55 protein-coding genes and 1 tRNA gene (2 of these 56 only partly in view) are annotated in these 56888 nt (G+C 70.3%); 38 read left to right on the top strand and 18 right to left on the bottom strand.

Annotation, left to right across the window (positions count from 1 at the left end):
* The 8 genes from F9C41_RS30630 to F9C41_RS30595 all read left to right on the top strand — a co-directional run.
* Window positions 1–1096: the 3' portion of a lipopolysaccharide biosynthesis protein gene (locus F9C41_RS30630; RefSeq protein WP_196280021.1), read on the top strand. Its footprint begins 515 nt before the window's first position; the window shows 1096 of its 1611 coding nt (coding positions 516–1611); its start codon lies off the left edge, out of view; it ends in the stop codon at window positions 1094–1096.
* Window positions 1097–1357: 261 nt separating this feature from the next.
* Complete coding sequence (locus F9C41_RS30625; RefSeq protein WP_155390271.1) at window positions 1358–1621, top strand: acyl carrier protein; 264 nt, start codon at window positions 1358–1360, stop codon at window positions 1619–1621.
* Entirely contained in the window at window positions 1605–3113 is a 1509-nt protein-coding gene (locus tag F9C41_RS30620) for a class I adenylate-forming enzyme family protein (RefSeq protein ID WP_230690135.1), read from the top strand. The genes F9C41_RS30625 and F9C41_RS30620 overlap by 17 nt, the downstream gene beginning before the upstream one ends.
* Window positions 3114–3138: 25 nt before the next feature.
* Window positions 3139–4062 (top strand): hypothetical protein, encoded by a 924-nt coding sequence (locus F9C41_RS30615; protein WP_155390270.1) that lies wholly within the window; start codon window positions 3139–3141, stop codon window positions 4060–4062.
* A gap of 8 nt (window positions 4063–4070) precedes the next feature.
* On the top strand, window positions 4071–4742 hold the full coding sequence (gene acpS, locus F9C41_RS30610; RefSeq protein WP_196280020.1) for a holo-ACP synthase: 672 nt from the start codon (window positions 4071–4073) through the stop codon (window positions 4740–4742).
* A 4-nt stretch (window positions 4743–4746) separates the two neighbouring features.
* Window positions 4747–6768 (top strand): asparagine synthase (glutamine-hydrolyzing), encoded by a 2022-nt coding sequence (asnB, locus tag F9C41_RS30605; protein ID WP_155390268.1) that lies wholly within the window; start codon window positions 4747–4749, stop codon window positions 6766–6768.
* Window positions 6765–7760: an NAD(+) synthase gene (gene nadE, locus F9C41_RS30600; RefSeq protein WP_155390267.1), complete on the top strand. Its 996-nt coding sequence runs from the start codon at window positions 6765–6767 to the stop codon at window positions 7758–7760. The genes asnB and nadE overlap by 4 nt, the downstream gene beginning before the upstream one ends.
* A gap of 59 nt (window positions 7761–7819) precedes the next feature.
* Window positions 7820–9133, top strand: coding sequence for a glutamate-1-semialdehyde 2,1-aminomutase (locus tag F9C41_RS30595; protein WP_155390266.1), 1314 nt, complete (start codon window positions 7820–7822; stop codon window positions 9131–9133).
* Between the two features lie 26 nt (window positions 9134–9159).
* Here F9C41_RS30595 and F9C41_RS30590 read toward each other — a convergent pair whose 3' ends face one another.
* From F9C41_RS30590 to F9C41_RS30570, 5 genes are all read right to left on the bottom strand, one after another.
* The gene (locus F9C41_RS30590; RefSeq protein WP_230690134.1) at window positions 9160–9768 is read right to left on the bottom strand and encodes a PIG-L deacetylase family protein; all 609 of its coding nucleotides are present in this window, start codon (window positions 9766–9768) and stop codon (window positions 9160–9162) included.
* A gap of 26 nt (window positions 9769–9794) precedes the next feature.
* The gene (locus tag F9C41_RS30585; protein ID WP_155390264.1) at window positions 9795–10604 is read right to left on the bottom strand and encodes a glycosyltransferase family protein; all 810 of its coding nucleotides are present in this window, start codon (window positions 10602–10604) and stop codon (window positions 9795–9797) included.
* Complete coding sequence (locus tag F9C41_RS30580; protein ID WP_155390263.1) at window positions 10601–11827, bottom strand: class I SAM-dependent methyltransferase; 1227 nt, start codon at window positions 11825–11827, stop codon at window positions 10601–10603. Before F9C41_RS30580 ends, F9C41_RS30585 begins: the two co-directional genes overlap by 4 nt.
* A 98-nt stretch (window positions 11828–11925) precedes the next feature.
* Window positions 11926–13089 (bottom strand): class I SAM-dependent methyltransferase, encoded by a 1164-nt coding sequence (locus F9C41_RS30575; RefSeq protein WP_230690146.1) that lies wholly within the window; start codon window positions 13087–13089, stop codon window positions 11926–11928.
* On the bottom strand, window positions 13089–14183 hold the full coding sequence (locus tag F9C41_RS30570; protein WP_269058993.1) for an NAD-dependent epimerase/dehydratase family protein: 1095 nt from the start codon (window positions 14181–14183) through the stop codon (window positions 13089–13091). Before F9C41_RS30570 ends, F9C41_RS30575 begins: the two co-directional genes overlap by 1 nt.
* Window positions 14184–14484: 301 nt before the next feature.
* Here F9C41_RS30570 and F9C41_RS30565 point away from each other — a divergent pair, with 301 nt between their 5' ends.
* Window positions 14485–15225, top strand: coding sequence for a phosphatase PAP2 family protein (locus tag F9C41_RS30565; protein ID WP_196280019.1), 741 nt, complete (start codon window positions 14485–14487; stop codon window positions 15223–15225).
* A gap of 426 nt (window positions 15226–15651) precedes the next feature.
* Window positions 15652–17565, top strand: coding sequence for an FAD/NAD(P)-binding protein (locus tag F9C41_RS30560; RefSeq protein WP_155390259.1), 1914 nt, complete (start codon window positions 15652–15654; stop codon window positions 17563–17565).
* A 68-nt stretch (window positions 17566–17633) separates the two neighbouring features.
* Here the strand turns inward: F9C41_RS30560 and F9C41_RS30555 are convergent.
* Window positions 17634–17708: transfer RNA gene (locus tag F9C41_RS30555), tRNA-Arg, on the bottom strand.
* 180 nt (window positions 17709–17888) lie between these two features.
* On the opposite strand from F9C41_RS30555, the gene F9C41_RS30550 reads away from it, so the two are divergent.
* Window positions 17889–18647 (top strand): LPXTG cell wall anchor domain-containing protein, encoded by a 759-nt coding sequence (locus F9C41_RS30550; RefSeq protein WP_155390258.1) that lies wholly within the window; start codon window positions 17889–17891, stop codon window positions 18645–18647.
* 84 nt (window positions 18648–18731) lie between these two features.
* Here F9C41_RS30550 and F9C41_RS30545 read toward each other — a convergent pair whose 3' ends face one another.
* Together F9C41_RS30545 and F9C41_RS30540 are read right to left on the bottom strand one after the other, a co-directional pair.
* Window positions 18732–19361 carry a DUF305 domain-containing protein gene (locus F9C41_RS30545; protein WP_155390257.1) on the bottom strand — a complete coding sequence of 210 codons (630 nt, stop codon included), beginning with the start codon at window positions 19359–19361 and terminating at the stop codon, window positions 18732–18734.
* 10 nt (window positions 19362–19371) lie between these two features.
* Complete coding sequence (locus F9C41_RS30540) at window positions 19372–20175, bottom strand: DUF3105 domain-containing protein (protein WP_155390256.1); 804 nt, start codon at window positions 20173–20175, stop codon at window positions 19372–19374.
* A gap of 87 nt (window positions 20176–20262) precedes the next feature.
* Between F9C41_RS30540 and argS the strand changes: the two genes are divergently transcribed.
* From argS to F9C41_RS30505, 7 genes are all read left to right on the top strand, one after another.
* On the top strand, window positions 20263–21912 hold the full coding sequence (gene argS, locus F9C41_RS30535; protein ID WP_155390255.1) for an arginine--tRNA ligase: 1650 nt from the start codon (window positions 20263–20265) through the stop codon (window positions 21910–21912).
* Window positions 21913–21994: 82 nt separating this feature from the next.
* Window positions 21995–23377, top strand: coding sequence for a diaminopimelate decarboxylase (gene lysA, locus F9C41_RS30530; protein WP_155390254.1), 1383 nt, complete (start codon window positions 21995–21997; stop codon window positions 23375–23377).
* Window positions 23378–23420: 43 nt separating this feature from the next.
* Complete coding sequence (locus F9C41_RS30525) at window positions 23421–24707, top strand: homoserine dehydrogenase (protein ID WP_155390253.1); 1287 nt, start codon at window positions 23421–23423, stop codon at window positions 24705–24707.
* A gap of 194 nt (window positions 24708–24901) precedes the next feature.
* Entirely contained in the window at window positions 24902–25951 is a 1050-nt protein-coding gene (gene thrC / locus F9C41_RS30520) for a threonine synthase (protein WP_155390252.1), read from the top strand.
* An 81-nt stretch (window positions 25952–26032) separates the two neighbouring features.
* Window positions 26033–27250 (top strand): MFS transporter, encoded by a 1218-nt coding sequence (locus F9C41_RS30515; RefSeq protein ID WP_155390251.1) that lies wholly within the window; start codon window positions 26033–26035, stop codon window positions 27248–27250.
* A gap of 73 nt (window positions 27251–27323) precedes the next feature.
* Complete coding sequence (locus tag F9C41_RS30510) at window positions 27324–28196, top strand: SPFH domain-containing protein (protein ID WP_155390250.1); 873 nt, start codon at window positions 27324–27326, stop codon at window positions 28194–28196.
* 9 nt (window positions 28197–28205) lie between these two features.
* On the top strand, window positions 28206–28403 hold the full coding sequence (locus tag F9C41_RS30505; RefSeq protein ID WP_155390249.1) for a type II toxin-antitoxin system antitoxin: 198 nt from the start codon (window positions 28206–28208) through the stop codon (window positions 28401–28403).
* Between the two features lie 24 nt (window positions 28404–28427).
* Here F9C41_RS30505 and F9C41_RS30500 read toward each other — a convergent pair whose 3' ends face one another.
* Window positions 28428–28802: a hypothetical protein gene (locus F9C41_RS30500; RefSeq protein WP_155390248.1), complete on the bottom strand. Its 375-nt coding sequence runs from the start codon at window positions 28800–28802 to the stop codon at window positions 28428–28430.
* 257 nt (window positions 28803–29059) lie between these two features.
* Here F9C41_RS30500 and thrB point away from each other — a divergent pair, with 257 nt between their 5' ends.
* Window positions 29060–29962 (top strand): homoserine kinase, encoded by a 903-nt coding sequence (gene thrB, locus F9C41_RS30495; RefSeq protein ID WP_407924752.1) that lies wholly within the window; start codon window positions 29060–29062, stop codon window positions 29960–29962.
* 384 nt (window positions 29963–30346) lie between these two features.
* Window positions 30347–32260: a transcription termination factor Rho gene (rho, locus tag F9C41_RS30490; RefSeq protein ID WP_155390246.1), complete on the top strand. Its 1914-nt coding sequence runs from the start codon at window positions 30347–30349 to the stop codon at window positions 32258–32260.
* 62 nt (window positions 32261–32322) lie between these two features.
* Here rho and F9C41_RS30485 read toward each other — a convergent pair whose 3' ends face one another.
* A complete protein-coding gene (locus tag F9C41_RS30485) occupies window positions 32323–33015 on the bottom strand; it encodes an alpha/beta hydrolase (protein WP_155390245.1) in 693 nt (230 codons plus the stop codon).
* 199 nt (window positions 33016–33214) lie between these two features.
* Between F9C41_RS30485 and F9C41_RS30480 the strand changes: the two genes are divergently transcribed.
* Window positions 33215–36631, top strand: coding sequence for a phosphodiester glycosidase family protein (locus F9C41_RS30480; RefSeq protein ID WP_155390244.1), 3417 nt, complete (start codon window positions 33215–33217; stop codon window positions 36629–36631).
* 135 nt (window positions 36632–36766) lie between these two features.
* Here F9C41_RS30480 and F9C41_RS30475 read toward each other — a convergent pair whose 3' ends face one another.
* The 3 genes from F9C41_RS30475 to F9C41_RS30465 form a co-directional block, all read right to left on the bottom strand.
* Window positions 36767–37354 carry a Uma2 family endonuclease gene (locus tag F9C41_RS30475; protein WP_155390243.1) on the bottom strand — a complete coding sequence of 196 codons (588 nt, stop codon included), beginning with the start codon at window positions 37352–37354 and terminating at the stop codon, window positions 36767–36769.
* Window positions 37355–37442: 88 nt separating this feature from the next.
* Entirely contained in the window at window positions 37443–38348 is a 906-nt protein-coding gene (locus F9C41_RS30470; protein WP_230690132.1) for a phosphatase domain-containing protein, read from the bottom strand.
* Window positions 38345–39436 carry a 2'-5' RNA ligase gene (locus F9C41_RS30465; RefSeq protein WP_155390242.1) on the bottom strand — a complete coding sequence of 364 codons (1092 nt, stop codon included), beginning with the start codon at window positions 39434–39436 and terminating at the stop codon, window positions 38345–38347. The genes F9C41_RS30470 and F9C41_RS30465 overlap by 4 nt, the downstream gene beginning before the upstream one ends.
* 184 nt (window positions 39437–39620) lie before the next feature.
* On the opposite strand from F9C41_RS30465, the gene rpmE reads away from it, so the two are divergent.
* A complete protein-coding gene (gene rpmE / locus F9C41_RS30460; protein ID WP_120318328.1) occupies window positions 39621–39845 on the top strand; it encodes a 50S ribosomal protein L31 in 225 nt (74 codons plus the stop codon).
* A gap of 84 nt (window positions 39846–39929) precedes the next feature.
* Window positions 39930–41018, top strand: coding sequence for a peptide chain release factor 1 (prfA, locus tag F9C41_RS30455; RefSeq protein WP_155390241.1), 1089 nt, complete (start codon window positions 39930–39932; stop codon window positions 41016–41018).
* A gap of 43 nt (window positions 41019–41061) precedes the next feature.
* Here prfA and F9C41_RS30450 read toward each other — a convergent pair whose 3' ends face one another.
* From F9C41_RS30450 to F9C41_RS30440, 3 genes are all read right to left on the bottom strand, one after another.
* Window positions 41062–41850: an ABC transporter permease gene (locus F9C41_RS30450; protein ID WP_155390240.1), complete on the bottom strand. Its 789-nt coding sequence runs from the start codon at window positions 41848–41850 to the stop codon at window positions 41062–41064.
* Between the two features lies 1 nt (window position 41851).
* A complete protein-coding gene (locus F9C41_RS30445; protein WP_155390239.1) occupies window positions 41852–42637 on the bottom strand; it encodes an ABC transporter permease in 786 nt (261 codons plus the stop codon).
* Window positions 42638–42701: 64 nt separating this feature from the next.
* Window positions 42702–43700, bottom strand: coding sequence for an ABC transporter ATP-binding protein (locus F9C41_RS30440; RefSeq protein ID WP_196280018.1), 999 nt, complete (start codon window positions 43698–43700; stop codon window positions 42702–42704).
* A gap of 105 nt (window positions 43701–43805) precedes the next feature.
* Between F9C41_RS30440 and prmC the strand changes: the two genes are divergently transcribed.
* From prmC to F9C41_RS30420, 4 genes are all read left to right on the top strand, one after another.
* Window positions 43806–44681 carry a peptide chain release factor N(5)-glutamine methyltransferase gene (gene prmC / locus F9C41_RS30435; RefSeq protein ID WP_155390238.1) on the top strand — a complete coding sequence of 292 codons (876 nt, stop codon included), beginning with the start codon at window positions 43806–43808 and terminating at the stop codon, window positions 44679–44681.
* A gap of 117 nt (window positions 44682–44798) precedes the next feature.
* Entirely contained in the window at window positions 44799–45467 is a 669-nt protein-coding gene (locus F9C41_RS30430) for an L-threonylcarbamoyladenylate synthase (RefSeq protein ID WP_155390237.1), read from the top strand.
* On the top strand, window positions 45467–46069 hold the full coding sequence (locus tag F9C41_RS30425) for an arsenate reductase/protein-tyrosine-phosphatase family protein (RefSeq protein WP_155390236.1): 603 nt from the start codon (window positions 45467–45469) through the stop codon (window positions 46067–46069). Before F9C41_RS30430 ends, F9C41_RS30425 begins: the two co-directional genes overlap by 1 nt.
* Before the next feature lie 93 nt (window positions 46070–46162).
* Window positions 46163–46567, top strand: a complete 405-nt coding sequence (locus tag F9C41_RS30420; RefSeq protein WP_155390235.1) for a hypothetical protein — start codon at window positions 46163–46165, stop codon at window positions 46565–46567.
* A gap of 76 nt (window positions 46568–46643) precedes the next feature.
* Here F9C41_RS30420 and F9C41_RS30415 read toward each other — a convergent pair whose 3' ends face one another.
* On the bottom strand, window positions 46644–47102 hold the full coding sequence (locus tag F9C41_RS30415) for a hypothetical protein (protein ID WP_155390234.1): 459 nt from the start codon (window positions 47100–47102) through the stop codon (window positions 46644–46646).
* Between the two features lie 181 nt (window positions 47103–47283).
* Between F9C41_RS30415 and F9C41_RS30410 the strand changes: the two genes are divergently transcribed.
* The 11 genes from F9C41_RS30410 to F9C41_RS30360 all read left to right on the top strand — a co-directional run bounded on the left by F9C41_RS30410 (window position 47284) and on the right by F9C41_RS30360 (window position 56459).
* A complete protein-coding gene (locus tag F9C41_RS30410; RefSeq protein ID WP_144120367.1) occupies window positions 47284–47499 on the top strand; it encodes an AtpZ/AtpI family protein in 216 nt (71 codons plus the stop codon).
* Between the two features lie 28 nt (window positions 47500–47527).
* Complete coding sequence (gene atpB, locus F9C41_RS30405; RefSeq protein ID WP_407924751.1) at window positions 47528–48328, top strand: F0F1 ATP synthase subunit A; 801 nt, start codon at window positions 47528–47530, stop codon at window positions 48326–48328.
* A gap of 135 nt (window positions 48329–48463) precedes the next feature.
* On the top strand, window positions 48464–48679 hold the full coding sequence (gene atpE / locus F9C41_RS30400) for an ATP synthase F0 subunit C (RefSeq protein ID WP_144120368.1): 216 nt from the start codon (window positions 48464–48466) through the stop codon (window positions 48677–48679).
* Between the two features lie 72 nt (window positions 48680–48751).
* On the top strand, window positions 48752–49297 hold the full coding sequence (locus F9C41_RS30395) for a F0F1 ATP synthase subunit B (RefSeq protein WP_155390233.1): 546 nt from the start codon (window positions 48752–48754) through the stop codon (window positions 49295–49297).
* Window positions 49297–50118, top strand: coding sequence for a F0F1 ATP synthase subunit delta (locus F9C41_RS30390; protein WP_155390232.1), 822 nt, complete (start codon window positions 49297–49299; stop codon window positions 50116–50118). Before F9C41_RS30395 ends, F9C41_RS30390 begins: the two co-directional genes overlap by 1 nt.
* Before the next feature lie 128 nt (window positions 50119–50246).
* Window positions 50247–51878 carry a F0F1 ATP synthase subunit alpha gene (atpA, locus tag F9C41_RS30385; protein WP_155390231.1) on the top strand — a complete coding sequence of 544 codons (1632 nt, stop codon included), beginning with the start codon at window positions 50247–50249 and terminating at the stop codon, window positions 51876–51878.
* A 2-nt stretch (window positions 51879–51880) separates the two neighbouring features.
* Entirely contained in the window at window positions 51881–52810 is a 930-nt protein-coding gene (locus tag F9C41_RS30380; protein WP_155390230.1) for a F0F1 ATP synthase subunit gamma, read from the top strand.
* Window positions 52810–54243, top strand: coding sequence for a F0F1 ATP synthase subunit beta (gene atpD / locus F9C41_RS30375; RefSeq protein WP_407924750.1), 1434 nt, complete (start codon window positions 52810–52812; stop codon window positions 54241–54243). The genes F9C41_RS30380 and atpD overlap by 1 nt, the downstream gene beginning before the upstream one ends.
* A gap of 123 nt (window positions 54244–54366) precedes the next feature.
* A complete protein-coding gene (locus F9C41_RS30370) occupies window positions 54367–55632 on the top strand; it encodes an LCP family protein (RefSeq protein WP_155390229.1) in 1266 nt (421 codons plus the stop codon).
* Window positions 55633–55729: 97 nt separating this feature from the next.
* Window positions 55730–56014, top strand: a complete 285-nt coding sequence (locus tag F9C41_RS30365) for a F0F1 ATP synthase subunit epsilon (RefSeq protein WP_144120375.1) — start codon at window positions 55730–55732, stop codon at window positions 56012–56014.
* A 22-nt stretch (window positions 56015–56036) separates the two neighbouring features.
* The gene (locus tag F9C41_RS30360; RefSeq protein ID WP_155390228.1) at window positions 56037–56459 is read left to right on the top strand and encodes a DUF2550 domain-containing protein; all 423 of its coding nucleotides are present in this window, start codon (window positions 56037–56039) and stop codon (window positions 56457–56459) included.
* 35 nt (window positions 56460–56494) lie between these two features.
* Here the strand turns inward: F9C41_RS30360 and F9C41_RS30355 are convergent, their stop codons facing one another.
* Window positions 56495–56888, bottom strand: the 3' portion of a protein-coding gene (locus F9C41_RS30355) for an ABC transporter permease (protein ID WP_155390227.1). It continues 401 nt past the right edge of the window; 394 of the gene's 795 nt are visible here — the last part of the coding sequence; its start codon lies beyond the right edge, outside the window — the gene reads right to left on this strand; its stop codon occupies window positions 56495–56497.

Genomic DNA, 56888 nt, shown 5'->3' with positions numbered 1-56888 from the left:
GGTGCTCAACGCGGTGCTCGTCGTGCCCGACGCGATCCTGCGGCGCGAGCTGAAGTTCCGGTCGCTGTCCATGCGCTGGCTGCTGGCTGGGCTGGTCAGTGGTGGCGTCGGCGTCGCTGGCGCGGTGCTGGGATGGGGCGTCTGGGCCCTCGTGGCGCAGCAACTCGTGATGACCACCATCTCGGCCACGGCGGTGTGGATCGGGGTGCAGTGGCGGCCGCGGTTCCGTCGTATCGGCCCCGCGCTGCGGGAGCTGCGGCAATATTCGCTGCATTCGCTGTCGGGCTTCTTCGCCTATTTCGTCGCGATGCGCACCGACGCGCTGATTCTGGGCCCGATGTTCGGTCCGGCGGCGATCGGCCTCTACCGGTTCATCACGCGCATCGCCGAGATGGTGAACGATGTCGCCACCGGTGGGCTCGCCCAGGTCGCGATGCCCCACCTGTCGCGTGCCGCGGCCTCGCGCGACGAGTTCGACCGCTACGCGGCTCGATACCTGCACACCGGCACGCTGATCGCGTTCCCGGTGCTGGGCATCCTGTTCGCGGCCGGTCCGCTGTTCCTGACCTGGGTCGGTCCGCAGTGGACGCCGGCTGGGCCGGCTTTCCGGGTGCTGTGCGTGGCCATGGCGGCCGTGGCGCTGGGTCCGCTGATGGGCGCGATCTTCCAGGCGGCGGGCCGCCCCGACACGCTCGCGGCGATCAACTGGGGTTCGGCCGCGGCTTCGGTCGGGCTCATGCTGGCGGCCGGAGCGTTGTTCAACGACAGCTCTCCCGGCACGCAGGTCCTGGCCATCGCCACGACGTTCGCGATCCTTCAGTGGACCGCCGCCCTCATCGCACTCGCGCTGATGTTCTCCCGGGTCATGGTCCGGTCGTTGATGGCCGGTCTGCGGCCGTCGCTCCCGGCTGTGGCCGCGGCGGTCGGAGCCGGTGCCGCGGGCTCGGCGAGCCAGGCGCTGCTGCACGGCACGAACACCACCGTCAGCCTGATCGTCACCGGTGTCGTCGCGGCCGTCGTCGCGGCGGCGATGCTGGCGGTCACCGACCGCGAGGTGTCGACGCGGGTGGCGCGGATCGTCCGCGGCCGCCGCTGAGCGCGGCAGCAGGCTTGACGCCGTGGCCTGGTCGTTGTCGGATATGTGACGGCCAGCGCCGCGGCATGCTGTCAGTCATTCAAGCACGTGACTGGACCTCACCTCGGACCCGCATCTCGGGGCGGTGCCGGTGTCGATCGGCGCTCGGAACGCCGGAAACTCTGATAGACATGCGTCAATTCGGTTCATCGCGCCGGCGCCAGCCGGTCCGGTAGGCTCCGCGGGGCAATGGCAGTCGCGTGGAACGTGTTAGGTGGGGAAATGCAGATCCGCGAGAAGCTCGTTGACTTCGTGGTCAACAACTACCTGTTCGGCGACTCGGCTCGGCTGCCGAGCGACCATGAGTCGCTCGTGGACCAGGGCATCATCGATTCGACCGGCGTGCTGGAGCTCGTCGAGTTCCTCGAGGAGTCGTTCGGCATCGAGGTGCTGGAGGTCGAGACCGTCCCGGACAACCTGGGTTCGATCGCCAACCTGACGAAGTACGTCGAGGGCAAGCAGGTTGGCAGTGGCCTGGCGCGATGAGCGCCTGACCGCCGGCGACCACCTGCTCGGCCAGGGACGCCCCGACGACATCGCAGTCGTGGACGGCGCCCACCGGCACACCTACCGCGACCTGCGCGCGGCGGTGGCCCGCCTGGTCGGCGCCCTGGCCGCGCTGGAGCTGCCGGTCGGCTCCCGGGTCGCCGTCCTGGGGCCCAACTCGTTCTTCTGGATCGCGGGTTACCTCGCCGCCATGAAGGCGGGTTGCGTCGCGGTGCCGGTGGCGGACAAGGTCACGCCGGAGGAGGCCCGCCGCAACCTGGCGCTGGTCGAGGTGGCAGCCGCATTCGTGGACCGCCGCGCGCTGCGCCGGTTCGGTGCGGTGCTGGAGGGCGTCGCGGTGATCACCGAGGAGCGGCTCGCCTCGACAGAGGCGGTGGAGCCACCCGCTCCGCGCCCCTGCGACCTCGACGCCGACGCCGCCCTGATGTTCACGTCCGGCACGACGTCGCGGCCCAAGGCGGTGCGGGTCACCCATCGCAACATCCTCGCCAACACCGACTCCATCGTCGACTACCTCGGCCTGCGTGCCGAGGATCGGGTGCTGGCGGTGCTGCCCTTCTACTACTGCTACGGCGCCTCGCTGCTGCACACGCACCTGCGCGTCGGTGGCCGGATCGTGCTGCTGCACTCGTTCGCCTTCCCGGAGACCGCGCTGGATCTGCTGGAACGCGAGGAGTGCACGGTGCTGGCCGGCGTGCCGTCGACGTTCCAGCTGCTGCTGCGGGCGGCGAGCTTCCGCGACCGGGAACTGCCCTCGCTCCGGGTGATCCAGCAGGCGGGCGGGAAACTGGCCCCAGTGCTCGTGGACGAGCTGCTGGAGGCGAAGAGCACCGCGGACCTGTTTCTCATGTACGGGCAGACCGAGGCGACCGCGCGCCTGTCCTACCTGCCGCCGGCGCTGCTGCGCAGCAAGCCGGCCTCGATCGGCCGGGGCATCCCGGGTGTCGAGCTGCGAGTGCTCGACGACACCGGCCGGTCAGTGCGCCCCGGTGAGCAGGGTGAGATCTACGCCCGGGGAGAGAACATCTCTCCGGGATACCTCGGTGCGCCGGAGGAGTCGGCGGCCAAGTTCACCCCGTCAGGGTTGCGTACCGGCGACCTCGCCACCGTGGACGGTGACGGCGACATCTTCGTCCTCGATCGCCGCGACGACTTCATCAAGTCGTGGGGATACCGCATCTCCAGCCAGGAGGTCGAGGACTGCGCGCTGCGCATCGACCGGCTCACCTCGGCCGCGGCCGTCGGTATGCCCGACCTGGCGGCGGGTGAGGCGGTCACCCTGTTCGTCGTGGCCCGGCCCGGCGCTGAGGTCACCGCGGACGAGGTGCTGGCGGTCTGCCGGGAGCACCTCGCCAAGCACATGGTGCCGGCCAACGTGTTCGTGGTGGATGCCCTGCCGCTGACGAGCAACGGCAAGGTGGCCAAGGCGCGCCTGGTCGCGGCGGCAGCCGAAGGCGCCCCGACGACGTGACCCGCCCGACGAACGAGGAGTGACGATGACGAAGACCGATATCGAGACCGCCGTGCCCGAGGCCGGGCGATCGGGCGGTGCCTGGCGCAAGCCCGGGCGGCTGGTCGCCGCGGCGGCGGCACTGGTGGTCGTCGCCGGCTCGGCATGGCTCATCTTCGACGGAAAGGACAAGGCCGTGACCACGGACGAAGTGGTCGGTGGCGTCGCCACCGCGCAGGTGTCAGCGGAAGACCTGGCCAAGGTCAGCCGGACCAGGGTGTTCTTCGGGCACCAGTCGGTCGGGGGCAACGTGCTCAACGGCGTCGGCGCGGTCTACGGCGCGCACAGCCTGTCGGCCCCGCCGATCGAGGAGCGCCGGGACGCGCCGACCGCCTCGGGAGGCTTCGTGGCGCACGCGCCCATCGGCGAGAACACCAAGCCGCTTGACAAGATCAAGGACTTCGACGCGCTCATCCGCGGCGGTATCGGGGCCCAGGTCGACGTCGCGATGATGAAACTCTGCTACGTCGACATCGCGCCGGGTACCGACGTCGACGCGCTCTTCGCGGCCTACCGCGACACGATCGCGGCACTGGAGCGCGACTTCCCGAACGTCACCTTCGTCAAGGCCACGGTGCCGCTGACCACGCAGTACGGCCGCTTGACGCGGCTCAAGCAGTGGGTCACGGGCACAGCCCACGGCGACCTGTTCGGCCCGGCCTCGAATGTGACCCGGGAGCGGCTTAACCAGCTGATCCGCAAGGAGTACGGCGACGCGCACCTGTTCGACGTGGCCGCGGTGGAGTCCGCGGCGCCGGACGGTGACCGGGCCGGCGGCACCTACGACGGGCAGCCCTACTTCGTGCTCGCGGACGCGTTCGCCGCGGACGAGGGCCACCTCAACGGCGAGGGCGCGCAGCGGGCGGCGGTCGCCTGGCTCGCCGCCGTCGCGCAGGCGTCGTCGAAGTAACCGCGGCTGTGAACGTCGGTACCGACATCGTCTCGGTCGTGCGGGTCGCGGCCCTCATGGACCGCAGCGGAGCGGCGTTCCTGCAGCGCTGGTTCACGCCGGGCGAGGTCGCGTACTGCGTGAGCAAAGCGGTGCCGAGCCGGCACGTCGCGGCACGGCTGGCCGCGAAGGAGGCGGTGCTCAAGGCGCTGCCGTTCGCGTGGTCCGGCCCGGTGCCGTGGCGGATGGTCGAGATCGTGAACGGCGGGCACGGAGCGCCGGGCGTCCAGCTGTCCGGCGCCGTGCTGGCCGAAGCCGAACAGGCCGGTGTCGTCGAGATCAGCATCTCGATGTCACATTGCGACGAGTACGCCACGGCCGTGGCCCTGGTGACCTCGTCCGCACGACGGCCCACGCCGCAGCCGGCGCGGACCGAAGCCAGCCAGTCGGGCGCCCCCGCGCGCCCACTCGAAGCGACAGGTGGTGCCGTGGTGGATCGCGGACAGGTCGAACAGGTCCTGACCGAGTGGTCGGGCATGGGGGAGGCGGACGCCGACCCCGAACTCGCGGCGCTGCGGCTGGCGATCCTGTTCGAGGACTCCTTCGACGTGACGCTGACCGACGACGACATCGACCTGGCCGTGCTGAGCGACCCCGACGCCATGGTGCGGGTCCTCGGCCGCGCCCTGAGCGGAGCGTGAGCCCATGTGTGGGATGTGCGGTGTCGCCTCCTTCGAGCAGACCCCTGACCGCGAGCTGCTGCTGGACATGATGCGGCGGCTGGTGCACCGCGGGCCGGACGGCTGCGGATTCTTCCGCGACGACCGCGTGGCGCTGGGGCACACCCGGCTCGCCATCGTGGACACGGCCGGCGGGGCACAGCCGATGAGCAACGCCGACGGCAGCCGGTGGGTGTCCTTCAACGGCGAGATCTTCAACTACGTCGAGCTCGCCGAGGAGCTGCGCGGGCTGGGCCACACCTTCCGAACGTCGAGCGACACCGAAGTGATCGTGCACGCGTGGGAGGAGTGGGGCGAGGACTGCTTCCGCCGGTTCAACGGGCAGTGGGCGGTGGCCCTCTGGGACCGGCGGGCGCGGCGGCTGGTGCTGTCCCGGGACCGGGTCGGCGTCCGGCCGCTCTACTACGCCCGCACCCCGTCGGGCCTGCTGTTCGCCTCCGAGGTGAAGGCGCTGTTCGCCGATCCGCGCCTGCCGCGGGCGTTCGATCCGGCAGGCCTCGACGAGACGCTGACCTACTGGTCCACCGTCGCCCCGCGCACCGTGTTCCAGGGCATCGAGCAGCTGCCACCCGGGCACTACGCGGTATACGACGAATCCGGGTTCCGCACCGTGCCGTACTGGCGCATCGAGTTCCCGGACCGGCAGCAGCCGCTGCCCGACCTGCGCGAGACCACCGAGGCGCTGCGCGACAAGCTCGTCGAGGCCGCGCGGCTGCGTTTCCTGCGCAGTGACGTGCCGGTGGGCGCCTACCTGTCGGGCGGCCTCGACTCCTCGATCACGACGGCGGTCGTCGCCCGGTACACCCGGGCCCCGCTGCACACGTTCTCGCTACGGTTCTCCAGCGACGAGTTCGACGAGGGCGGCTACCAGAAGATCATGTCCGCGGCGCTGGGCACGCAGCACCACGACATCGTGGTGGGCCCGCGTGACATCGCCGACGTGTTCCCTGAGGTGGTGCGGCACGCCGAGACCCCGTTGCTGCGCGCCGCCCCGGCGCCGCTCTACCTGCTGTCGAAGCTGGTCCGCGAGAGCGGGTACAAGGTCGTCGTCACCGGCGAGGGCGCCGACGAGGTGTTCGCCGGCTACGACATCTTCCGGGAGGCCCGGGTGCGGCGCTTCTGGGCCGCCGACCCCGGTTCGGCCAAGCGGCACCGCGCCGCCGAGCTGCTGTACCCGTGGATGGTGCGCTCGCCCGGGCAGGCGCCCGCGTTCGCGCGCAGCTTCTTCGGCCGCAACCTCGATGCCACCGACCCGGCGCTGTCGCACCGGCCCCGCTGGGACGCGACCGCCGTGCTCAAGCGGATGCTGTCGCCGCAGCTGCAGGCCGCGATCGGCGGCACGGACCCGGCCGACCCGGCAGGGCTGGCAGGCGCGCTGCCCGACGGCAGCGAGCGCTGGGACCCGCTGGGCCGCGCGCAGTGGCTGGAGATGACCACGCTGCTGTCCGGCTACATCCTCGCGTCTCAGGGCGACCGCATGCTCATGGCGAACTCGGTCGAGGGCCGGTTCCCGTTCCTGGACGCCGACGTGCTGGAGTTCGCCGCCACGCTCCCGGCCCGGTACAAGCTCTTCGGGCTGGACGAGAAGCACCTGCTCAAGCGGGCCTTCGCCGACCTGGTGCCCGAGGAGATCCGCCGCCGCCCGAAGCAGCCCTACCGGGCGCCGGACGCAGCGAGCTTCTTCGCCGCCGGCACCCCCGACTGGTTCGACGAGGTCACCTCCGCGCGTGCGGTGACCGACGCGGGTGTGTTCCAGCCCGAGCAGGTCGCCGGGCTGGTCGCCAAGTGCCGCCGGACCGGCGGCGAGCAGATGAGCAACACCGACAGCATGCGGCTCATGGCCGTGATCTCGACTCAACTCACCCACCAGCAGTTCATCTCAGGCGACGGCGGGGCCGCGGCCTCGGCGCTGCCTGAACTGCAGGTGGCAGTGGATATGACCCGCATTGACAGCGCCTACGACAACCACCATGGAGGCAACGCATGACCAGCTCGGCCACGGCGTTCGGGCCGGCCAGCCTGCGGATCGACGCCGATCAGGAGATGGCCAGGATCTCGGCAACGCTGACCCAGTATCTGGCGAGCACCAAGCGCCGCGGCATCATCGTCGCCCTGTCCGGTGGCATCGACTCCAGCGTGGTCGCGGCCGCCTGCGTCGCCGCCATCGGCAAGGAGCGCGTGTTCGGCCTGCACATGCCCGAGCGCGACTCCTCGGACGACACGCTGGGCCTCAGCCGCCTGGTGGCCGACAGCCTCGGCATCGAGTCGGTGCACGAGGACATCACCCCGCTGCTCGACGCGGCCGGCTGCTACCGGCGGCGCGACGACGCGATCCGGCTGGTCTGCCCCGAGTACGGCCCGGGGTACAAGTCGAAGATCGTGCTGCCCAGCGTGATCGACTCCGACAGCTTCCGGCTCTACTCGGTGGTGGTGCAGGCGCCCGACGGAACGCAGACCAGGCACCGCCTCACCACGGAGGCGTACCTCGGCATCGTCGCCGCGACGAACTTCAAGCAGCGGGTCCGCAAGATGATGGAGTACTACCACGCGGACCGGCTGAACTACGCGGTGTCGGGCACCCCGAACCGGCTCGAGTACGACCAGGGCTTCTTCGTGAAGCTCGGTGACGGCTCGGCCGACGTCAAGCCGATCGCGCACCTGTACAAGTCGCAGGTCTACCAGCTCGCCGACCACCTCGGCGTGCCGGCCGACATCTCCGCCCGGCCGTCCACCACGGACACCTACTCGCTGCCGCAGTCGCAGGAGGAGTTCTACTTCTCCCTGCCGTACCAGCGGATGGACCTGTGCCTGTACGGGCTCAACAACGGGATCTCCATCGACGAGGTGGCCGCGACGACCGACCTGACCGCCGAGCAGGTGCTCCGGGTGTACCGGGACATCGAGCAGAAGCGGCGCACGTCGAACTACCTACACCTGACGCCGCGGCTGGCCGCGGACGTGTCGGAGATCGAGCACTGAGATCGGATGACGGGCACCCGACCTCCGCGAACTTCCCACCTGACAGGACAGGGTGAGGCATGAGACTGCACGAGTCGCGGAGGCTGGGTGCCCGCGCCCACGACCTGATTCCCGGGGGCGCGCACACCTACGCCAAGGGCGACGACCAGTATCCGGTGGACGCACCCGGTTTCATCGCACGGGGCAGTGGATGCACGGTCTGGGACGTGGACGGCAACGAGTTCATCGAGTACGGCATGGGGCTGCGCGCCGTCACGCTGGGCCATGCCTTCGAGCCGGTGCTCGCGGCGGTGCGGGCCCAGCTCGAGCTCGGCGTGAACTTCACCCGGCCGGCCGCGATCGAGGTGGCGTGCGCGGAGCAGTTCCTCGACGTCGTCGCGCCCGACCGGGAATGGATGGTGAAGTTCACCAAGAACGGCTCGGATGCGACCACCGCGGCGGTGAAGCTGGCGCGGGCGTACACCGGGCGCGACATGGTGGCCGTCTGCGCCGGGCAACCGTTCTTCTCCACCGACGACTGGTTCATCGGCGTCACCGCGATGCCGGCCGGTGTCACCGAGACCACGCGGGCGCTCACCGCCCGGTTCCCGTTCAACGACGCGGAGAGCGTGGCGGCGCTGTTCGCCGAGCATCCGGGCCGGATCGCCGCGCTGGTGCTGGAGGCCTCCTACCAGGATCCGCCCCGGCCCGGATACCTGGACCGGGTCCGTCGGCTCTGTGACGAGCACGGTGCGCTGCTGATCGTCGACGAGATCATCAACGGTTTCCGGATGCACGAACGCGGTGCCGCGTACGTGCACGGGCTCGTGCCCGACCTGGCCACCTTCGCCAAGGGCATGGGCAACGGGTTCTCCGTGGCCGCGTTGACGGGCCGGGCCGACGTGATGGAGCTCGGCGGTCTACGCACCACCCGTGAGCGGGTGTTCCTGCTGTCATCGACGTACGGTGCGGAGACTCACGCCCTGGCGGCGGCGATGGCGACGATGTCGGTGTACCGGGCGGAACCGGTGATCGAGCGGTTGCGCCAGCTGGGGGAGCGGCTCGCAGACGGGGTGCGCGCGGTCGTGGCGGCGCGGGGGCTGTCTGCCTACGTCGACGTGGCCGGACACCCCGCCAACCTGGTCCACGTGACGCGGGACGCGGAGGGCAACCGGTCCCAGGAGTTCCGCACCCTGTTCATGGATCAGCTGATCCGGCAGGGGATCATCGCCCCGTCGTTCGTCGTGTCCTACTCGCACACCGAGGCGCACATCGACCGTACCGTCGAGGCCGTGGACCTGGCGCTGGACACCTACGCGAAGGCGCTCGCCGACGGATGGGAGCACCATCTGACCGGGCGGGCCGTGCGCCCGGTGTTCCGCCCGTACAACTGACCGCACAGCGTCGGTGGCCGCTCGCGTCACGGGGTGAGTTGGAGCGTCACCTTCGAGCAGTGGAACGCCTCGGCGTACGGCGCCCGGCACTCGATGCCCCGCAGTCGCATGAGGCCGCGGAACGTCTCCTCGGTCCACCAGTCTCGGTCGCGCTGTGAGGCGTAGCAGGCGTCGAGGTGCGCGACCTTCGCGGCGGCGATCTCGCCGGTCAGCGGCACGTAGACGTTCGGCCGGCCAAGGTCCCCGTCCCACTTCGGGATCTCGTACTGCAAGTGCAGCGCGGACCGGAACGCGGTGGGCGCCAGCTCGCCGAGCAGCCGGTGGTCCTGGTGCGCGTCGCCGGCCCAGGGCGCCAGCACCAGGTCGGGCCGGTAGCCCGCGGCGTCGTCGAGGATTGCCTTCACCTCGTCCCAGTGGCCCGGCAGCCGCCCGTCCGGCAGCGTGTGCAGGGCCGCGGTGCGGGTGACGCCGGGCAGGAACGCAGCCGCCGCGGCCGCCGCCTCCGCGTGCCGCGACGGAGTGCCCGTGCACAGCACGTAGTGCACGCGCACTGCGGGATTGGCGGCGGCCAGCGTGAGCAGGAACCCGCCTGCGCCGATCTCGATGTCGTCAGGGTGCGCGCCCAGGAGCACCACCTGTCGCACCTCTGGCAGCCGCAGCATCAGGTCAGGCCCCGCACGTCGGTCTGCCCGCTGCGCAGCGGATCCCAGAGCATCCACGGGCAGTTGCCGCGCTGGAACATGTCCTCGAGCTCGGCTCGGTCCTTGAACGTGTCGGCGGCCCGCCAGAAGCCTTCGTACCGCTGCGCGAGCAGGGCACGGCGCTGGGTGAGCCGGTTGAACGCCTGCGGGACCAGGTCCTCACCGGCGCGCAGCGTGTCGAACACGCCCTGCCGCATGACGAAGTATCCCCCGTTCTCCCACTGGCCTTCGCGCAACTCCCGCACACCGGTCACGGAGCCGTCGGCACGGATGTCCATGACGTGGTGGGTGGAGTCCGGCGGCACGGCGAGCACGCTCGCGATGGCGTCGCTCTGCTCGAACCGTGTGATCATGGCCGGCAGCGGGGCGTTGGTGAGCGTGTCGGCGTAGTTGGCGAGGAACATCGTCTCGCCGGTGAGCTGCTCCTTCACACGCATGAGCCGTTCGCCGATGGTGGCAGTCAGGCCGGTGTCGATGAACGTGATCTTCCATTCGGAGATGTCCGTCGAATGCATGCGCAGTTCCCGGCCGCCGTTGGCCAGGGTGAAGTCGTTGCTGAGCGTCTCGTCGTACCGCAGGAAGTAGTCCTTCACCGCGTTGGCGCCGTAGCCCAGACACAGGATGAAGTCGTTGTGGCCGAAGTGGGCGTAGTAGCGCATGACGTGCCACAGCAGCGGCCGGTCGCCGATCATCGACATCGGCTTGGGCGCGCTGCCCTGTCCCTCGCGCATCCGCAACCCGAAGCCGCCGCAGAACAGGACCACCTTCACGGCGTCACGACCTCCAACCGGGGAATCGGGAAGACCAGCCGGCCACCCCAGTCGCCCACATAGGCGAGCTGAGCGCTGATCTCCTTACGCAGGTTCCAGGGCAGCACCAGCACGTAATCGGGCCGGTCGGCGGCGATGCGGTCCGGGTGATGGATCGGGATGTGCGTGCCGGGCAGGAACCTGCCGTGCTTGTGCGGGTTGCGGTCCGTGGTGTATTCGAGCAGGTCGGTGCGGATGGCGCAGTGATTGAGCAGGGTGTTGCCCTTGCCCGGGGCGCCGTAACCCACCACCCGCTTGCCCTCGGCCCGCGCCTGGTGCAGGAAGTCCACGAGTTCCCGCTTGACCTGGAACACCGATTCCGCGAAGCCGCGGTGCCCGGCCGCGGTGTGCAGCCCAGCGGCGGCCTCCGTGTTCAGCACCTCTTTGACGGCGGCGCTGGGCACCCCGCTCGGCCGCGCGAACACCCGCAGCGAACCGCCGTGGCTGGCCAGTTCCTCGACGTGGACCACGACCAGGCCGGCAGTGGCGAGCGCGCGCTGGGCGGTGCGCAGCGTCAGGTAGTGGTAGTGCTCGTGGTAGATGGTGTCGTACTGGTTGCGCTCGATCATCCGCATCAAGTGCTGGAACTCGAGGGTGACCAGCCCGGTGGGCTTGACCAGGGCGGCCAGCCCGGCGGTGAACCCGATCAGATCGGGGATGTGGGCGTACACGTTGTTGGCGACCACGAGATCTGCGCGGCCGTACCGCTCGGCCAGCGCCGTCCCGGTCTCCAGGCCGAGGAACCGCGTCTCGGTCCGGACCCCGGCGGCGCGTGCGACGGCGCCCACGTTGGCGGCAGGCTCCACGCCGAGCACGGGAACGCCGGCGTCCACGAAATGCCGTAGCAGGTAGCCGTCGTTGCTGGCGACCTCGGTGACCAGGCTGTCGGCGCCCAGTCCCAGCTCAGCGATCATGCGGCCGGCGTAAACCCGCGCGTGCTCGACCCAGGACTGCGAGTACGAGGAGAAGTAGGCGTAATCGCTGAAGATGTCCTCGCCGCCCACATACGCCGGCAGCTGCACCAGCAGGCACTCGTCACAGACGCGTACGTGCAGCGGGTAGAACGTCTCACCCGCGTCGAGCTGGTCGGCGCGCAGGAAGTTCTCGCACAGCGGCGACATGCCCAGGTCGAGAAAGGTCGTGTTGAGGGGCGCGGCGCACAGCCGACACGGCACCGGGCTCATGCCCGCGCTTCGCTCTGCTCGTGGCCCAGCGGGCCGCGCTGCCGCACGGCTCGGTTGTCCCGCTTGCTCATGCGGCCACCTCTCTTTGTCACGGTTCATCAGGCCACATCGAGTTCTGCGTCGACCCCGAGGTCCATGAGCGCGGCCTGGATCTCGGCACGGTAGGCGGGATTCGTGATGATCACGATTTCCGGCCGCAGCGTACCCAACGTGGTAGGCGCGTCGACCCGATGGCCGCTGACCGGCAGGTATCGGCCCCATTTGCGCGGGTTGACGTCGACGACGGCAGCGAGGTTGTGGTCCATGTCCACACCGGTGAGGAACTGTACAGCGCGCGAGCCCGCGCCCCACAAGATCGGGCGTCTGCCGTCGGCCGCGTACTTCGCGAGGCTCTCCTGCCAGCGGGCACGTTCGACGCGATGCCGGTCGCCGAAGGCCAGGACCGCGGCGAGGTGCGCGCTCGGGTCGGTGGGCAGCTCCGGATCGGGCAGGCTCCTGGCCGGATCGGTGGTGATCTCGAGATACCGGAACATGCCGTCGAAATAGGTGCCACCGGCCGCCACATGCCACCCCGCCCGGCGCGCGATGCGGCACAGGGCGTAGCCGTCGAAGTAGGAGACGTGCGGGTAGATGACCTCCCAGCCGGCGGTGGACAGGTCGTAGCCCGCGTCGGGCACCTCGAGATAGCCGTGCACCGTCCGGTCGCCGGCCTGTGCGCGCAGGTCCGCCAGGAACTCGTACGGGTCGTCGAGGTGCTCGAACCAGTGGCGGGAGGTGACGAAGTCGAAGGCGGGCAGCCCGGCACCGCGCGGGGCGAGCGCGCTGTGCAGCGTCGCGCCGCTCGGGTCCGCTCCCTCCGGTCCGGCGTACATGGCGTCGTAGCCGGTCCCGCGGCAGGGCGCGTGACCGCACAGTTCCCGCAGGAACTCGCCCTGCCCACAGCCGATGTCCAGCACCTGCTTGCCTGCGAGCTGATACCGCTCCACCAGGTCGTGCACGAGCCCGCTCGAGTATCTGGCGAAGGCCGCCGAGAAGTGCAGGTTCGTGTCCATCGTCGGGTCGTACACGAGCCGTGCCGGGTCGTAGGCCAGGTTCCGGACGTAACCGCAGGACGGGCAGTAGCCCAGGTGCATGCGGCCTGACGGGGAGCCGACCGCGTCGTCCCGGTCGGCCCAGTGCACGCCGCACAGGATCGGCACCTCGCCCAGGTCGGCGAACGGGACGAGGTCGGCGCCCGCGCAGGCATCACAACGACGCGGCATCACGGTTCGATCCAGCGCAGCTCGTCGCTCAGCCGACCGGCCGTCCGCAACGCGTTGATCCGCTTGAGTCGCTGATGGGCCGATCCCATCAGGTCGTCGAGCCTCAGCTCGTACCGTGTGTAGGCTTCGACCAGCTGCTCGATGCCCTTGCGCAGGGTCCAGGCCGGCCGGAACTCGGGCACGTCGGCCGCGATCAGGTCGCAGGACACCCGGTAGTTGCGCAGGTCGGCGGCAGCCCCGGCGGCGAAGGTGACCCGGCTGCCCGGGACCACCTCGGCGACCAGCTCTGCGACCTGGCGGATCAGGTAGTTCTCGCCGGTCTGGCCGACGTTGTACGCCCGCGCGTGGATTCGTTCGCGCGGGACGGCAAGCATGGCGAGGAACGCGGCGCAGATGTCCTCGACGTGAACCAGGGGCCGCCAGGCCGAGCCGTCAGACTGCAGCCGCACCTCGCCCGTGCGCAGCGCGTGTCCCACCAGGTCGTTGACGACCAGATCGCCCCGCAGCCGGGGGGAGAAGCCGTAAGCGGTGGCATTGCGCAGGAACACCGGCGAGAAGCTGTCGTCGGCCAGCGCGAGCAGCCCCTGCTCCGACTCGATCTTCGAAGTGCCGTACGGCGTGATCGGGTTGAACCCGGCGTCCTCGGCCAGCGGCGCGTCGTCCAGGCCCTTGCCGTACAGCGAGCAGGAGGACGAGAACAGGAACCGGGTGGCGCCGGCCGCCTTTGCCGCCTCGGCCAGGCGCAGGGTCGCGTGCAGGTTCACGTTGTACGTCAGGTCCGGGTTGAGGTTGCCCAGCGGGTCGTTGCACAGCGCGGCCAGGTGGATCACGGCGTCCACGCCGGAGCAGTCGTCGACGGTGACGTCCCGCAGGTCCACCCGCAGCGACTCGACCGGGGCGGGCGGCGGTCCGATCAGGCAGTCTGCGTACAGACCGGTGTCCACACCGACCACCTCATGTCCAGCAGCCTGCAACATGGGCGTCAAGACCGAGCCGATGTATCCCTCATGGCCGGTTACCAGTACCCGCAACGTGCTCTCCCTCCGTGTCGACGTTGAGAGTGTCGCCCAGCCGACGGCCGGAAGGGCAGCCACCAGTCGGCCCTATCGGGAACTTGACTTCTCCCGTGGCCTTGCCGCTCGCCACCCATCGCAGCGGGTAGCGTGACATGCACGTCGTGCGTTCGGTCCCTACGGTCTGTGATCGAAGGCCGCCGCCGCTGCGCCGTCGCGGACGGGCCAGCGTAGCCACGGCGGCGTCGTCCATGAAGGAGAAGACCGGGTGCCGACTGCCGACACGCACGCCCGACCGCCCATCGCGTCGCCGCCCCGGCGCCGCATGCCGTGGCGTGGACCGTCGCAGGTCCGCTGGCTCGTGATCGTATGCATCTCTGTGGTGGCCGCACTGTACTGGGGTGCCGTCAACACCGAGGCCGGACAGGCATACGAGGACGCGGTCCTGGACGGCGCCGCACAGGCGTCGGGCGGGCTCGCGGACACGCTGGCACGCGCATTGCTGAAGCTGACGCCACTGGTGGCGTTCGGCGTACTGCTGGGCGCGGTGGTGGTCGGCCGGCGTCGGCGCGGATGGGCCGCGGTGCTCCTCGCGATCGGCATCGTCGTGGTGAGTGCCGGCCTCGTCCAGCTGCTGAAGCACGCGCTGACCCGCCCCATCCTGCTCGACGTCGGCATACGCCGCTGGGATCAGAGCTTCCCCAGCGGCCACACCGCCCTGGCGCTGTCGGTGTACGCCGCGACGCTGCTGGCGATACCCGTCCGGCATCGCCGGATCGTGGGTGTGGTGGTCGGGCTGTGGGCCCTCGGGGTCTGCCTCGCGGTCGTGGCGTCGGGCTGGCACCGCCCGAGCGACGTGTTCGCCGCGGCGCTGATCGTCGTCGCGGTGGCCGCGCCGGCGGCCAAGCTCGACCCGGGCACGTTCGGTCCCATGCCGGAGACCGGCCGCACCGCGGCCCTCATCGCGGTCGGGGTGCTCCCGGTCGCCACCGCGTCACTGGTCCTCGTCGACGACGGCCCGTCGGCGCTGTCGCTGGGTCTGGCGGCGGTGCTGGTCTGGAGCACCTGGACCCTGCTCGCCCTGTGGCGGTTGGACCGACGCGCGACCCGACCGCCGGCCTAGACGGCGCCGCGACAGGATCCGCTGCGGCTTCGGTCAACCGCCGGCCTGGGTTCAGCCGTACACATATGAAGCCGCTGATCTGCTCCGTGCAGGTCAGCGGCTTCTTCGTAGCCGTCGCCAGTTGGAAATCGCTCGGTGATCCAGGTGCGCGGGTAAGTGAAACGTGTACACGCGCGAGGAAAGTCAGCGCGTTACGTCCTTGAAAGTGAACTGGGCGCGGATGCGCAGAGCGCGAATACGCATTTAGCCTCGCATTTCTACAGCAATGTTTTCGAAACGCGCTCGAGATTCTGTCTTTTGGCGGGTTGCCGCACCGCTGGAGCCGACTCATCGCCACTCTTCGCGACAGAACCATCGGGCCGGACCTGTGGCGCGTCAGCCAAACGCATGCGACATGACAACCCCTGAGCGAGGCGTAGGAACGGTATGACCAGGACACTGACCGTGGCAATCATCGGTGCCGGCCCACGCGGCACCTCACTTCTCGAACGTCTCATCGCCAACGCTGCCGAGTGCGCGCCGGACCGGACGATCGCCGTCCACGTCATCGATCCTTATCCGCCGGGGGGCGGTCGCATCTGGCGGTCCCAGCAGTCGCCGCTGCTGTGGATGAACACCACATCCGACGACTGCACGATGTTCACCGACGAGACCGTCGAATGCGAAGGCCCGGTCGTCTCCGGTCCCACGCTCAGCGAATGGGCCCAGGAGCTGGCCACGGGCCGCCTGTCGTCGCCCCCGGGATGCCGGCTCGCTCCCTCCACGTCGGCCGAGGCAAGGAGGATGCAGGGCGGCTGGTTCACTACTCGTCAGACGCAGAGCGACTACCTGTCGTGGGTGTTCTGGCAGTCAGCGAAGAACGGCATGCCCCAGGTACAGGTCCATTCACACGTAGGCCGGGCCGTCGATGTGCACGACCTTCCTCTCGGCCGGCAACGCGTCGTCATGGCGGACGGCCTTCCCCCGGTGGACGCCGACGTCGTACTGTTCGCGCAAGGCAACGTCGATGTCGCGCCGAACGCGGAAGAGGCGCGTCTGACGGAATACGCGGCCGCCCATGACCTGTGTTATCTGCCATCGACCGCCGATCATCGCTTTGACCGGATACCCGCCGCCGAACCGGTGATCGTACGTGGGCTTGGATTGTGTTTCATCGACACCGCCGTGCTGCTGACCTCCGGACGCGGTGGCACATTCCATCGGGACAACTCCGGCGAGCTGCATTACCAGTCGTCTGGTAATGAACCCGTCCTCTTCGTGGGCTCGCGGCGCGGCGTACCGTACTGGTCGAAGATGGACTACAGCCTGACCGGATCACCCCCGGAACCGTTCGGCCACCTCAACGCCGCGGCCGTGGCCGCCCTCGGCGACCGCCCCCTCGACTTCGCCATGGACGTCTGGCCGTTGATTGCCCGCGAAGTCACCCACGCGGGCTATCGCGAGCTTGCCGAATCGCACCCAGAACTCCTTGGCATCGACGCTCGTCAGTTCATTCACCGCCTCGACACCCTCGATTGGGATGGACCGGCACTCAAGGAGCTGGTCGATCGGGCAGTGCGGTTCGACGAGGACCGGATCGACCTGGAGGAAACAGCCCATCCGCTGGCCGGTCGCCACTTCCCCGACCTGGATACCCTCCAGAACTGGATGATCAGTCATATCGCTACCGGAGTTCGACGCGGGCGCGATCCTCGTCACGGCGCGAGCCTGGCGATGCTGCACGGTCTGAGCTCTGCCTTCTCCAGGCTGATCGAACTCGTCAGCGAAGAACGACTATCTCCCGCCTCGTGGGAGCACGATCTGCCCGCGTTCCTTGATTTCTGCCGATTTCTCACCAGCGGACCGCCTGGACAGCGGCAGGAGGAGCTACTTGCCCTGACCCGTGCCGGTATCGTCAGATTCCTTGGGTCGGAGATGACGGTGACCGCCCACGAGGGGCTCTTTCACGCGCGGTCGAGCAACGTGAACGTATCGATCGCAGCCCGATCTCTCATCGAGGCCCGGCTCCCGGAGCGGACGATGCTTCGCGTGAATGACCCATTGCTGTGCAAGCTCATCCAACGCAATGAGATCAGGGAAGAGATCCAGTCGGCCCCCGACGGCGGCGACCGGTATCCCACTGGTCTTATCGATACCGCGGGTCTCATCGATACCGATTCTTTGCATCGCCTGAAGCGCGCTGATGGAACCCCCCACGAGAGTCGCTTCGGGGCGGGAATCCTGTTTTCGGGAAGTGTGCTGGCATCCGGCCGGTTCCCGTCCCCGCGGAGTAATGACGCATTCTTCCGCCAGAATGACGTGATCGCCCGTGCTGCGCTCCACGAACTGGGTCGACGTTGACCGTCGAAACATGATTGAAGCCGCTGGTCTGCTTTCGCAGGTCAGCGGCTTCCCTTAGTGATGATCCGTGGTGCCCCCGGCAGGATTCGAACCTGCGCCCCCGCCTCCGGAGGGCGGTGCTCTATCCCCTGAGCTACGGGGGCTCAGCGACCGACAAAGAGTAGCAGGTCCCCCTCGCGGCATCGAATCGGTATCCGGGTCGGCCGTTCGGCCGATGGCGTGTCGTGTCGATCATCGCGTCGCGGCCGGTTCATCCGATCCGGTGCGCGGTGGCACCGGGCGACGATGTGGCGTTGCACCGCTTCCACCCCTCCGGAGGATCCATGAACAAGCGTCTGCTGGCACCGCTGGCCGTCGTCTCGCTGGCGGCCGCGGGCGCCGGGCTCGCCGTGCTGTTCGCCATGCCCGCGCAGGCGCACCCCGCGCCCACGGCCCCGTACGACGCGGTGCTGCACCAGCCGCACCACGACACCAAGGCGAAGGTCTTCGAGCGCGGCTGCGATGAGATCGGCGACCTCAAGGCCGCGGACAAGGACGGCTGGGTCTTCAACATCTCGCCGGACGAGTTCGACACCGCCATCGGCATGTGGGCGAAGTTCGACACCGGCAGCGGCCAGGTGACGACCCTCATCAAGGACGGCGACGCCGACCCGTACCCGCACGGCTTCGCCAACGCCACGAACAAGCACCTGGCCTGGGTGGTCGTGCCGGCCGGGTGGACGCTGCTGGACGCCGAGGGCAAGAGTGTCGGCGACAAGGACGTCGACCGGATCGTGGTGACGCACACCTGCGCCGGTGCGGGCGGCAACACCCCGTCGCCGTTCCCGTCGGAGTCGTCCGGCGGCACGCCGACGCCCGGGAAGCCGGCCTCCGGCACGCCGACCCCGGGCACGTCCGGGACGCCGGGTACGTCCGGGACGCCGGGCGGCCCGGGTGACTCGCCGTCGCCGTCGGAGCCCGGCCTGCCGGTGACCGGCGCGGCCGTGACGGTCTTCGCCGCGGTGGGCCTGGCGCTGGTCATCGGCGGGGCGGGGACGATGTTCCTGGTGCGTCGCCGCCGCGATCTGCCGACCGAGGTCTGATCGCCGGACCGGCCTGACGCCGGCGTGCTGCGATGAGCAAGGGCCCCGCCGGAACTCCGGCGGGGCCCTTCTCGCGGGTACTCCCTAGCGCTTGGCGAGGGTCGTCTGCAGCTGCTGCATCTCCGAGATCTCCAGCTGCTGCCGGGCCTTCATGCCCTTGGCCAGCCAGAGCACGTCGGGGTCGTCGGTCTGGGTCAGCACGGCGTCGACCATGTGCACGCCGCCCAGGTGATGCTTGATCATCATCTCCAGGAACAGGCGGTCGGCGTCCTTGCCGGTCGCGTTCTCCAGCGCCGTCATCTCCTGCGACGTGGCCATGCCGGGCATCAGGTTGCCGTTGGTCAGGGCCTTGTCGCCGTCGGGCATCCAGGCCATCGGCTTGGCGTCCGAGTTGATGTTGAGGCCCCAGTCCCGCAGCCACTGGCTCATGATGCCGATCTGGGCCTGCTGGGTCAGCGCGATGTCCTCGCCGAGGGTCCGCACCTCGTGCGCATTGCCCTTCTTCGCGGCGATCATGCCCATGGCCACGGCCTGGGCATGGTGCGTACTCATGTCGCGCGCGAAGCCGGCGGCGGCCGAGTCGTCTGCCGGAGTGCCGGCCGACGCGAGCCGGGTGACGCCGAAACCGATGGCGAGCCCGACCAGCAGCGCGAGCGCCACGGAGAGGGCCAGCCCTCGCGTGCTGAACCGAGGGCTGTTCCCCACGTCCGTCATGGTGCTCCCGTCAGCCCTGCTGCTGCTGGAGGGCGGCGGCCTGCTCCTCGGTCAGCGGCTTGTCGCCGGTGGCGGTGTTGCCGCCCTGGCACGTCGCGCCGGGTTCCTGGGTCGCGTTGACACGCAGGGCGCCGATGAAGTCGTCGATCCGGGCGTCGCTCGCGTTGTCGACCTTGAGCTGGTACGACCAGGCCTGCAGGGAGATCGGCTTGTCCAGGTCCGCGACCGGGCTCAGCAGCATCATCTCCTTGCCCTCGACCTTGGCGGCCAGCGCGGCCACCTGGTCGGCGGGCAGGTCCTTGCGGTACGTGATCCAGACCGCGCCGTGCTCGAGGCTGTGCACCGCGTGCTCCTTGGGGATGGGCGCGTCGTAGATGTTGCCCATGCACTGCTGCCACACGTAGCTGTGGGTGCCGCCGACCGGCGGGTCCTGCTCGTACTTCTCCGGGTTGTACGTGTGGTTGCTCTTGAGCTCCGTCGTCACGTGCGTGATGCCGTCGATCGCACCGGCCCGGGTCTCCCAGTCGTAGCCCGCGCCGCCCGGCTTGAACGCCGCCCAGGCGCCCCAGCCGATGATGCCGACCGCGATGAGGCCGACGGCGGCGAACATGGCGATGGGCCCCCAGTTGCGACCCTGGTTGACCTTGATCGGCGTGATCGGCTTGCGGGGGCCGCCGCCCTTGCCACCCTTGGGCGGGGTCTTGCCGCCGCCGGTGGTGGTCTTGGCGCCGGGCTTGGCGCCGGCCGCGGGCTTGCCGCCAACCTTCACGAGACCGGGGCGGTGCTGCTCCCCGCCTGGCGTGCTGATGCTCATCGTGGTGTCCGTCACATCGAGGGGATGGGCGCGCCCGCCGTGCGGTGGGACGCGGAGGGCCGAAGTCTACCCGGTTAGCATGGCCGGGTGACTCCCGCGAATATCGCCGATGCTGTCCTGACCGCCGCAAAAGCCGTCTTCGCCGCCCGCGGCCTCGACCTTTCGGCCCTGCCCGCGGCGGCGACGGTGGAGCGTCCGCGCAACCCTGAGCACGGGGATTACGCCACCAACCTGGCCCTTCAGGTCGGCAAGAAGGTCGGTGCGAACCCTCGCGAGCTGGCCGCGGCGCTGGCCGAGGAACTCAGCAAATTCACAGGGATCGCTGCGGTGGAGATCGCCGGTCCGGGCTTCCTGAACATCCGGGTGGACGCGGCGGCGGCGGGGGAGCTGGCCCGCCTGGTGGTCACCCAGGGCCCGGCGTACGGGCACGGCACGGCGCTGGCCGGGCTGCGGCTGAACCTGGAGTTCGTGTCGGCGAACCCGACCGGCCCGATCCACCTGGGCGGGGTGCGCTGGGCCGCGGTCGGCGACGCGCTGGCGCGGCTGCTCAAGGCGGCCGGCGCGGAGGTCACCACCGAGTACTACTTCAACGACGCCGGCTCGCAGATCGACCGGTTCGCCAAGTCGCTGCAGGCCGCGGCCCGGGGTGAGGCGACGCCGGAGGACGGGTACGGCGGCGCGTACATCGCCGAGATCGCCGAGGCGGTCCAGGCCGAGCACCCCGGCGCGGACGACCTGGAGACGTTCCGGGTCGAGGGCGTCGAGCTGATGTTCGCGCAGATCAAGTCGTCGCTGGCCGAGTTCGGCACGCACTTCGACGTGTACTTCAACGAGAAGGACCTGCACGCCAAGGGCGAGCTGGACCTGGCCCTGGAGCGGCTGCGCTCGCAGGGCCACCTCTACGAGGCCGACGGCGCGACCTGGCTGCGCACCACCGACTTCGGCGACGACAAGGACCGGGTGCTGCGCAAGAGCGACGGCGAGTGGACCTACTTCGCCGCCGACTGCGCCTACTACCTCGACAAGCGGGACCGCGGCGCGGACCGGGTCGTCATCATGCTGGGCGCGGACCACCACGGATATGTGGGCCGGATGCGCGCCATGGCGGCCTGCTTCGGCGACGACCCGGACGCCAACCTGGAGATCCTCATCGGGCAGCTGGTGAGCCTGGTCCGTGACGGTCAGCCGCTGCGGATGAGCAAGCGCGCGGGCACCGTGGTCACGATGGAGGACCTGGTCGAGGCGATCGGTGTGGACGCCTCCCGCTACGCCCTGGCCCGCTACAGCAGTGACTCCCCGATCGACATCGACGTGGACCTCTGGACCCGGGCCACCCGCGACAACCCGGTCTACTACGTGCAGTATGTCGCCGCCCGCACCGCGAGCGTGTCCCGCAACGCGGCCGAACTCGGGCTGACGCGGAGCACGGCGGAGTTCGACCCGGCGCTGCTAGCCCACCCGAAGGAGCTGGAGCTGCTCAAGGCGCTCGGCGACTACCCGACCGTGGTCAAGAGCGCGGCGGAGCTGCGCGAGCCGCACCGGGTGGCCCGCTACCTGGAGGACCTGGCGGGCGACTACCACCGCTTCTACGACGAGCCGGCCTGTCGTGTGCTGCCGCACGGCGACGCCCCGATCGAGCCCGGCAACGTCGCCCGGCTCTGGCTCAACGACGCGACCCGCACCGTCATCGCCAACGGCCTCGGCCTGCTCGGCGTGACCGCCCCTGAACGGATGTGAACAGCATGAGTGAGCGCAGCGAACGAATCATGAGGCACAGTGCTGCACCTCATGCGGCGAACGCGCGCAGCGGGTTCGCCGCATGAGGGCTCATGAGGCTGGGGCCATGCACGGCGATTTCGGGCAGGGCCCGACCTGGCTGCGTACGCCCGCTGATGTGAACGAGCTGATGGCGCCGCTGTGGCCGCGGACCGCGAGCAAGGACGCGGCCGGTGTGCTGCACGTGGGCGGCCGGGACGTGGCGTCCCTGGCGCAGGAGTTCGGCACCCCGGCGTACCTGCTCGACGAGGAGGACTTCCGGGCCCGCTGCCGCGACTTCAAGCAGGGCTTCGCCGGGGCGGACGTGTACTACGCGGGCAAGGCGTTCCTGTGCCGGGCGATCGTGCGCATCCTGGTCGAGGAGGAGATGAACCTCGACGTGTGCAGCGGCGGCGAGCTGGCCACCGCGCTCGCGGCGGGCATGGACCCGGCCCGGCTCGCGCTGCACGGCAACAACAAGTCGGTACGCGAGCTGAACCGCGCCGTCGAGGCCGGGGTGGGCCGCATCGTGGTGGACTCGTTCGACGAGATCGAGCGGCTGTCCGCGATCGCCCGGGAGCGCGGGGTGCGCCCGCGGGTCATGATCCGGGTGACCGTGGGCGTGGAGGCGCACACCCACGAGTTCATCGCGACCGCGCACGAGGACCAGAAGTTCGGGTTCTCGCTGGCGGGCGGCAAGGCGTTCGAGGCGGCCCGGCGCATCCTGGCCGACGATGCCCTGGAGCTGCGCGGCCTGCACTCGCACATCGGCTCGCAGATCTTCGACACGTCGGGCTTCGAGGTCAGCGCCCGCCGGGTGCTCACGCTGCAGGAGCGCATCCGCACCGAGCTGGGCGCGGAACTGCCCGAGCTGGACCTGGGCGGCGGCTTCGGCATCGCGTACACCAGCCAGGACACGCCCTCGCCGGCCGGTGATCTGGCCGAGCGCATGTTCAAGATCGTGGCGGACGAGTGCCGCGGCCTGGGCATCGCGCAGCCGCACCTGTCCGTGGAGCCGGGCCGCGCCATCGTCGGCCCGTCCACCTTCACGCTGTACGAGGTCGGCACGGTCAAGCCGCTCGACGGCCTGCGCACCTACGTGAGCGTGGACGGCGGCATGAGCGACAACATCCGCACCGCGCTGTACGACGCGTCGTACTCGGCGACGCTGGCGTCGCGTGCGTCGCAGGCGGAGCCGATTCTTGCCCGCGTGGTGGGAAAACATTGTGAGGCGGGGGACGTGGTGGTGAAGGATGAATTCCTGCCCGCTGACGTCCGGCCCGGAGATCTTATCGCGGTGCCGGGAACCGGCGCCTACTGCCGGAGCATGGCCAGCAACTACAACCACGTGCCCCGGCCCCCCGTGGTGGCCGTGCGCAACGGGCAGGCACGGGTGATCGTGCGCAGGGAGACCGAGGACGATCTCCTGGCGTTGGACGTGGGGTAGGGCGCAGCTGCGCCCTGTCCAGGTGAGCGTTACGGGAGACGAAGTGGCTGACTCGGTCAAGGTGGCGTTGCTGGGATGCGGCGCCGTCGGCTCGGAGGTCGTACGCCTGCTGCACGAGCAGGCCGACGACCTGACGGCGCGTATCGGCGCACCCGTCGAACTGGTCGGCATCGCCGTCCGCCGGGCGGGCCGTGATCGCAGCGACCTGCCGGTCAATCCCGACCTGTTCACCACCGACGCGCTGGGCCTGGTCAAGCGGGACGACGTGGACGTGGTCATCGAGGTGGTGGGCGGCATCGAGCCCGCCCGCACCTGGCTGGTCGAGGCGCTGCGCGCGGGCAAGAGCGTGATCACGGGCAACAAGGCGCTGCTGGCCGAGGACGGCGGCAGCCTGCACGACGCCGCGGCCGAGGGCGGCGCGGACCTGTACTACGAGGCGTCGGTGGCGGGCGCGATCCCGCTGCTGCGCCCGCTTCGCGAGTCCCTGCACGGGGACCGCATCACCCAGGTCACCGGCATCGTGAACGGCACCACGAACTTCATCCTGTCCGCGATGGACGCCACCGGCGCGGGCTTCTCCGAGGCCCTCGAAGAGGCGACCGCGCTGGGCTACGCCGAGGCCGACCCCACCGCCGACGTCGAGGGCTTCGACGCCGCGGCGAAGGCCGCGATCCTGGCCAGCCTGGCCTTCCACACCCGGGTGAAGGCTGCCGACGTCTACCGCGAGGGCATCACCGAGGTCAGCGCGGCCGACGTGGCCAGCGCCAAGGCGATGGGCTGCACGATCAAGCTGCTGTGCATCGCGGGCCGCACCGCCGACGGCGGCGTCAGCGTGCGCGTGCACCCGGCGATGATCCCGCGCACCCACCCGCTGGCCGGCGTCGGCGAGGCGTTCAACGCGGTGTTCGTCGAGGCCGAGGCCGCCGGGCAGCTGATGTTCTACGGCCGCGGCGCGGGTGGCGCGCCCACCGCGAGCGCCGTGCTCGGCGACCTGGTCGCCGTCGGCCGCAACCGCCTGGCCGGGGTACGCGCCGCCAGCGAGTCCGCCTACGCCGACCTCGCCGTCCATCCGATGGGCGAGGTCAGCACCCGCTACCACGTGTCGCTCGACGTGGCCGACCGCGCCGGCGTGCTGGCCGCGGTCGCCGGTGTCTTCGCCCGCCACGACGTCTCCATCGCCACCGTCAACCAGTCGGGCCGCGGCGCCGAGGCCAGCCTCGTCATCGTCACCCACTCCGCCCCCGACAGCGCCCTCGCCGCGACGGTCGCCGAACTGCGCACGCTGGACTTCGTCCGCGCCGTAGCCTCCGTCCTCCGCGTGGAGTTCTAGCCCGGCCGCCTTAGCCCGGCCCGGCCCGGCCCAACCTGGTTGATCATGAACTTATGGCACGGCTCGTCGGCGCGTCGTTGACATAAGTTCATGATCAACGATAAGGATGCGCGCGTCTCGCTGCTTGGAACCCGAGTGGAGTTAAGGGCGGCGAGGCGGCAAGGTACTCGATGACACTCGGTAAGGAGGCCAGCATGTGGCGTGGGTTGATCGAGCAGTACCGGGACCGGCTGCCGGTGACGGACAAGACGCCCGTGATCACGCTGCACGAGGGCAACACGCCGCTGGTGCCCGCGCCGGTGCTGTCCGACCGCACCGGGTGTGACGTCTATCTGAAGGTCGAGGGGGCCAACCCGACCGGCTCGTTCAAGGACCGGGGCATGACGGTGGCGGTGTCCACCGCCGTCGAGCACGGCGCGAAGGCGATCATCTGCGCGTCGACCGGCAACACCTCCGCCAGCGCCGCGGCATATGCCGCCCGCGCCGGCATCACCTGCGCGGTGCTCGTGCCGCAGGGCAAGATCGCGCTGGGCAAGCTGGCCCAGGCGCTCGTGCACGGCGCGAAGCTGCTGCAGGTCAGCGGCAACTTCGACGACTGCCTGGCGATGGCGGGCAAGCTGTCCCAGGACTACCCGGTGGCGCTGGTCAACTCGGTGAACATCGACCGGCTGCACGGGCAGAAGACGGCCGCGTTCGAGATCGTCGAGGCCCTCGGCGACGCGCCGGACATCCACTGCCTGCCGGTCGGCAACGCCGGCAACATCAGCGCGTACTGGATGGGCTACAACGAGGACGTCGCGGCGGGCAACGCCACCAAGGCCCCGAAGATGTACGGCTTCCAGGCCGCCGGCTCCGCCCCGATCGTCAACGGGGCGGTCGTGCCGAACCCGTCCACGATCGCCACCGCGATCCGGATCGGCAACCCTGCCTCGTGGACCAAGGCCCTGGACGCGCGCGACGCCTCCGGCGGCCTCATCGACGCCGTCACCGACCGCGAGATCCTCTCGGCCTACCGGCTGCTGGCCCGCGAGGTCGGCGTCTTCGTCGAACTGGGCTCGGCGGCGAGCGTGGCGGGCCTGCTGCAGGCGTCCGCGGCCGGCAAGGTGCCGCCCGGCTCGCGCATCGTCTGCACGGTGACCGGCCACGGCCTCAAGGACCCGGAGTGGGCCATCTCCACCGCGCCCGCCCCGACCACCATCGGCAACGACCTGCTGGCCGCCGCCCGCGAACTCGGCCTCGCCTGACCCGTGCGCCTCGAGCCATCGGGGCGCACGTCACAGCGTGCCCGCGGTCCGGGAGATCGCTCTCAGGTGTACGGTGCCTACGTGCTCAGGGTCCTTACGCGTAGCGCCGACTTCCGCCGCCTGTTCCTCGCCGAGGTCATCGTCTTCGGTGCGGACTGGTTCGTCATGGTTCCGCTGCTGGTGCTGCTCAACCGGGAGACCGGCCAGGGGCTGTGGGGCGGGCTGGCGCTCGCCGTGGAGACGGGCACGGTCGCGCTGCTGCTGCCGTACGCGGGCACCATCGCCGACCGGTTCAACCGCAAGCACATCCTGATCGCCTCCAACCTCTCCGCGCTGGTCGCCGTCGGCGGCCTGTTCCTGGTGCGCGGCCCCGGTGCGGGCCCGATCGCGCTGGTGGCGCTGGGCGCGCTCGCCGCGGCGAAGGCGTTCTACACCCCGGCCGCCAACGCGGCGGTGCCCAATCTGGTCGACCCCGCCGACATGGGCCCGGCGATGGCCGTCAACGGCACCGCGTGGGGCACCATGACCGTGGTCGCCTCGTCGCTGGGCGGCCTGGTCACCGAGTGGCTGTCGCCGTACGCCTGCTTCGGCCTGGTCGCGGTGAGCCTGGTGACCTCGGCACTGCTCACCTCGGGCATCAAGCGGCCGACCCAGGACTCGCTGCCGACGGTGTCCCGCCCGGCGTTCGCCGCCATCCGCGAGGCGATGGGCTACCTGCGCCGCGAGCCGCGGCTGCTGGCCCTGGTCACCGTGAAGTCGGCGGTGGGCACCGGCAACGGCCTGCTGGCCACGTTCCCGCTGATCGCGGCGACGTTCGGGGTGGGCGCGCGCGGGCTGGGCCTGATGTTCGCGGTGCGCGGCCTGGGCAGCGTGGTCGGCCCGTTCCTGTTCCGGGCGGCGCTGGCGCGGCCGCACTGGCTGTTCCCGGCCCTGGCACTGTCCATGTCCACCTACGGGCTGGTCTACCTCGGCGTGGCCGGGGCGGCCTGGTTCCCGGTGGTACTGGCGGGCATCTTCCTGGCGCACGCGGCCGGCGGCGGCAACTGGGTGATGTCGAACTACGCGATCGCCCAGGAGGTGCCCGACGAGCTGCGGGGCCGGGTCAACGCCACCGACACGATGATCGCCATGCTCGCGGTGACCGTGTCCCAGCTGGTCGTGGGCGCGTTCGTGGACTCGGTGGACTGGCGGGTGCTGGTCGCCTGCTGCGGCGTCACGACGCTGTCGTACGCGGTGGGCTGGTTCCTGGTCACCCGCCGCATCCCGGTCCAGGCCCCGGTGGCGGCGCTCGCCGAATGACCGGCGCGAACGCGAACGCCTTGACATCGCCTGCTAGCTTAGTGATATCACTTCGATAGTAGAGGAAGCCGCCATGCAGCGTAAGGCGTTCCGGGTGTCCGGGTTCATCATGATCGTCGTCAGCCTGCTGGTGCTGGCCGCCATGATCGCGGTCATCGCTGCCAACGTCGGCGTGCCCGACGCCGACGACGCCATCGCCGCCATCGCCCCCGCCGTCGCGGTCGGCACGCTGCTGCTCGTGCTGATCGCGACCGGCTTCATCGTGATCAGCCCGAACGACGCCCGGGTCATCCAGTTCTTCGGCAAGTACGTCGGCACCATCGGCGAGCCGGGCTTCCACTGGACCTGGCCGATGACCGGGAAGTCCAAGATCTCCAAGCGGCTCCGGAACTTCGAGTCCAACCGGCTGAAGGTCTCCGACGCCGACGGCAACCCGGTCGAGATCGCCGCGGTCGTGGTGTGGCGGGTCGTGGACACCTACGCCGCCAAGTTCGCCGTCGACGACTTCGTGCACTTCGTCGAGGTGCAGGCCGAGACCGCGGTGCGGCACCTGGCCACCAGCTACCCGTACGAGGCGCACGCCAGCGGCCGGACCAGCCTGCGCGACAGCGCCGCCGCCAGCGAGGAGCTCACCGCGGAGCTGCGCGAGCGGGTCACCCTGGCGGGCGTCGAGGTGGTCGAGTCGCGGATCACCCATCTCGCCTATGCTGCGGAGATCGCGCAGGCGATGCTGGCCCGCCAGCAGGCGCAGGCCATCGTCGCGGCGCGGTCCACCATCGTGGAGGGCGCGGTCGGCATGGTCTCCAGCGCGCTGGAGCAGCTGCGCGAGCAGGGCGTCGTCGAGCTGGACGAGGAGCGTAAGGCGCACATGGTGTCGAACCTGCTGGTGGTGCTCTGCGGCGACCGCAACGTGCAGCCCATCGTCAACACGGGCTCCCTCTACTGAGGACGACGCGTGCCTGAGCGCAAGAAGCTGTTGCTGCGGCTGGATCCCGCGGTGTACGACGCGGTGGCCCGCTGGGCGGCCGACGACCTGCGCAGCGTCAACGCGCAGATCGAGTACGCCCTGCGGGCGGCGCTGAAGTCGGTGGGGCGGGCGGTCGACCGCCCCACCTCCGCCGTGTCCGCCGACGAGGAGTCCGACGGCGACTGAGCCGCGCTCCCTCCATCCCGGACGCTACAGCGGTGATCCGGGTGACATCACGGCGTTCTCCACCACCGGCGGCCGCCGCCGCCCGGCGAACACCGCGCCGATGAGCAGACCCGTCCAGACGAGGTGGAGCAACCAGAGGACGAGGCTGACAAAGCTGATCATCGCATAGCGCGAGCCGCCGCCCTCCTCGATCACCGAGCGCAGGCCGAAAGTCTGCCACCAGGTGCTGATCAGGAAGGTCAGCGCACCCAGGCCGGTCGCCGCGACGGTGAGGCCGGTGGCGGTGGAGCCCAGGCGGGCACGCAGGGTCAGCGCGGCGACCAGACCGGCGATCATGAGCAGCACGCCGACGGCCTGCGGCAGGATGACACCGAGCAGCGACAGATCGAACGATTCCACAGCACGCTCCTGAGGGGTGGGCGACCCCGACACCGTATCGAGCGCCCGCCATCTCCGCGCAGCCCCGTGCCGGCCAACGCGCCCAGCCCTGCCGCAACTCTTGAAGGCTTGCGGCTTGCGGGCAGTCCTGACGCCGCAAGTCCCTGAGAGTTGGGCCAGGATGAGGTCGGGCGGCGACGGGGGCCGGCTCCCGAGGGGTGGGCGGCCGGGGCACCGGATGGGCGGGTGGGACGGGGCGCGGCCCTACCATGACCACCGTGACGATCTCCTTCGCGCCCGGGGCGTACACCGTCCATGCGCCCGCCACCAGCGCCAACCTCGGACCGGGCTTCGACGCCCTGGGCCTGGCGCTCGACCTCTGCGACGAGGTCACCGCCTGGGTGGCCGACGACGGCAAGACGACCGTCGAGGTGACCGGCGAGGGCGCGGGCGAGCTGCCCCAGGACGAGACGCACCTGGTCGTTCGCGCGATGCGGGAGACCTTCGCCGAGCTGGGCGCCCAGCCCGGCGGGCTGGGCCTGCGCTGTGTCAACCGGATCCCGCAGGCGCGCGGCATGGGCTCCTCCAGCGCCGCGATCACGGCCGGGGTGACCCTGGCCAACGCGCTGGCCGGCGGGCGGCTCACCCGGGCCGACGAGGTGCGCATCGCGGGCCGGATCGAGGGGCACCCGGACAACATCGCGCCATGCCTGCTGGGCGGCTTCACTATCGCCTGGACCGAGGCAGGCGGGGCGCGTGCCGTCGCGCTGCCGGTGGCCGCCGAGATCCGGCCGACGGTCTTCGTGCCCGCCGTACGCGGCCTGACCGCCCACGCGCGGGCCGCGCTGCCGGCCACCGTGCCGCACGGCGACGCCGCCTTCAACGCGGGCCGGGCGGCCCTGCTGACCCACGCCCTGACCAGCGCCCCGGGCCTGCTCTTCGAGGCCACCGAGGACCGCCTCCACCAGGGCTACCGGGCCGCGGGAATGCCGGAGACCGCCGCGCTGGTTGCACAGCTGCGAGCGGCCGGCGTCGCCGCTGTGGTGAGCGGGGCGGGGCCGAGCGTGCTGGCGTTTTCCGCCGTGCCGTCCGGTTTCGCGCCGGATGGGAGTTGGTTGGCACACACTCTTGCCGTGTTCGCTGGTGGCGCCCGCGTTTCGGCGGGTAGGATCCCTGGTTAGAAACCGGGGCGTATCACCTGTCTTTTGCAGCATTTCAGACACGCCGAGTAGCCCGGTGTTGCCGCTGGTCTCAGTCGTTGATTACGCTCTAGGGCAGCACAGCCGCGAAGCGCCCGATCTTGCGGGGCGGCGCAACCGGAGCTCGGTTCAGACGGATACGTTAGCCAGACGGCCGTCCACCCCCAGTCCTATGCCTGCCGCAGACTGATCGCACGCTCCAGGCGTGTCCACACCGTCGTTTGTGGACGGTGGCGGAACGCCGTCGCGACTGCGCCAAAACTCCCGTAGCGCTCTGGACGAGCACCACGGGCTTCCGAGGCCGCCCGGCCGCCAACTGTCGTAAGAAGACCCGGGCTGCCCCGGCCAATCGAGGGAAGGAATCCATTGAGCGACACCACCGACATGACGTCGGATGTCTCCCACGTCGCTGACGACGCCTCCACCGGCCGGCGCCGCCGCTCCGCCGGCAGCGGTCTCTCCGCGAAGCTGCTGCCTGAGTTGCAGACCATGGCAGCGGGGTTGGGTATCACGGGCACCGCACGCATGCGCAAGGGCGAGCTGATCGCCGCGATCACGGCCAGCCAGGGCGGCGGCGCACCGCGCCCCCGCGCTGACGTCGCCGCGGCCGCGGCCCCGGCTCGCGAGGAGGTGCGGGCCGAGGTCCGCGAGGCCGCGGGAGAGCCCGCGCCGACAGCAGCCGAGGGCGCCGAGCCGCGTGGCGAGCGTCGTAGCCGCCGCGCTCCGGAGCCCCGTGGTGAGGCGGAGGCGCCGGCCGAGGGCCGCGAGAACCGTCGCGAGTCCCGCCGCGAGCGCACTGAGCGAGGCGACCGGGGTGACCGTGCCGAGCGCGGCGACCGGCCCGAGCGCGGGGAGCGCAACGCCGAGCGCGCTGAGCGCCCCGAGCGTGGTGACCGGCCCGAGCGTGGTGACCGGCCCGAGCGCGGGGAGCGTGCCGAGCGCGGCGACCGGCCGGAGCGCGTCGCCGACCGTGGCAACGACCGTGGCAACGACCGCGGTCCCGACCGGGGCGGTTTCGACGGCGACGAGGACGGCGACGGCCGTCGCGGCCGGCGCAGCCGGTTCCGTGACCGCCGCCGTGGCCGCGAGCGTGGCGAGACGGTCGGCGCAAGCGGTGGCGGCGGTGAGCCGCACGTAAGTGAGGACGACGTGCTCGTGCCGGTCGCCGGCATCGTCGACGTCCTGGACAACTACGCTTTCGTGCGCACCACCGGCTACCTCTCCGGCCCCAACGACGTCTACGTGTCGATGTCGCAGGTGAAGAAGTACGGCCTGCGCCGCGGCGACGCCATCACCGGCGCCGTCAAGGCCAGCCCGCGCGACGGCGAGCAGCGGCGGGACAAGTACAACCCGCTGGTGCGCCTGGACACCGTCAACGGCATGGAGCCCGAGGAGGCCCGCCGCCGTGGCGAGTTCTACAAGCTCACTCCGCTGTACCCGCAGGACCGTCTGCGCCTGGAGACCGAGCCGCACATCCTCACCACCCGGGTCATCGACCTGGTCATGCCGATCGGCAAGGGCCAGCGTGCGCTGATCGTCTCCCCGCCCAAGGCCGGCAAGACCATGGTCCTGCAGGCGCTGGCGAACGCGATCACGACGAACAACCCGGAGTGCCACCTGATGGTGGTGCTGGTGGACGAGCGGCCTGAAGAGGTCACCGACATGCAGCGCTCGGTCAAGGGCGAGGTCATCGCCTCGACGTTCGACCGGCCGCCGCAGGACCACACCACCGTCGCCGAGCTGGCGATCGAGCGGGCCAAGCGCCTGGTCGAGCTGGGTCACGACGTGGTGGTGCTGCTGGACTCGATCACGCGTCTGGGCCGGGCCTACAACCTGGCCGCGCCGGCCTCCGGCCGCATCCTGTCCGGTGGTATCGACTCGACCGCGCTGTACCCGCCCAAGCGCTTCCTCGGCGCTGCCCGCAACATCGAGAACGGCGGTTCGCTCACCATCCTCGCCACGGCGCTGGTGGAGACGGGCTCCATGATGGACACGGTCATCTTCGAGGAGTTCAAGGGCACGGGTAACGCCGAGCTCAAGCTCGACCGGAAGATCGCCGACAAGCGCATCTTCCCGGCCATCGACATCGACCCGTCCGGCACCCGCAAGGAGGAGATCCTGCTGGCGCCGGAGGAGCTGGTCATCGTGCACAAGCTCCGCAAGGTCCTGCACTCGCTGGACTCGCAGGCGGCCCTGGACCTGCTGCTCGACAAGCTCAAGCAGACCCGGACCAACATCGAGTTCCTGATGCAGATCGCGAAGTCCACTCCCAACGAGTGAGCTGAGCGCAGCGACATGAAGGGCCGGCACCGCGAGGTGCCGGCCCTTTCGCGTGTACGGCCTCAGCCCGCTTGTGCCGCCTCGACGATCAGGTCGGTCACCGGGCCCGGCTGCGAGGCGAGCGAGGCGTGGCCCGCGTCCAGTTCGACGGTCCGCCGGGTGCCCATGCGCGCGGCCATCCGGCGCTGGTTGTCCGGATTGATCATGCGGTCCTGGGCGGAGACCTGATACCAGGTGGGCTTGGCCCGCCAGGCGGGCGCGGCGATCGCGTCGCCGAAGGTGGAGGCCAGCGGCGCCTTCTGGGTCACCGCCATGGCCAGGGCCTCGTCGGCGGGCAGGTCCTGGCAGAAGCTCTCGTGGAACGTGTCCTGGTGGATCCACAGGTAGCCGTCGGAGTCCGGCGGCCCGATGTTCGCGATGGCCGCGGGCGGCATCTCCTGGGTGATCTGGCCGGGGCTCTCTCCGGCGTCGGGCGCGAACGCAGCGATGTAGACCAGGCCGGTGACGTTGGGCAGGTCCCCGGCCTCGGTGAGCACCGCTCCGCCGTAGGAGTGGCCGACCAGCAGCACCGGCCCCGGCGCCTGGCGCACCATGCGGCGGGTGCGCTCGGCGTCGTCGGCCAACGAGGTGAGCGGATTCTCCACCGCGCGCAGCGCGTCGTAGCCGCGGCGGTGCAGCTCGACGATGACCTTGGCCCAGTGGGCCGCACCGCCCCAGAACCCGTGGACCAGGACGATGGTCGGCTTTTCTGCCATGTACCCAGGCTAGGTCCGGCAGGGGATACGGGTGGCCGGATCGCGAGGCTCCGGAACCGGTCCGGCATCGGGGGATGTGCAATTACCTTTCGGGTTCTATTGTTTGTCTGAAGTTTTCCTTCAGGCATCCGCACTGCCGCGCGCGCCTCTCCGGAGGGGACTGCACTGGCGGCAGCACCCCACACCCCCGGGAGGAACCGTGCCTTCGCGAAGGCGGATACACCCCCTGCTCATAGCTCTGACCGCGCTCAGCGCGACCGCCGCCACGGCCCTGCCGCAGCCTGCCGCGGCGGCCCTGCCCGCCGCCGGCTCCGTGTACACGCTGCTCGGTACGGCCGGAACGGGCCCGGACGGCGACGTCGTGACCGGTCCCGACTACGTGGACACCCCGACCAGCACCCGGCCGGTCGCCCCCGGCGTCACGCTGACCTCCTTCGACCGGTACGACGCCCGCGGCTTCCTGCGTGCCGACGCGCTCACCGTGGACCTGTCCGGCAGCGCCACCGTCGACTACGTGTTCCCGGGCGCGGTGGCCGCCACCCAGCCGCTGTCGCAGCAGCTGGCCGCCCGCGCCGACAAGCGAGTCGTCGGCGCGGTCAACGGCGACTTCTTCGACATCAACAACTCGGGCGCGGCGCAGGGCGTCGGCATCCAGGGCGGCGAGCTGATCCAGGCCCCGCTCACCGGGCACCACAAGGCCGTCGGCTTCACCTCCGGTGACGTGGGCCGCCTGGTGGAGGTGTACTTCGAGGGCACCGCCACGCCCGACGGCGGCGCGCCGATCGCGCTCACCGGCTTCAACACCCACGCCCTGGGCGCGAACGCGGTCGGCGTGTTCACCGGCCAGTGGGGCGACTTCAGCCGCGCCCGGCCGGTGACCGGCGCGAGCCGGACCACCGAGGTCGTGCTGCGCGACGGCGTGGTCGAGTCGGTCTCGACGACGCCGGGCAGCGGCCCCATCGCCGAGGGCACCCAGGTGCTGCTGGGCCGCGAGGCGGGCGCGGACGCGCTGGCCGCGCTGACCCCCGGCACCCGGGTCACGGTCGCCTACCGGCCGCGCAGCTCGGACGGGGCGGAGCTGACGACGGCCATCGGCGGCAACGTCTGGCTGCTGCGCGACGGCCAGGTCACCGGCGAGGCGGCCGTCGACACCGACAACCCGCGCACCGCCGTCGGCTTCGACGCCACCGGCACGAAGATGTACCTGCTCACGGTGGACGGGCGACAGGCCGACAGCCACGGGCTGACCCTGCGCGACCTGGCCGTGACGATGCAGCGCCTGGGCGCGCACGACGCGCTCAACCTCGACGGCGGCGGCTCGTCGACGCTGCTGGCCCGTGAGCCCGGCACCGCCGTGCCGCAGCTCGAGAACGCGCCGTCCGACGGCAGCGAGCGGCCCACGCCCAACGGCCTGGCGGTGCTCTCGCCGGTCGGCAGCGGGCGGCTGCACGGCTTCTGGGTGGAGACCGCGACCGCGCCGATGACCGCCCCGACGCTCAACGACGTACGCGGCGGGCGGCCCGACCGGGTGTTCCCCGGGCACTCCCGGCGGCTGACCGCGGCCGGGTACGACGAGACCTACGGGCCCGCCGCGGGCACCCCGTCCTGGAAGGTGTTCCCCTCGCTCGCCGGGCGGGTCACCGACGGGTCGTTCCGCGGGCTGCTGCCGGGCACGGCGACCGTCACCGCGTCCCGCGGGTCGGCGTCCGGGCAGCTCACCATGACCGTGCTGAACCGGCTGGAGCGGATCAGCCCGACCACGGGCCGGCTGTCGCTGGCCGGGGCGGGCCGCACCGGCGGCTTCGGCGTGCTCGGCTTCGACCGGGACGCGCTGAGCGCGCCGATCGAAGCCGACGAGGTGAAGCTGAGCTACGACACGTCGATCGTGGACATCGTCCCGGACGGCGCGGGCGGCTTCCGGGTCACCGGCAAGGCCGACGGCGGCACCGTCGTCGAGCTGGAGGTCGACGGGAAGGCGACCCGGGTGGGCATCACCGTCGGCTCGCGCGAGGTGGTCGTCGCGAACTTCGACGACGCCGCCGCCTGGAAGTGCACCACCGCCCGCGCGACCTGCGCGGTCTCCGCCGTGCCGGGCCACGAGGGGCTGGGCCTGCGCATGTCGTACGACTTCACGCAGTCCACCGGCACGCGCACGTCGTACGCGACCCCGCCGGCGCTGATCGAACTGCCCGGGCAGCCGCTCGCGGTGAGCATGTGGGTCAACCCGGAGGCCGGGCGCGGTGAGTGGGCACGGTTGCAGGTGTACGACGCCACCGGCGCGCTCGTCCCCGCGTTCAGCGGGCCGTACCTCACCGGCACCGGCTGGCAGAAGATCGAGTTCCCGGTGCCGGCCGGACTGCAGCACCCGCTGAAGTTCCGCTGGTTCTACCCCGCCGAGGTCAAACCGGAGGCCTCCTACACCGACGCGATCGTCATCGACGATCTCGCCGTCAAGCTGCCCGCCACCATCGACGTGCCGGCCGACCCGGCGTACGAGCGTGACTTCGTGATCCGCGACGGTGCCGCCGCGGACGAGAAGTGGCGCTTCGCGGTCATGTCCGACGCCCAGTTCGTGGCCCGCAACCCCGACAGCGAGCTGGTCCGCAACGCCCGGCGCACGCTGCGCGAGATCAAGGCGGCCGGGCCGGACTTCCTCGTGATCAACGGCGACTTCGTCGACGAGGCCGCCCCGGCCGACATCGCGCTGGCCAAGCAGATCCTCGACGAGGAACTGGGCGGCACGCTGCCGTACTACTACGTGCCCGGCAACCACGAGATCATGGGACCCGGCAACCTGGACAACTGGCGGGCCGTGTTCGGCGACACCCACCGCGTCGTCGACCACCGGGGCACCCGCTTCGTCATGCTCGACTCCTCCAAGGGCACGCTGCGCGGCGGCGGCTTCGACCAGGTGCTGATGCTGCGGCAGGCGCTCGACGAGGCGGCCGCCGACCCGGCGATCGGTTCGGTCGCGGTCTTCTTCCACCACCCGCCCCGCGACCCCACCCCGGTGCAGGCCAGCGAGCTGGCCGAGGCGAAGGAGGTGGCCACCGTGGAGCGCTGGCTGGCCGACTTCCAGCGGGCCTCGGGCAAGGGCGCGGCCATGGTGAACAGCCACGTCGGCACGTTCGCGGCCAGCAAGGTCGACGGGGTGCCGTACCTGATCAACGGGAACTCGGGCAAGGCCCCGTCCACCTCGCCCGCCGAGGGCGGCTTCACCGGCTGGACCATGATCGGCGTCGACCCGGTCAGTCCGCTGGAGTGGCTGGTGCCGCGGCTGTTCCCGCAGGCGGGGGTCGCGGACTGGTTCCACGCCGAGATCCGCCCGCACGTGGACACGCTGGACCTCAGCGCGCCCGCGACGCTGGCGGTCGGCACGGCCGGTCCGGTGTCGGCGGCGGTCACCCAGGCCGGACGCGCCGTGCCGGTGGCCTACCCGGTCTCCGCGGACTGGGCGGGCACGGTCCACATCGGCCCGGCCCGGACGGCTCCCCGTGCCGCGGTCGCCGCGTACGACCCGGCGACCGGACAGCTCACGGCCCTGCGCCGGGGCACAGCCACGCTGACCGTGACCGTGAACGGCGTGACCGCCACCGCGACGGTCACCGTGGCCTGATCACCTCACCCAGCCGCACGGGGGTCCCGCCCACCGCGGCGCTTCCCCAGCCCGGACCGGAACCCCGGCCGGGCTGGGGAAGCAGTGCGCGGACAGGAGCCGGCGGGTCGGCCGGCGCGGCGTGTCAGGCCGGGGTCAGGGGATGAGTTCGGTGACGGGGATGGTGGCCCAGTCGAGGCGGGGGACCGAGATGCGGTCGCCGGGGTGGAAGACGCCGGTGGACTCGTACACGTCGGTCTCGTCGAGCTGGTAGGTGTGCACCACGAGTTCGGGCAGCGGCTCGATGCGCCAGTAGCAGGGGATGCCGGCGTCGGCGTACTCGGCGTGCTTGTGCTTGCGGTCGGCGGTCTGCGTGCCGGGGCTGACGATCTCGACGGCGAGCAGCACGGCCTTGGGCGGGAAGCTGAACCAGTCGAGGTTCACCGCGTCCCGGCGCACCACCAGCACGTCGGGGTTGCGCCGGTGGTCGTCGGCGATGCGGATCTCCTGCTCGTGCAGCGCGGTCAGGTGCTCCGGGCACCGGCGGAGCAGGCTGTTCACGAGCCTCATCATGACGATCTGATGCCGGGCTGTCGGGGGAGTCATGACGTGCAGCACTCCGTCCACGAGCTCGATCCGGGGATCCGGGGGCAGGGCGTCGTACTCGTCAGGGGTTACCGTCACCGCGCTCGGCAGCGTGATGTGCGCCCCGTCCTGGGCGACCTTCGGCGACGGCCTCGTCATCTCGTCCTCTCGACCGATGTCTGTCCATCCATGTTAGGAAGGGCACCTTCCATTACCTATAGCAATGTGACGATGCCCTTCCTTCGGGTCAGAAGTTGCCCTCGGCGACCTGGAAGACGGTGAGGCCGAGGTCGCGCCACATGCGGACGACCTGGTTGCGGTCGTCCAGGACGGCGACGACGTACCAGGCGTCGCGGATCCGGTTCTCGAAGATCTCGCGCTTGACCACGGAGTCCTTGCGCTGGTCGCCGGTGGCCCGCATGAGCAGCGCCGCGTACGGCACGCCGACGTGCTTGTCCAGCCAGGCGGCGGTGGACTCGCGGCAGGCGTCGACGCGGCCGGAGCAGTAGACGATCGCGTGGCCCGCGGCGTGCAGGGCGCGGACCGCGTCGATCACCGGCTGGTGCGGCAGGTCGAGGTGGACGCGGGTGTGGTCGTACGGGCTGCGGTCGCCCATCAGCGCGACCGTGCCGTCGAGGTCGACCAGCACCGCCCGGGGCAGGTCCGGGCGCGGCTGGTAGAGCAGACGCGGGCCGGGCGAGGGCAGCACCAGCGGCTCCCGGCGGCCGGTGAGAAAGCGCTCGTGCATGCTCTCGATCACCTCGGCGCCGACCCGCTCGCCCTCGGGGCGGGCCGCGTCGCGCTCCAGGCAGACGGCCAGCGGCACGTCGGTGAAGTCGCGCAGGGCCACCGACGCGCCGCAGTCGATCGCGAGGTCGGCCAGCTCGCGCACGACCCGGGCGCGCAGATTGGTGTCGTCGCAGATCACGTCCGCGCCCGCCTTCAGCAGCGCCTCGACCTGGGCCCGCTGCGCAACGGTGACCTGCCGCTCCGCCCAGCCCTGACCGAGGTTGCCGCCGTGCAGCATGCGCCGCAGGTCGTCGCGGTTCACCCGGACGCCGGGCTGCTCCTTGGCCCAGGTGGTCTTGCCCGAGCCGGGCAGCCCGCGGGTGATGGTGAGGGTGGGCATCGCGTTCACTCCCGTCGTGGTCATTCGTCGTCGAAGGTACGGCCGTGCGGTCGCTCGTCGCCGTCGGGCTTCAGTTCCTCCCAGAGCTGGCGGCGGTACGGCTTGCCGTCCAGGTGCGCGAACAGGTAGCCGCGCAGCGGGTGCCGGCCCGCGACCATGGCGTAGTCCTTGCGCGTCCAGCCGTCGGGCAGCCCTTCCATGATCTCGTCGTGTGCCTGGGCGACCTGCTTCTCCAGCTCGGCCAGGCCGGTGGTGAGGCGGGCGGCCAGCTCGGTGACCCAGCCGTGGAACTCGTCGGGCAGCGGCTCGGCGATCTCGGCGACCGTCGCGCCCTCGCCGAGTGCCGCCCAGACGCCACGGGCGCTCAGACCGGTGACGATGCGGTGCAGGTGCACGTACTCCTCGTACTTGATCTTCACACGGACGTCGGCGGCCGGCGCGTGCACGACCAGGCCCTCGCGGCCGGGCCGGGCGGGCGCGGTCAGCGCCTGCTCGAACGTCGGGTACGTGAACGTCTCCACCATCGGACCCGGCCAGTCGGCCACCGCGCCCGGCGGGAACGAGCGCCCCGTCGCGATCTCCACCGCGCCGAGCAGCATCAGGTCGTTCATGCCTCCGTAGTCGACCACGATCCGGTTGCCCGGGTAGATGATCTCCACGAGCACGGTCAGCCCCGCGGGCGGCGTCCAGTGCGGGTAGCGCTCGCGCAGCAGCGCCGTCGCGTGGCGGGCCTGGTCCGAGGCGAACGAGCCGCGGGTGGCCACGGCCGGGCCGTCCGGCGTCGGGTAGACGATGCCCAGCGAGCCGTCGGCCTTGTCGGTCACCACCACCGGCTCGTCCAGCCCGATCACGGCCGCGCCCGGCTGCCCGTGGTTGAAGAACTTCACCAGCGGCCGCGCCAGCACCGTCCCACCGGCATCACTGATCAACCCACGGCACGCGAGCGTCACCTCGTCCCACAGGTTCGCGTAGGTGCACTTCTCCGTGTAGTTGTAGATCGTGAGCGGCAGCTCCGGGTGTACCTGCGCGCGGACGAGGCCCTCGGCCATGGCGCGGTCCAGCGCACCGGGCGGGAAGACAGCGGCGAGGGTCGTTGTTGTGGTGGGGGACATGGCCGGTGACGCTACGAGACTTCCTCGCGAAACGCAGCCGAGTTAGCCGCTGAAGATCGCGAACGAGGTGGATGGCATACTGGTCAGTCGGCCACCGGGACTGGTTCACGCCCGAGCCGTCCGGACGAGCGTCCGGCGGTGTTGACAGCGACCCAGCGCCCATGAAAACGAAAGGACCGTGACTATGAAGTCCGGTATTCACCCGCAGTACAACGAGACCACCGTCACCTGCTCCTGTGGCAGCACCTTCACCACCCGCAGCACCGCCAAGGGCGGTTCGATCCACGCTGAGACCTGCAGCGCCTGCCACCCGTTCTACACGGGCAAGCAGCGCGTCATGGACACGGCCGGCCGGGTGGCCAAGTTCCAGGCCAAGTACGCCAAGGTCGCCAAGAAGGACGCCAAGTAGCTGTCGTGACGACGCCCGCTCCGTGCACACGGGGCGGGCGTTGTGCTGTTGCAGGTCCTACCGCTGTCGAGTGAGGATTCGGACATGAGTAACGAACGGCTCACCGCGCTGCTGGCCGAGTACGCGGAGCTGGAGGCGCGGCTGGCGGATCCGTCGATCCACGCCGACCAGGCCGCCGCACGCAAGGTCGGCCGGCGCTTCGCCGAGCTCACCCCGATCCACAAGACGGCGCACGAGCTGGACGCGGCGCGGGCCGATCTGGCGGCCGCGCACGAGCTGGCCGCGGTCGACCCGGACTTCGCGGCCGAGGCGGCAGCCATGGAGCAGCGCCTGCCGGAGCTGGAGGAGAAGCTCGCCGAGCTGCTCGCGCCGCGGGACCCCAACGACGCCAAGGACGTGATCCTGGAGATCAAGTCCGGCGAGGGCGGCGAGGAGTCGGCGCTGTTCGCGGGCGACCTACTGCGCATGTACCTGCGCTACGCCGAGCGCCGCGGCTGGATCACCGAGGTCCTCGACTCGCAGGACTCCGACCTCGGCGGCGTCAAGGACGTCTCGGTCGCGATCAAGACCCGCGGCGTGCCCGACGGCGGCAACGGCGTCTGGTCCCGGCTGAAGTGGGAGGGCGGCGTGCACCGCGTGCAGCGCGTCCCCGCCACCGAGTCCCAGGGCCGCATCCACACCTCCGCCGCGGGCGTGCTGGTCATGCCCGAGGCCGAGGACACCGAGGTCGAGATCGACACCGGCGACCTGCGGATCGACGTCTACCGCTCCCAGGGCGCGGGCGGCCAGTCCGTCAACACCACCGACTCGGCCGTGCGCATCACGCACATCCCCACCGGCACGGTGGTGACCTGCCAGAACGAGCGCTCCCAGCTGCAGAACAAGGACAAGGCGATGCGCATGCTGCGCGCCAAACTCGCCCAGCTGGCCGAGGAGCAGGCCCAGGCGGCCGCCGCCGACGCCCGCAAGGCGCAGATCCGCACCGTCGACCGCAGCGAGCGCATCCGCACCTACAACTACCCCCAGAACCGCATCACCGATCACCGCATCGGCTACACCGCCTACAACCTCGACCTCGCCATCGGCGGCGACATGGACGGCGTCCTCGAAGCCCTCACCACCGCCGACCGCACCGCCCGCCTCGCCGGCGAGACCGAACTCTCCCGCTCCTGACCCGCGATCCCGAAGATCTCGCGGGACACGGGGGAGCCGTGGGTCAGTGGCCGGCGGAGTCGTAGCGGCGCAGGCCCAGGCGGAAGACGAGGCGGGCCAGGTAGACGCAGTAGAGGGCGACCAGCGGGGTCAGCAGGCCGATCCAGGCGGATTCCTTGCCCAGCAGCCAGGAGGCGGGGAAGAAGCTGATGAAGGCGTACGGGACCAGCACGGTGAAGGTCGCGCGGACCGCCACGCCGTAGATGCTGAGCGGGTACTTGGCCATGTCGCCGGTGCGGATCAGGGTCATCGCGAAGACGGGGTGGTTGCCGCCGACCCAGAACGACGCCGCGTTGCCCACCACGATCAGCGACAGCAGGATGGTGGCGCTGGAGGCCAGGAGCAGCAGTCCGCCGCCGATCCGGGCGGGGCTCCAGTCGATGTCGGAGTGGGCCAGGCCCCAGCCGATCATCGCGCCGCCGCCGATGAGGTCGCCGACGCCGTGCAGGCCGATCCCGCCGCTGACCACCTGGACCAGCACCGGAGCGGGCCGGGTGAGCGGGTAGTCCAGCTCACCGTGGTTGATCTTCCCGGCGAGCCGCCAGGTGCCCTCGAAGAAGAGCGGGCCCAGGCCGTTGACGAAACCGTAGGTTCCGGCGAGCAGCACCGCCTCCGGGTACGACCAGCCGTTGAGAGCGGGCACGTGGGCGAAGACGGCGCTGAGGAAAATCAGGTTGAGCACCTGGAACAGCAGCCCGGCGACGATGAGCACCCAGAAGTCGGCCTCGTACTCCAGCACCGCGCGCAGGTGAGCGCCCAGGCTGCGCCGGTAGATCCGCAGCGTGCGGCGCACATCAGCCTCCGTGGACGGTCAGGGCGCGCAGTGCGCGCCGCCAGATGAGCCGGGCGCCCCACCACAGCACCAGCACCCAGGCGGCCTGCACGGCCAGCAGCCGCAGCGCCTCCCAGCCGGTGGCCTGGCCCAGGTAGAGCGCGGCGGGGGTGGCGGTGATGCTGGCGAACGGCAGCACCGCGGCCGGGCCCGCCAGCCACGCCGGCAGCAGCGCCAGCGGGATCAGCGCGCCGGAGAACAGCGTGACGACCGCGTCCTTGGCCCAGGAGACGCCCATGAAGTTCTGCGTCCAGAAGCACGCCATCGTGGTGATGTACGCGATGGTGAACTTCAGCGGCGCGACCAGCAGGAAGCTCACCGCGAACAGCAGCGCCTGCCCCGGGCCGGGCACCACCAGCCCACCGGTGAAGGTGACGATCGCGGTCGCCGCGATGGCGATCGCGATGAACTCCGTGGCCAGCCCGCCCATGTGCTCGCTGAACCGGGCCCACTGGTAGTCCAGCGGCTTGGTCAAGTCGGTGGCCACGTGGCCGTCGAAGATGCGCGAGGCCATCCACCAGTCGCCGTACGCCGAGCCGATGGACGCGGTCGCCCAGCCCACCAGCAGGTAGGCCTTCATCTGGTCCCAGTCGTAGCCGCCGATCGCGCCCTGAGACAGCAGTGCATGCCACACCGCGAGCGAGCCTGCGAGGAAGGTCGCGCCACCGATCCACAGGATCAGCGAGTTCAGCCGGTAGGTGAGGATGCGTCGCGTCGACATCCGCAGCAGCCCCAGATAAGGCCTCATGCCTTCTCCTCGCTGCGCTCGTCGGCGGCATGGACCGGGGTCATGATTCGCTCGCTGCGCTCGCTCATCGCAGCAGCTCCCCGGCGTAGACCTTGCGGACCACGTCCTCGATGGCCGGTTCGTCCAGGTGCAGTTCGCCGACCTCGACGACGTCCAGCACCCCGGCGATGATCTGCCCGGCGGTGTGGGTGAACCGGTCGAAGGTGACGGTGACCTCGGTCGGGCTGTCGCCCGCGATCACCTCGACGTCGGGCAGCCGCTCGGCGAGCTTCTCGACCGGGGTCGGCTCGGCCAGCTGCAGGTGCATCCGGCGTACCCGGGCGAAGCGGTCCTTCATCTGCGCCAGCGGACCGTCGAAGATCTTGCGGCCCTCGTCGATGATGACGATCCGCTCGCACACGTCCTCGATGTCGCCCAGGTCATGGGTGGTCAGCATCAGCGTGGTGCCGTCCTGGCGCAGCTCGCGCAGGAACTGCCGGACCCGGTCCTTGACCGAGATGTCGAGCCCGATGGTCGGCTCGTCCAGGTAGACGATCTTCGGCTGGTGCAGCAGTGCCGCGGCCAGGTCGGCGCGCATGCGCTGGCCGAGCGACAGTTTGCGGGCCACCACGGGCAGCAGGTCGGCGAGGCCGAGCACCTCGTCGAGGCGTTCCAGGCGCTGCTTGTAGAAGGCGGGGCTCAGGTCGTACATGTCGCGCAGCAGGGCCAGCGACTCGCGGACCGGCAGGTCCCACCACAGCTGGGTGCGCTGGCCGAACAGCACGCCGATGTTGCGGGCGTTGACCATTCGGTCGGTGTGCGGCTCGGCCCCGGCCACCCGCACCGTGCCCGCGGTCGGCACCAGGATGCCGGTGAGCAGCTTGATCGTCGTCGACTTGCCCGCGCCGTTGGGCCCCACGTACGCCACCGATTCGCCCGCCTCGATGGACAGGTCGATGCCGTCCACCGCCCGGAAGTCCTTGAACCTCCGCTGCACCAGATGTTTCAGCGAGCCGCGAAGACCCGGATCCTTCTCCGGCCGACGGAAGATCTTCGTCAGCCCACGGGCCTCCACCAATGACATGGGCCGACCATCTCAGCGTGCTCCCGAGGGGTCAACCGGATTCTCGCCGACCGTCCCGGCGCGGGGCCCGGCCGGCTCCTTCGCCGAAGCCGCTAGGTTGAGCGGGTGCCCGTGCTCTCCGCCCAGCTCCGCGCCGCCGCCGCCCGGCTCGCCGCGGCCGGGATCGACTCGCCCCGGGTCGAGGCGGAGCTGCTCGCCGCGCACGTGCTCGGGGTCGTCCGCGGCCGCCTCCTGCTGATCGACGACGTCACCGAGCCGCAGGCCGAGGCCCTGGTCGAGCTGGTACGCCGTCGCGCCGAGCGGGTGCCGTTGCAGCACCTGACCGGCACCGCCCCGTTCCTCGACCGCGAGCTGCTGGTCGGGCCCGGCGTGTTCATCCCGCGTCCGGAGACCGAGCTGCTGGCCCGCTGGGGGATCGAGTCCCTGCGCGGGGTGGCCGAACCGGTCGCCCTGGACCTGTGCAGCGGATCCGGCGCGCTGGCCGTCGCGCTGGCCGACGCCCGCCCCGACGCGACCGTGTACGCCGTCGAACGCAGCGACGACGCCCTGCCCTGGCTGCGCCGCAACGTCGCCGGGACACAGGTCGAGGTGATCCCCGGCGACGTCCGCGACGTCGCGCTGCCCACCCCGGCCGACCTGGTCCTGTGCAACCCGCCCTACGTGCCGCTGTCCGTGGCGGTGCCCCCCGAGGTCGTGCACGACCCCGCCGAGGCGGTCTTCTCCGGCGAGCACGGCCTCGACCTCATCCCCGTGATCATCGCCCGCGCCGCCGAGGTGCTCCGCGACGGCGGCCGCCTCGGCATCGAGCACGACGACACCCATACCGAAGCCATGGCCGCCCTCCTCACCGGCTGGCACGCCGTCACCACCCACCCCGACCTGGCCGGCCGCCCCCGCTTCACCACCGCCCTGAAGCAAGGAAGGGCATCGTCGGCTCGCGTCAGCGAGCCGAGCAGCAGCTCTGCACATCGCTACGCGTAGAGGAAGGGCACCTTCTTAACGGGTCGGCCCGGAGGGCCTCCGTTGACCTGCGTCGTGACCTCGGCGACCGCTGCTGTCCGGTGGGTGGGAGCCGTGTGTGCCGAATGCGAACAGCGCATGACAGACTGGCTCACCGTGAGGCTCTACGACTGCCGCAACGTCGTCGAACGTGACCGGGGGATCCAGGCCGCGATCGACGCCGTATCCAGTGGCGACCTTGTGGTCCTGCCGACCGACACGGTGTACGGCATCGGCGCCGACGCCTTCAAGCCCTGGGCGGTGACCAACCTGCTCAGCGCCAAGGGGCGGGGCCGGCACATGCCGCCACCGGTGCTGGTCGGCTCCCGGCACACCCTGGACGGCCTGGTGATGCGGCTGCCATCGGTGGCCCGTGACCTGGTCGAGGCCTTCTGGCCGGGCGCGCTGACCATCGTCGTCGAGCAGGCGCCGAGCCTGCAGTGGGACCTCGGCGAGACCGGCGGCACGGTGGCCGTACGCATGCCGCTGCACCCCGTCGCGCTGGAGGTGCTGCGCAAGACCGGCCCGATGGCCGTCTCCTCGGCGAACCTCACCGGCCAGGCCGCCGCGCTCACCGCCGAGCAGGCCCGCGACCAGCTCAGCTACAAGGTCAGCGTGTACCTGGAAGCGGGGGAGTGCCCCAGCCCGGTGCCGTCGACGATCGTGGACGTCACCGGCGACCGGCCGCGCGTGCTGCGTGCCGGGGCGATCAGCCTCGACCAGCTGCGCGAGGTCGCCGACGACATCCAGGGTCCGGAGGAGTCGTGATGGCCCCGTTCACCGTCCTGCACGTGTGCATGGGCAACATCTGCCGCTCCCCGATGGCCGAGCGCCTGCTGGCGCTGGCGGTCACCGAGCAGGCCGGCCCGGTGGGCGCCGATCTGGTGCTCTCGCACTCGGCCGGCACCGGCGGCTGGCACGAGGGCGAGGAGATGAACCCGCCCGCGGCCCGCCAGGTGCGCTCGCGCGGCGGCTCGCCCGACGACTTCAGCGCCCGCAAGCTGCGCGCGGAGCACATCGAGGCGGCCGACCTGATCCTGACCGCGACCGCCGACCAGTACGACTACGTGGTCGCGCTGCGACCCGACGCCGCGGACCGCACCTTCGTGCTCGGCGAGTTCGGCCGCCTGCTGTCCGCCGTCGACCCGTCGACGCTGCCCGCCGCCGACCGCACCCCCGATGCCGTGTACGAGCGCGGCGTTGCCCTGGTCGCGGCCGTCGCCGCTGCCCGCAACGGCGAGCCCGCCCAGGCCAAGGACGATCTCGACGACCCGTGGGGCCGTGGCGACCAGGTCTTCGCCCGCGTCGGCGACGAGATCCAGTCCACCGTCGCCCCCCTCACCGCGGTCCTGCTCCCGCCCCTGCCGTGACCGATCCCACGCCCCGCTTGGTTGATCATTAACCTGTGGCACGGTTGGGCGGCATGTCGTTTGACACAACATTCTGATGATCTTGAGGCGTGAATGCTTGGTAAGCGGCTGAAGTTCCTGCCGTTCATGCTCGGCGTCACCGCGGCGGTGGCCGTGGTGGCGCCGCTGGTGGCGTACCTGACCGTCGGCTCGACGGCCGCGGTCGGCGTGCTGGCGGGCGTGGCCCTGGTGGCGGCCAGCTACCTGCTGTCCAGTTTCGTGATCGCCTGGGCGGATTCGATCAACCCGAAGATGGTGCTGTCGGTCGGCCTGCTGATGTACGGCGTCAAATTCACCCTGCTGTTCCTGGTGCTCGCCGTGATCGCCAAGTCGGGCTGGGCCGGCCTCAAGCCCATGGCGATCGGCATCGGCATCGCCGCGATCGCATGGACCTTCGGCCATGCCTGGTGGCTCTGGCAGGCCAAGATCCCCTACATCGACGAGCCCGAGAAGAAGTAGTCGATCAGGAACCTGTGCCGCCGACACGCGTCGAGCCGTGCCACCGGCTCATGATCAGCCGGGCCCGGCGGGTGGGTCAGCCGAAGATCGGCGGGCGGCAGGGGTCCTTGACCGCGCCGGAGATGAGGTTGTCGCCCTCGGTGTCCTTGCGGGAGGTACGGGACCAGTCGACCACGGTGCGGAAGGTGCCGCTGCGGCAGCTGATGCTGAGGTCCTTGGTCTGGTACTTGAGTTCGGCGGCGTAGGTGGCCTTGCCCTTGAGGGTGTATGTGCGGGAGGCCACACTGCGCCATGCGTCACCGTCCCGGCGCTCGATTTTGATCTTCAAAACGAGGCGGTCTGCACCCGGCGTGGCACATCGGTAGCGCACGCGGCCGGCGAAGTTGTCCCGGCCGTCGTCGGCCTTCGGGCCATCGACGATGACCGTGCAGTGCACCGGCTTGGTCGATTCCCTGTCGTCGTTGCCGCGCGGCTCACAACCGCTGCTCAATGCTGTGAGCAGCACGAAAACTACGGGTATCGTGAGCTTGCGCATCGCCGCACCGCCGTGGGGGAGAACGAAGGGTTGTCTCCATCTCAGCGGTTCGACGCGGTTAAATCAACATCGATCTCATCCTTGCGGAAGTTGACGTGCTGTCGACCTGGTGATGAACATCGCTCGCGTACGGGGGGTGCGTCGGCCGATGCAGGGGGTGGCTGATATTGTTCGCCCCGTCATGGCCGATGACCAGCCTCCGAAGCGCCCTCACGCAGAGGGCGCCGATGCGGGTTGGGCGGCCATCGGGTATCTCCTCGGCGGAATGTTCGTCTGGGGAGGGGTCGGGTGGCTCATCGATAAGTGGCTGGGACTCCCCAACGTCGGGCTGTTGATCGGTTTGATCGGCGGCGCGGCCGCCGGGGTCTATCTGACCGTGAAAAGACTGGACGGGTGACCGTGCCCGATCGACGGAGGATGACAGGTTGATTACGCAGCCGGGTTTCCTTGCCTCGGAGTTTCCCCCTGGCGTGGATGTCTTCGACTACAAGACCCTGATTCCGTCGCTCGAAGGCAGCATGTGGGCCGGGGCTTTCACCAAGCTGAGCCTCCTGGTCTGGATGGCGGTGGCCATCATCATCGTCTTCTTCCTCGTGACGTACCGCAACCCCACGCTGGTGCCGAGCAAGAAGCAGTGGCTCGCCGAGTCGGCCTACGGCGTGGTGCGCAACAACATCGCCACCGACATCATCGGCCCGCAGGGCGTGCGCTTCGCGCCGTACCTGGCGACCGTCTTCTGCTTCGTCTTCGTGACGAACCTGTGGAGCATCGTGCCGTTCGCGCAGATCTCCCCGAACTCGCACCTGGCCTTCCCGGTGGTGCTGGCCGTGCTGACCTGGGTGATCTACATCGGCATCGGTATCAAGAAGCATGGCCTGCTGGGTTACCTCAAGCACTCCACGGTGCAGCCGGGTGTGCCGTGGTGGGTGCACCCGATCCTGATCCCGATCGAGTTCCTCTCGAACCTGATCCTGCGCCCGATCACGCTGGCCGTCCGTCTCTTCGCGAACATGTTCGCCGGCCACATGATCCTGCTGGTGTTCACCCTCGGTGGTGTGGCGCTGTGGAACGCGGGCCCGCTGCTGCTCAAGCCCGCCGCGTTGGGCAGCTGGGCGTTCGCCATCGTGATGACGCTGTTCGAGCTGTTCATCCTGAGCCTGCAGGCGTATGTGTTCACCCTGCTCTCGGCGACCTACTTCCAGAGCTCGATCTCCGAAGAGCACTGAGCTCCGGCGCACCGAGACACCCGCGCCGGACGGCGCGACACACTCTGGCTTTCGATCCACAACTGAAGATCGCTCATACCTGTAACCAAAAACGTGCGCGTGACTGGCACGCGTCGAACTCAGGAGGAATCCGACATGACCGGCAACCTTAACGTCATCGGCTACGGCATCGCCGCGCTCGGCCCGGGTATCGGCGTGGGTCTGGTCTTCGCCGCCTACATCCAGGCGACCGCGCGTCAGCCCGAGAGCGCCGGCCTCACCCGTACCTACATGTTCATGGGCTTCGCCGTCATCGAGGCGCTGGCCCTGCTCGGCCTGGTGCTCGCCTTCGCGCTGAACACCGCGGCCTGAGGCCGACGCCATCCGCTGGGTGATTCGGTGACCGGCCTGCGACGGCCGGTCACCGCCGAAGGGGAGTGACCAATGAACATCGCACAAGAGGCGCCCGCGCCTGCGGAGCACGGCTACAACGTGCTCGGCGTGCCGCTGGCTGAGGTGATCGTCGGCCTCATCGCTTTCGGCGTCCTGCTGTTCGTGCTGACCAAGTTCGTGTTCCCGCGTATGGAGAGCATGTTCCAGCAGCGCGTCGAGGCCATCGAAGGTGGGCTCGTCAAGGCGGAGAAGGCTCAGGCCGAGGCCGCGGCACTGCTGTCGCAGTACAAGGCGCAGCTGGCCGAGGCTCGCACGGAGGCCGCGCGCATCCGTGACGAGGCCCGTGCCGACGCCGAGGGCATCCGCACCGACGTGCTGGCCAAGGCCCGCGAGGAGTCCGACCGCATCATCGCGGCCGGTCGCGAGCAGCTGGCCGGCGAGCGGGCGAGCATCGTCCGTGAGCTGCGTACCGAGATGGGCTCGCTGGCGGTCAGCCTGGCCGGCAAGATCGTTGGTGAGTCGCTGGAGGACGAGGCCCGTCGTCGTGGCACCGTCGAGCGCGCGCTCGCCGACCTCGAGACCGCCGGAGCCCGTTGATGCAGGCGGCAAGCCGAGAGTCGTACGCCGCGGCCCGGGCGGCGCTGGAGGCCTCCGCTGGGGGCGCCGGCGCCGAGGCCACCGCGGTGATCGCGGACGAGCTGATGTCCTTCGCGGACCTGCTGGGCCGCGAGCCACGGCTGCGCCGCGCGCTGTCCGACCCCTCCCGTCCGGGCGAGCAGCGCGGCGAACTCGCCGCGAGCCTGCTGCAGGGCAAGGTCGGCCAGAGCACGGTCGACCTGGTGAAGGTGCTCGCGTCCGGCCGCTGGTCGGCCGCGTCGGAGCTGCTGGAGGCCGCTGAGCGGCTCGGCGTCGACGCGCTGCTGGCCTCGGCCGAGCAGGCCGGCGACCTCAACGAGGTCGAGGACGAGCTGTTCCGCTTCGGGCAGATCGTCGACGGCGACCCGCAGCTGGCCGCCACGATCGGCGAGTTCATCGTGCCGGTGGCGCGCCGGGCCGAGCTGGTCCGGGGTCTGCTGCAGGGCAAGGCGAAGCCGGTCACGGTGAGCCTGGCGGAGCTGGCGGTGCGGGGCTTCGGCGGCCGCACGTTCGGCAACGGCATCACCCGCCTGGTGGAGCTGGCCGCGGAGCGCCGCGAGGCGCAGGTCGCCTACGTCACGGTCGCCGAAGGGCTGACCGAGGCGGAGGAGGCCCGGCTGGCCTCGTCCCTGTCCGCCATCTACGGCCGTCAGGTCTCGGTGAAGGTAACCGTCGACCCCGCGGTGCTGGGTGGGCTGCGCGTGCAGGTCGGCAGCGACCTCTACGACGGCACCATCGCACGGCGGCTGGCCGCAGTCCGCAACGCGCTCGCCGGAAAGTGAGCGCCGGGGGGCCGGCTGACGCCTGGATGCGCCGCTTGAGCGGTGGCGCGCCGGGACGAACCGCACTCCGTGAGAACCGCAACCGAACCTGACTTTTGACAGTCACGACACCCGTTAGGAAGCTGAGGATGGCCGAGCTGACCATCTCGTCCGAGGAGATCCGTGGAGCGCTTGAGCGTTTCGTCTCCTCGTACGCGCCCGAGATCTCCCGCGAGGAGGTCGGCGTCGTCACCGAGGCCGGTGACGGCATCGCCAAGGTGGAGGGTCTCCCCTCGACCATGGCCAACGAGCTGCTGGAGTTCGCGGACGGCACCCTGGGTGTCGCGCTGAACCTCGACGTCCGCGAGATCGGTGTCGTCGTTCTGGGTGCCTTCGAGGGCATCGAGGAGGGCCAGCCGGTCAAGCGCACCGGCCGCGTTCTCTCCGTGCCGGTGGGCGACAAGTTCCTGGGCCGCGTGGTGAACCCGCTGGGTGAGCCGATCGACGGCCTGGGCGAGATCGCCAACGAGGGCTTCCGCGAGCTGGAGCTGCAGGCTCCGAACGTGATGGTCCGCAAGTCGGTGCACGAGCCCCTGGCGACCGGCATCAAGGCCATCGACGCGATGACCCCGATCGGCCGTGGCCAGCGTCAGCTGATCATCGGCGACCGCAAGACCGGCAAGACCTCGGTGGCGCTGGACGCGATCATCAACCAGCGTGACAACTGGAAGTCCGGCGACCCGGTCAAGCAGGTGCGCTGCATCTACGTCGCGATCGGCCAGAAGGCGTCCACCATCGCGTCCGTCAAGGGCACGCTGGAGCAGGCCGGCGCGATGGAGTACACCACCATCGTCGCGTCGCCCGCCTCGGACCCGGCCGGCTTCAAGTACCTGTCGCCGTACGCCGGTTCGGCCATCGGCCAGCACTGGATGTACGCCGGCAAGCACGTTCTGATCGTCTTCGACGACCTGAGCAAGCAGGCCGAGGCCTACCGTGCCGTGTCGCTGCTGCTGCGCCGCCCGCCGGGCCGTGAGGCCTACCCGGGTGACGTCTTCTACCTGCACTCGCGCCTGCTGGAGCGCTGCGCGAAGCTGTCGGACGAGCTGGGCGCGGGCTCGATGACCGGTCTGCCGATCATCGAGACGAAGGCCGGCGACATCTCGGCGTTCATCCCGACCAACGTCATCTCCATCACCGACGGGCAGATCTTCCTCGAGGAGTCCCTGTTCAACTCGGGTGTACGTCCGGCGATCAACGTCGGTACGTCCGTCTCCCGGGTCGGTGGCGCGGCGCAGACCAAGCCGATGCGCAAGGTCTCCGGCCGCCTGCGTCTGGACCTGGCCCAGTACCGCGAGCTGGAGTCGTTCGCGGCTTTCGCCTCGGACCTGGACAAGACCTCGCTGGCCCAGCTGGAGAAGGGCGGCCGGCTGGTCGAGCTGCTCAAGCAGCAGAACTTCTCGCCGTACCCGATGGAGGAGCAGGCCGTCTCGATCTGGTCCGGCACCGAGGGCAAGATCGACGACATCCCGGTCGCCGACGTGCGCCGCTTCGAGTCGGAGTTCCTGCAGCACCTGCGCAGCTCGCACAGCGATGTGCTGAAGACGATCGCGTCGGGCACCTGGGACGACGACGTGGCGGCCAAGCTCGACACCCTGATCACCGAGTTCAAGAAGGGCTTCCTGCCCGTCGAGGACCAGCCGATCGTGGACGTCGAGGCCGACGCGCTCGAGGGCGACGAGAAGACCGAGACCGTCACCCGCATCGTGGCTGAGAAGAAGTAGCCATGGCCGGGCAGGTACGAGTTCTCCGTCGGCGGATCAAGGCGACCCGCTCGACGAAGAAGATCACCAAGGCGATGGAGCTGGTCGCGACCAGCCGCATCGCCAAGGCTCAGGACCGTGTCGCCGCGTCGCTGCCGTACGCGAACGCCATCACCGGCGTCCTCACCGCGCTGGCGTCGAACACCAACGCCCAGCACCCGCTGCTGGTCCCGCGTGACCCGGAGCACCGGGCCGGCGTGCTGCTCATCACGAGCGACCGCGGCCTGTGCGGCGGGTACAACGCCAACGCGATCAAGCTCACCGAGCAGCTGATCGCGCGGCTCAAGGCGCAGGGCAAGCAGGTGGCGCTGTACGTGATCGGCCGCAAGGGGATCACCTACTACACCTACCGGGGGCGCGAGCTGGCCGGTAGCTGGAGCGGGTTCTCCGAGCAGCCGCGCTTCGAGGACGCGCGCCGGGTCGGCGAGCTGCTGATCCAGGCGTTCGTGCACGGTGCGGACGACGCTGCGGACCACGCGGGTGACGACGGCGTGCTGGGCGTGGACGAGTTGCACATCGTCTACACCGAGTTCAAGTCGCTCATCAGCCAGAATGCTGCCACGAAGATCTTCGCGCCGATGCAGGTCGAGGAGCGCGAGGGCAACAAGGGCGAGCTGCTGCCGGCGTACGACTTCGAGCCGAACGCGGAAGAGCTGCTGGACGCGCTGCTGCCGAAGTACATCAACACGCGGATCTACGCGGCGTTGCTGGACTCGGCGGCCAGCGAGTCGGCGTCGCGCCGTCGGGCGATGAAGAGCGCCACGGACAACGCCGAAGAAATGATCAAGTCGCTGACGCGGGAGATGAACTCCGCCCGCCAGGCCGCGATCACCCAGGAAATCAGCGAGATCGTCGGCGGCGCGAACGCGCTGGCGGCGGCGGGGAGTGAATGATGACCACTGCTACTGACACCAAGGCGGGCGTCGGTCGAGTCGTCCGGGTCATCGGCCCGGTCGTCGACGTCGAGTTCCCGCGCGACGCGATGCCTGAGATCTTCAACGCGCTCCAGGTCAACGTGACCCTGAGCGAGGGTGAGCGCACGCTGACCCTGGAGGTCTCCAACCACCTCGGCGGCAACGTCGTGCGTGCCATCTCGATGCAGCCGACCGACGGTATGGTCCGCGGCGCGAAGGTGACCGACACGGGTTCCCCGATCAGCGTGCCCGTCGGCGACGGCACCAAGGGCAAGGTGTTCAACGTCCTCGGCGAGTGCCTCAACCTGGAGAAGGGGCAGAAGCTCGAGGTCACCGAGCGCTGGCCGATCCACCGCAAGCCTCCGGCGTTCGCCGAGCTGGAGCCGAAGACCGAGATGCTGGAGACCGGCGTCAAGGTGATCGACCTGCTGGCCCCGTACGTCAAGGGCGGCAAGATCGGTCTGTTCGGCGGCGCGGGCGTGGGCAAGACGGTGCTCATCCAGGAGATGATCATCCGCGTTGCCCGTAACTTCGGTGGTACGTCCGTCTTCGCCGGCGTGGGTGAGCGCACCCGTGAGGGCAACGACCTCATCGCCGAGATGGCCGAGGCCAACGTGCTGGGCGACACCGCGCTGGTGTTCGGCCAGATGGACGAGCCCCCGGGCACCCGTCTGCGGGTCGCGCTGTCCGCGCTGACCATGGCCGAGTACTTCCGCGACGTGCAGAAGCAGGAGGTGCTGCTCTTCATCGACAACATCTTCCGCTTCACGCAGGCCGGTTCCGAGGTGTCCACCCTGCTCGGCCGTATGCCGAGCGCGGTGGGTTACCAGCCGACCCTCGCCGACGAGATGGGTGAGCTCCAGGAGCGCATCACCTCGGTGCGTGGCCAGGCCATCACCTCGCTGCAGGCCATTTACGTGCCCGCGGACGACTACACCGACCCGGCGCCGGCGACCACCTTCGCCCACCTGGACGCGACCACGAACCTCGAGCGCAAGGTGTCCGACAAGGGCATCTACCCCGCCGTGGACCCGCTGGCCTCGTCCTCGCGAATCCTGGCCCCGGAGTACGTCGGCGCGGAGCACTACGCCGTCGCCACCGAGGTGAAGCGGATCCTGCAGAAGTACAACGACCTGCAGGACATCATCGCCATCCTCGGTATGGACGAGCTCTCCGAGGATGACAAGATCACCGTGGCCCGGGCCCGCCGGATCGAGCGGTTCCTGTCGCAGAACACCTACGCGGCCAAGCAGTTCACCGGTGTCGAGGGTTCGACGGTGCCGGTGAAGGAGACCGTGGAGGCGTTCAAGCGCATCTCCCAGGGCGACTACGACCACGTCCCGGAGCAGGCCTTCTTCATGTGCGGCGGTCTCGACGACCTCGAGAAGAACTACCGCGAGCTGACCAAGTAGGTCTGTTCGCCGAAGGGGCGCCTCTCCCGGCTGGGAGGGGCGCCCCTTTCCGTTGTGCCCGGCCGGGGTCCTTCGACAGGACAGAGCAGGAGCCAACGTCGCATCTGCCTCGTTAGCCACATCATGGTGGCGAAACGGTGGCGTACGGCGGCGCGGTGGGCACGCTGGAGCGTGCTGGGCGGTACGGCGCTGATGCTGCTCAGCGGCGCCTCCCTGGTCACCGTGGATCGGGTGATCGCGCGCTACGAGGGCGCGATCCACAAGGACGACCTCTTCGGCGACGAGTCGGGTCGCCAGGCGCCACCGCGGCCCGAGGGCATCAAGGGCCCGCTCAACATCCTGCTGGCGGGCATCGACCCGCGGCACGGCGACCCGTTCTGGATCCCGCGGGCCGACTCGATCCTGGTCATGCACATCCCCGCCGGCCTGGACCGCGGCTACCTCTTCTCGCTGCCCCGGGACCTGCTGGTGGCCATCCCGCCGTTCGCCAAGTCCGGCTACCCCGGCAATCCCGCGGACAAGCTCGCGCACGCGATGTACTTCGGCTCGATGGTGCCCGGCGACCGGCGCGCCAACCACGCGCAGGGCTTCGAGCTGCTGGCCGCGACGGTCAGCCAGTACACCGGGATCGCCCGGTTCGACGCCGGGGCGATCATCGACTTCAGCGGCTTCAAGGACGTCATCGACGCGCTGGGCGGGATCGACATGACGGTCGACGAGCGGGTCGCCTCGATCCACCTGGAACCCGACGGCGATCCCCGGGATCGGGGCCCCGGGAGCACCGGCTACGTCGGCGAGCAGATGGTCTACGAGCCCGGCCTGCGCCACTTCAAGGGCTGGCAGGCGCTGGACTACGCCCGGCAGCGCTACGTGACCGGCGGCGACTACGCCCGCCAGCGGCACCAGCAGCAGCTGGTCCGCGCGATGATCTCCAAGGCGTTCAGCGACGACGTGCTCACCGACCCGGTGCAGATGGACACCGTGCTGCGGGCCGCCGGGCAGTCGCTCACCTTCAGCGGTCGCGGGCACACGGTGATCGACTGGGCCTTCGCGTTGCAGGACCTGCGCCCCAGCACCGTGCACATGATGAAGCTGTCCGGGGGCGGGGTGGGCCGCTACGTCGTCGACAAGGGCAAGGACGACGACGAGGGCGACGACGACGGCGGCGATGACGGCGACGACGGCGGTGGGGACGACGGCGACGACGGTGACGACGGCGGGGACGACGACGACAAGAAGGACGACAAGAAGAAGAAGTCCAAGCCCAAGATGAAGTATCAGTACCAGGGCGAGCAGCTGGACTACCTCGCCAAGCAGTTCCTGGCCTCGGTCGCGGCGGGCTCGGTCGAGAACTTCGTGGCGTTCCATCCTGAAATGCTGAGTAAGTGAGAGTGGCCCTCAGCTCACACTGACCGGTCCTGGTGAGGGCCGCTGATCACCGGCGGTTAGACTCGCTGCACCAATCTTGCACACCTGAGGAGTCATCGTGGCCAAGCTGCTCCAGGTCGAGCTCGTCGCCGTCGAGGAGAAGGTCTGGTCCGGGCAGGCCGAGATGGTCATCGCCCGCACCACCGAGGGCGAGCTGGGCGTGCTGCCCAGTCACGCGCCGCTGCTCGGCCAGCTGGCGAACCCCGGCGGGGTGCGCATCATCCTCCCGGGCGGCGAGGAGAAGGCCTACGACGTCCACGGCGGCTTCCTGTCGGTCACGACCGAGGGCGTGACGGTGCTGGCGGAGACCGCGACCCCGGTCGCCCCGGCCGCGCGCCACTGAGCGACCAGCGCCCCCGACGACGATGAGGTCGCTGCTCGAAGTAGTCGCCATCGGCCTCGTCGTCCTGCTCGCCCTGCTGGCGGGCCTCTTCGTGCGCCGCGAGGTGTTCGCGCGCGGCCACGGCACCGTCGAGCTCTACCTCCGGCTGCGTCAGACGGCCGGAGGCCGGGGCTGGGCGCCCGGCTTCGCCCAGTTCCGCGGCGACGAGCTGCGCTGGTACCGGATGTTCAGCCTCTCCCCGCGCCCCCGCCGCACGCTCTCGCGCCGCGACCTGAAGGTGATCGCCCGGCGCGCGCCCAGCGAGGAGGAGGCGGTGCTGGTGCCCGCCGACTGGGTCGTGCTGCAGTGCGCCGACTCCCGGGCCCAGGTGGAGATCGCCATGCCGCTGCACACCGTCACCGGCTTCCTCTCCTGGCTCGAAGCCGCCGCGCCCTACTCCACGTAGCCCGCGCCGGATCCCCCGCGGCCGATGATCGCTGATCAGGGCGCGGGTGCGCGGCGGTAGCGGTGCAGGGCGAGCGGGATCGCGAGCAGCAGGGCCGCGGCGATCCAGGTCAAAGCCAGGGGGTACGCCGAGGGCGGGGTCGCGCCGGAACCCGCGGGTTCGTTGCCCCACAGCAGGCGCAGCGCCGTGACGACGGCGGAGACGGGGTTCGCCTCGGCGAGCGGGCGCAGCCACGACGGCATGGTGTCCGGCGGCGCCAGCACGTTCGACACGAACGTCAACGGGATCAGGCACACCGGCACCAGCACCCGGGCCGCGCCAGGACCGCGTACGGACAGCCCCACGACCACGGACAGCCACGTGACGGCGTACCCGAAGGTCAGGACCAGCAGGAACCCCGCCGCGGCCGCAGCGGGGCCGCTGTGGACG

It is taken from the genome of Catellatospora paridis (assembly GCF_009720365.1).
In the GTDB taxonomy this organism is placed as follows: Bacteria; Actinomycetota; Actinomycetes; order Mycobacteriales; family Micromonosporaceae; genus Catellatospora; species Catellatospora paridis.
This window is presented reverse-complemented; position numbering and strand designations above follow the sequence as displayed.

Coding starts and splice junctions, on each gene's coding strand:
- F9C41_RS30595 (WP_155390266.1), top strand. CDS start 7,820: ATGAGACTGCACGAGTCGCGGAGGCTGGGTGCCCGCGCCCACGACCTG.
- F9C41_RS30540 (WP_155390256.1), bottom strand. CDS start 20,175: ATGAGCATCAGCACGCCAGGCGGGGAGCAGCACCGCCCCGGTCTCGTG.
- atpE (WP_144120368.1), top strand. CDS start 48,464: ATGACCGGCAACCTTAACGTCATCGGCTACGGCATCGCCGCGCTCGGC.
- F9C41_RS30440 (WP_196280018.1), bottom strand. CDS start 43,700: ATGTCATTGGTGGAGGCCCGTGGGCTGACGAAGATCTTCCGTCGGCCG.
- prfA (WP_155390241.1), top strand. CDS start 39,930: ATGAGTAACGAACGGCTCACCGCGCTGCTGGCCGAGTACGCGGAGCTG.
- F9C41_RS30420 (WP_155390235.1), top strand. CDS start 46,163: ATGCTTGGTAAGCGGCTGAAGTTCCTGCCGTTCATGCTCGGCGTCACC.
- F9C41_RS30360 (WP_155390228.1), top strand. CDS start 56,037: ATGAGGTCGCTGCTCGAAGTAGTCGCCATCGGCCTCGTCGTCCTGCTC.
- F9C41_RS30390 (WP_155390232.1), top strand. CDS start 49,297: ATGCAGGCGGCAAGCCGAGAGTCGTACGCCGCGGCCCGGGCGGCGCTG.
- F9C41_RS30380 (WP_155390230.1), top strand. CDS start 51,881: ATGGCCGGGCAGGTACGAGTTCTCCGTCGGCGGATCAAGGCGACCCGC.
- F9C41_RS30370 (WP_155390229.1), top strand. CDS start 54,367: ATGGTGGCGAAACGGTGGCGTACGGCGGCGCGGTGGGCACGCTGGAGC.
- F9C41_RS30430 (WP_155390237.1), top strand. CDS start 44,799: ATGACAGACTGGCTCACCGTGAGGCTCTACGACTGCCGCAACGTCGTC.
- F9C41_RS30465 (WP_155390242.1), bottom strand. CDS start 39,436: ATGTCCCCCACCACAACAACGACCCTCGCCGCTGTCTTCCCGCCCGGT.
- F9C41_RS30470 (WP_230690132.1), bottom strand. CDS start 38,348: ATGACCACGACGGGAGTGAACGCGATGCCCACCCTCACCATCACCCGC.
- rpmE (WP_120318328.1), top strand. CDS start 39,621: ATGAAGTCCGGTATTCACCCGCAGTACAACGAGACCACCGTCACCTGC.
- asnB (WP_155390268.1), top strand. CDS start 4,747: ATGTGTGGGATGTGCGGTGTCGCCTCCTTCGAGCAGACCCCTGACCGC.
- F9C41_RS30415 (WP_155390234.1), bottom strand. CDS start 47,102: ATGCGCAAGCTCACGATACCCGTAGTTTTCGTGCTGCTCACAGCATTG.
- lysA (WP_155390254.1), top strand. CDS start 21,995: ATGAGGGCTCATGAGGCTGGGGCCATGCACGGCGATTTCGGGCAGGGC.
- F9C41_RS30510 (WP_155390250.1), top strand. CDS start 27,324: ATGCAGCGTAAGGCGTTCCGGGTGTCCGGGTTCATCATGATCGTCGTC.
- atpA (WP_155390231.1), top strand. CDS start 50,247: ATGGCCGAGCTGACCATCTCGTCCGAGGAGATCCGTGGAGCGCTTGAG.
- thrC (WP_155390252.1), top strand. CDS start 24,902: ATGTGGCGTGGGTTGATCGAGCAGTACCGGGACCGGCTGCCGGTGACG.
- F9C41_RS30425 (WP_155390236.1), top strand. CDS start 45,467: ATGGCCCCGTTCACCGTCCTGCACGTGTGCATGGGCAACATCTGCCGC.
- F9C41_RS30580 (WP_155390263.1), bottom strand. CDS start 11,827: ATGAGCCCGGTGCCGTGTCGGCTGTGCGCCGCGCCCCTCAACACGACC.
- F9C41_RS30560 (WP_155390259.1), top strand. CDS start 15,652: ATGACCAGGACACTGACCGTGGCAATCATCGGTGCCGGCCCACGCGGC.
- F9C41_RS30575 (WP_230690146.1), bottom strand. CDS start 13,089: ATGCCGCGTCGTTGTGATGCCTGCGCGGGCGCCGACCTCGTCCCGTTC.
- F9C41_RS30445 (WP_155390239.1), bottom strand. CDS start 42,637: ATGAGGCCTTATCTGGGGCTGCTGCGGATGTCGACGCGACGCATCCTC.
- F9C41_RS30550 (WP_155390258.1), top strand. CDS start 17,889: ATGAACAAGCGTCTGCTGGCACCGCTGGCCGTCGTCTCGCTGGCGGCC.
- F9C41_RS30615 (WP_155390270.1), top strand. CDS start 3,139: ATGACGAAGACCGATATCGAGACCGCCGTGCCCGAGGCCGGGCGATCG.
- atpD (WP_407924750.1), top strand. CDS start 52,810: ATGACCACTGCTACTGACACCAAGGCGGGCGTCGGTCGAGTCGTCCGG.
- nadE (WP_155390267.1), top strand. CDS start 6,765: ATGACCAGCTCGGCCACGGCGTTCGGGCCGGCCAGCCTGCGGATCGAC.
- F9C41_RS30395 (WP_155390233.1), top strand. CDS start 48,752: ATGAACATCGCACAAGAGGCGCCCGCGCCTGCGGAGCACGGCTACAAC.
- F9C41_RS30410 (WP_144120367.1), top strand. CDS start 47,284: ATGGCCGATGACCAGCCTCCGAAGCGCCCTCACGCAGAGGGCGCCGAT.
- F9C41_RS30485 (WP_155390245.1), bottom strand. CDS start 33,015: ATGGCAGAAAAGCCGACCATCGTCCTGGTCCACGGGTTCTGGGGCGGT.
- F9C41_RS30545 (WP_155390257.1), bottom strand. CDS start 19,361: ATGACGGACGTGGGGAACAGCCCTCGGTTCAGCACGCGAGGGCTGGCC.
- F9C41_RS30475 (WP_155390243.1), bottom strand. CDS start 37,354: ATGACGAGGCCGTCGCCGAAGGTCGCCCAGGACGGGGCGCACATCACG.
- F9C41_RS30625 (WP_155390271.1), top strand. CDS start 1,358: ATGCAGATCCGCGAGAAGCTCGTTGACTTCGTGGTCAACAACTACCTG.